Origin of the sequence: Phyllobacterium chamaecytisi, assembly GCF_020164455.1 — a bacterium.
Taxonomy (GTDB): domain Bacteria; phylum Pseudomonadota; class Alphaproteobacteria; order Rhizobiales; family Rhizobiaceae; genus Phyllobacterium; species Phyllobacterium chamaecytisi.
This window is the reverse complement of record NZ_JAIQWW010000006.1, coordinates 57,511-113,517: the sequence shown is the minus strand read 5'-3', so window position 1 is coordinate 113,517 and position 56,007 is coordinate 57,511. Positions and strand designations below refer to the sequence as shown.

General features: G+C 56.7%; 60 protein-coding genes and 1 riboswitch (2 of these 61 cut by a window edge). Of the genes, 35 read left to right on the top strand and 25 right to left on the bottom strand.

What is annotated here, in order from left to right:
• Positions 1-172: the start of an ATP-dependent helicase HrpB gene (gene hrpB / locus LB462_RS11415; RefSeq protein ID WP_224507922.1), read on the bottom strand. It extends 2,270 nt beyond the left edge of the window; the window shows 172 of its 2,442 coding nt (coding positions 1-172); the start codon lies at positions 170-172; the stop codon falls past the left edge of the window.
• Between the two features lie 215 nt (positions 173-387).
• Here hrpB and LB462_RS11410 point away from each other — a divergent pair, with 215 nt between their 5' ends.
• The 6 genes from LB462_RS11410 to fghA all read left to right on the top strand — a co-directional run bounded on the left by LB462_RS11410 (position 388) and on the right by fghA (position 6,600).
• Entirely contained in the window at positions 388-2,976 is a 2,589-nt protein-coding gene (locus tag LB462_RS11410; protein WP_224507920.1) for a S10 family serine carboxypeptidase-like protein, read from the top strand.
• Positions 2,977-2,987: 11 nt separating this feature from the next.
• Positions 2,988-3,359, top strand: coding sequence for a hypothetical protein (locus tag LB462_RS11405; RefSeq protein ID WP_224507918.1), 372 nt, complete (start codon positions 2,988-2,990; stop codon positions 3,357-3,359).
• A 155-nt stretch (positions 3,360-3,514) separates the two neighbouring features.
• Positions 3,515-4,627, top strand: coding sequence for an S-(hydroxymethyl)glutathione dehydrogenase/class III alcohol dehydrogenase (locus tag LB462_RS11400; protein ID WP_224507916.1), 1,113 nt, complete (start codon positions 3,515-3,517; stop codon positions 4,625-4,627).
• Entirely contained in the window at positions 4,627-5,097 is a 471-nt protein-coding gene (locus LB462_RS11395) for a GNAT family N-acetyltransferase (RefSeq protein ID WP_224507914.1), read from the top strand. The genes LB462_RS11400 and LB462_RS11395 overlap by 1 nt, the downstream gene beginning before the upstream one ends.
• Before the next feature lie 6 nt (positions 5,098-5,103).
• Positions 5,104-5,754 carry a DUF1345 domain-containing protein gene (locus tag LB462_RS11390; RefSeq protein WP_224507912.1) on the top strand — a complete coding sequence of 217 codons (651 nt, stop codon included), beginning with the start codon at positions 5,104-5,106 and terminating at the stop codon, positions 5,752-5,754.
• A 12-nt stretch (positions 5,755-5,766) separates the two neighbouring features.
• The gene (gene fghA / locus LB462_RS11385) at positions 5,767-6,600 is read left to right on the top strand and encodes an S-formylglutathione hydrolase (protein WP_224507910.1); all 834 of its coding nucleotides are present in this window, start codon (positions 5,767-5,769) and stop codon (positions 6,598-6,600) included.
• Between the two features lie 50 nt (positions 6,601-6,650).
• On the opposite strand, the gene LB462_RS11380 is transcribed toward fghA, so the two are convergent.
• The 6 genes from LB462_RS11380 to LB462_RS11355 all read right to left on the bottom strand — a co-directional run bounded on the left by LB462_RS11380 (position 6,651) and on the right by LB462_RS11355 (position 10,763).
• Positions 6,651-7,100: an SRPBCC family protein gene (locus tag LB462_RS11380; RefSeq protein WP_224507908.1), complete on the bottom strand. Its 450-nt coding sequence runs from the start codon at positions 7,098-7,100 to the stop codon at positions 6,651-6,653.
• Positions 7,097-7,420 carry an ArsR/SmtB family transcription factor gene (locus tag LB462_RS11375; RefSeq protein WP_224507906.1) on the bottom strand — a complete coding sequence of 108 codons (324 nt, stop codon included), beginning with the start codon at positions 7,418-7,420 and terminating at the stop codon, positions 7,097-7,099. Before LB462_RS11375 ends, LB462_RS11380 begins: the two co-directional genes overlap by 4 nt.
• 72 nt (positions 7,421-7,492) lie before the next feature.
• Entirely contained in the window at positions 7,493-8,254 is a 762-nt protein-coding gene (locus tag LB462_RS11370; protein ID WP_224507904.1) for an RES family NAD+ phosphorylase, read from the bottom strand.
• A complete protein-coding gene (locus LB462_RS11365; protein WP_224507902.1) occupies positions 8,214-8,600 on the bottom strand; it encodes an MbcA/ParS/Xre antitoxin family protein in 387 nt (128 codons plus the stop codon). Before LB462_RS11365 ends, LB462_RS11370 begins: the two co-directional genes overlap by 41 nt.
• Positions 8,601-8,869: 269 nt before the next feature.
• The gene (locus LB462_RS11360; protein ID WP_224507900.1) at positions 8,870-10,249 is read right to left on the bottom strand and encodes a cytochrome P450; all 1,380 of its coding nucleotides are present in this window, start codon (positions 10,247-10,249) and stop codon (positions 8,870-8,872) included.
• Between the two features lie 79 nt (positions 10,250-10,328).
• Positions 10,329-10,763 (bottom strand): hypothetical protein, encoded by a 435-nt coding sequence (locus tag LB462_RS11355; protein WP_224508267.1) that lies wholly within the window; start codon positions 10,761-10,763, stop codon positions 10,329-10,331.
• Between LB462_RS11355 and LB462_RS11350 the strand changes: the two genes are divergently transcribed.
• From LB462_RS11350 to gyrB, 3 genes are all read left to right on the top strand, one after another.
• Positions 10,722-12,236, top strand: a complete 1,515-nt coding sequence (locus tag LB462_RS11350) for a S10 family serine carboxypeptidase-like protein (RefSeq protein ID WP_224508240.1) — start codon at positions 10,722-10,724, stop codon at positions 12,234-12,236. The two genes, LB462_RS11355 and LB462_RS11350, sit on opposite strands and share 42 nt — an antisense overlap.
• Complete coding sequence (locus tag LB462_RS11345) at positions 12,233-12,664, top strand: hypothetical protein (RefSeq protein WP_224507898.1); 432 nt, start codon at positions 12,233-12,235, stop codon at positions 12,662-12,664. The genes LB462_RS11350 and LB462_RS11345 overlap by 4 nt, the downstream gene beginning before the upstream one ends.
• A gap of 309 nt (positions 12,665-12,973) precedes the next feature.
• The gene (gene gyrB / locus LB462_RS11340) at positions 12,974-15,415 is read left to right on the top strand and encodes a DNA topoisomerase (ATP-hydrolyzing) subunit B (protein ID WP_224507896.1); all 2,442 of its coding nucleotides are present in this window, start codon (positions 12,974-12,976) and stop codon (positions 15,413-15,415) included.
• A 40-nt stretch (positions 15,416-15,455) separates the two neighbouring features.
• Here the strand turns inward: gyrB and LB462_RS11335 are convergent, their stop codons facing one another.
• Complete coding sequence (locus tag LB462_RS11335) at positions 15,456-15,869, bottom strand: type II toxin-antitoxin system VapC family toxin (protein ID WP_224507894.1); 414 nt, start codon at positions 15,867-15,869, stop codon at positions 15,456-15,458.
• Positions 15,866-16,114, bottom strand: a complete 249-nt coding sequence (locus LB462_RS11330) for a plasmid stabilization protein (protein ID WP_114427909.1) — start codon at positions 16,112-16,114, stop codon at positions 15,866-15,868. Before LB462_RS11330 ends, LB462_RS11335 begins: the two co-directional genes overlap by 4 nt.
• A 331-nt stretch (positions 16,115-16,445) precedes the next feature.
• Between LB462_RS11330 and LB462_RS11325 the strand changes: the two genes are divergently transcribed.
• The 11 genes from LB462_RS11325 (at position 16,446) to thiD (ending at position 27,492) form a co-directional block, all read left to right on the top strand.
• Positions 16,446-17,501 carry a dipeptidase gene (locus LB462_RS11325; protein ID WP_224507892.1) on the top strand — a complete coding sequence of 352 codons (1,056 nt, stop codon included), beginning with the start codon at positions 16,446-16,448 and terminating at the stop codon, positions 17,499-17,501.
• A gap of 35 nt (positions 17,502-17,536) precedes the next feature.
• Positions 17,537-19,147 carry an ABC transporter substrate-binding protein gene (locus LB462_RS11320; protein WP_224507890.1) on the top strand — a complete coding sequence of 537 codons (1,611 nt, stop codon included), beginning with the start codon at positions 17,537-17,539 and terminating at the stop codon, positions 19,145-19,147.
• A 31-nt stretch (positions 19,148-19,178) separates the two neighbouring features.
• Positions 19,179-20,231: an ABC transporter permease gene (locus LB462_RS11315; protein WP_224508238.1), complete on the top strand. Its 1,053-nt coding sequence runs from the start codon at positions 19,179-19,181 to the stop codon at positions 20,229-20,231.
• Positions 20,232-20,363: 132 nt separating this feature from the next.
• Positions 20,364-21,281, top strand: coding sequence for a nickel transporter permease (gene nikC, locus LB462_RS11310; RefSeq protein ID WP_224507887.1), 918 nt, complete (start codon positions 20,364-20,366; stop codon positions 21,279-21,281).
• On the top strand, positions 21,278-22,111 hold the full coding sequence (locus LB462_RS11305) for an ABC transporter ATP-binding protein (RefSeq protein WP_224507885.1): 834 nt from the start codon (positions 21,278-21,280) through the stop codon (positions 22,109-22,111). The genes nikC and LB462_RS11305 overlap by 4 nt, the downstream gene beginning before the upstream one ends.
• A complete protein-coding gene (locus tag LB462_RS11300; RefSeq protein WP_224507883.1) occupies positions 22,108-22,884 on the top strand; it encodes an ABC transporter ATP-binding protein in 777 nt (258 codons plus the stop codon). The genes LB462_RS11305 and LB462_RS11300 overlap by 4 nt, the downstream gene beginning before the upstream one ends.
• Positions 22,885-23,028: 144 nt before the next feature.
• Complete coding sequence (locus tag LB462_RS11295; protein ID WP_224507881.1) at positions 23,029-23,997, top strand: TadE/TadG family type IV pilus assembly protein; 969 nt, start codon at positions 23,029-23,031, stop codon at positions 23,995-23,997.
• 56 nt (positions 23,998-24,053) lie between these two features.
• A riboswitch (TPP riboswitch) is annotated at positions 24,054-24,156 on the top strand.
• Between the two features lie 118 nt (positions 24,157-24,274).
• Positions 24,275-25,018 carry an ABC transporter permease gene (locus LB462_RS11290; protein ID WP_224507879.1) on the top strand — a complete coding sequence of 248 codons (744 nt, stop codon included), beginning with the start codon at positions 24,275-24,277 and terminating at the stop codon, positions 25,016-25,018.
• Between the two features lie 65 nt (positions 25,019-25,083).
• The gene (locus LB462_RS11285) at positions 25,084-26,010 is read left to right on the top strand and encodes an ABC transporter substrate-binding protein (RefSeq protein ID WP_224508237.1); all 927 of its coding nucleotides are present in this window, start codon (positions 25,084-25,086) and stop codon (positions 26,008-26,010) included.
• 25 nt (positions 26,011-26,035) lie between these two features.
• Positions 26,036-26,695, top strand: coding sequence for a thiamine phosphate synthase (gene thiE / locus LB462_RS11280; protein WP_224507877.1), 660 nt, complete (start codon positions 26,036-26,038; stop codon positions 26,693-26,695).
• The gene (gene thiD, locus LB462_RS11275; protein ID WP_224507875.1) at positions 26,692-27,492 is read left to right on the top strand and encodes a bifunctional hydroxymethylpyrimidine kinase/phosphomethylpyrimidine kinase; all 801 of its coding nucleotides are present in this window, start codon (positions 26,692-26,694) and stop codon (positions 27,490-27,492) included. The genes thiE and thiD overlap by 4 nt, the downstream gene beginning before the upstream one ends.
• Here thiD and LB462_RS31430 read toward each other — a convergent pair.
• The gene (locus LB462_RS31430; protein ID WP_370637112.1) at positions 27,434-28,216 is read right to left on the bottom strand and encodes a transglycosylase SLT domain-containing protein; all 783 of its coding nucleotides are present in this window, start codon (positions 28,214-28,216) and stop codon (positions 27,434-27,436) included. The genes thiD and LB462_RS31430 overlap by 59 nt on opposite strands.
• Before the next feature lie 246 nt (positions 28,217-28,462).
• Between LB462_RS31430 and LB462_RS11265 the strand changes: the two genes are divergently transcribed.
• The 9 genes from LB462_RS11265 (at position 28,463) to LB462_RS11225 (ending at position 36,315) form a co-directional block, all read left to right on the top strand.
• Positions 28,463-29,221 (top strand): FadR/GntR family transcriptional regulator, encoded by a 759-nt coding sequence (locus LB462_RS11265; protein ID WP_224507873.1) that lies wholly within the window; start codon positions 28,463-28,465, stop codon positions 29,219-29,221.
• Between the two features lie 23 nt (positions 29,222-29,244).
• Positions 29,245-30,222 carry a sialic acid TRAP transporter substrate-binding protein SiaP gene (locus LB462_RS11260; RefSeq protein ID WP_224507871.1) on the top strand — a complete coding sequence of 326 codons (978 nt, stop codon included), beginning with the start codon at positions 29,245-29,247 and terminating at the stop codon, positions 30,220-30,222.
• A 69-nt stretch (positions 30,223-30,291) separates the two neighbouring features.
• On the top strand, positions 30,292-30,864 hold the full coding sequence (locus tag LB462_RS11255) for a TRAP transporter small permease (protein ID WP_112531077.1): 573 nt from the start codon (positions 30,292-30,294) through the stop codon (positions 30,862-30,864).
• Between the two features lie 3 nt (positions 30,865-30,867).
• Positions 30,868-32,274, top strand: a complete 1,407-nt coding sequence (locus tag LB462_RS11250; RefSeq protein WP_112531078.1) for a TRAP transporter large permease — start codon at positions 30,868-30,870, stop codon at positions 32,272-32,274.
• The gene (locus tag LB462_RS11245) at positions 32,271-33,317 is read left to right on the top strand and encodes an L-idonate 5-dehydrogenase (RefSeq protein WP_224507869.1); all 1,047 of its coding nucleotides are present in this window, start codon (positions 32,271-32,273) and stop codon (positions 33,315-33,317) included. Before LB462_RS11250 ends, LB462_RS11245 begins: the two co-directional genes overlap by 4 nt.
• 176 nt (positions 33,318-33,493) lie before the next feature.
• Positions 33,494-34,354, top strand: coding sequence for a D-alanyl-D-alanine carboxypeptidase family protein (locus tag LB462_RS11240; protein WP_224507867.1), 861 nt, complete (start codon positions 33,494-33,496; stop codon positions 34,352-34,354).
• 222 nt (positions 34,355-34,576) lie between these two features.
• Positions 34,577-35,161, top strand: coding sequence for a hypothetical protein (locus LB462_RS11235; RefSeq protein WP_224507865.1), 585 nt, complete (start codon positions 34,577-34,579; stop codon positions 35,159-35,161).
• A gap of 1 nt (position 35,162) precedes the next feature.
• Positions 35,163-35,744: a hypothetical protein gene (locus LB462_RS11230; RefSeq protein ID WP_224507863.1), complete on the top strand. Its 582-nt coding sequence runs from the start codon at positions 35,163-35,165 to the stop codon at positions 35,742-35,744.
• Between the two features lies 1 nt (position 35,745).
• Positions 35,746-36,315, top strand: a complete 570-nt coding sequence (locus LB462_RS11225) for a hypothetical protein (RefSeq protein WP_224507861.1) — start codon at positions 35,746-35,748, stop codon at positions 36,313-36,315.
• Here LB462_RS11225 and LB462_RS11220 read toward each other — a convergent pair.
• Positions 36,305-37,567: a hypothetical protein gene (locus tag LB462_RS11220; RefSeq protein WP_224507859.1), complete on the bottom strand. Its 1,263-nt coding sequence runs from the start codon at positions 37,565-37,567 to the stop codon at positions 36,305-36,307. The genes LB462_RS11225 and LB462_RS11220 overlap by 11 nt on opposite strands.
• A gap of 77 nt (positions 37,568-37,644) precedes the next feature.
• Complete coding sequence (locus LB462_RS11215; protein ID WP_224507857.1) at positions 37,645-38,829, bottom strand: MFS transporter; 1,185 nt, start codon at positions 38,827-38,829, stop codon at positions 37,645-37,647.
• A gap of 140 nt (positions 38,830-38,969) precedes the next feature.
• Here LB462_RS11215 and LB462_RS11210 point away from each other — a divergent pair, with 140 nt between their 5' ends.
• From LB462_RS11210 to LB462_RS11200, 3 genes are all read left to right on the top strand, one after another.
• Entirely contained in the window at positions 38,970-39,887 is a 918-nt protein-coding gene (locus LB462_RS11210; protein ID WP_224507856.1) for a LysR substrate-binding domain-containing protein, read from the top strand.
• An 84-nt stretch (positions 39,888-39,971) separates the two neighbouring features.
• Positions 39,972-40,616 carry a GntR family transcriptional regulator gene (locus tag LB462_RS11205; RefSeq protein WP_224507854.1) on the top strand — a complete coding sequence of 215 codons (645 nt, stop codon included), beginning with the start codon at positions 39,972-39,974 and terminating at the stop codon, positions 40,614-40,616.
• A gap of 77 nt (positions 40,617-40,693) precedes the next feature.
• Positions 40,694-41,560 (top strand): protein-L-isoaspartate O-methyltransferase family protein, encoded by an 867-nt coding sequence (locus LB462_RS11200; protein ID WP_224507852.1) that lies wholly within the window; start codon positions 40,694-40,696, stop codon positions 41,558-41,560.
• Positions 41,561-41,618: 58 nt separating this feature from the next.
• Here LB462_RS11200 and LB462_RS11195 read toward each other — a convergent pair whose 3' ends face one another.
• The 7 genes from LB462_RS11195 to LB462_RS11165 all read right to left on the bottom strand — a co-directional run bounded on the left by LB462_RS11195 (position 41,619) and on the right by LB462_RS11165 (position 50,863).
• Positions 41,619-43,823: a xanthine dehydrogenase family protein molybdopterin-binding subunit gene (locus tag LB462_RS11195; protein ID WP_224507850.1), complete on the bottom strand. Its 2,205-nt coding sequence runs from the start codon at positions 43,821-43,823 to the stop codon at positions 41,619-41,621.
• A gap of 3 nt (positions 43,824-43,826) precedes the next feature.
• Entirely contained in the window at positions 43,827-44,282 is a 456-nt protein-coding gene (locus LB462_RS11190; protein WP_224507848.1) for a (2Fe-2S)-binding protein, read from the bottom strand.
• A gap of 150 nt (positions 44,283-44,432) precedes the next feature.
• Complete coding sequence (locus LB462_RS11185) at positions 44,433-45,983, bottom strand: SpoVR family protein (RefSeq protein WP_224507846.1); 1,551 nt, start codon at positions 45,981-45,983, stop codon at positions 44,433-44,435.
• Between the two features lie 13 nt (positions 45,984-45,996).
• Complete coding sequence (locus LB462_RS11180) at positions 45,997-47,319, bottom strand: YeaH/YhbH family protein (RefSeq protein ID WP_224507845.1); 1,323 nt, start codon at positions 47,317-47,319, stop codon at positions 45,997-45,999.
• Between the two features lie 24 nt (positions 47,320-47,343).
• Complete coding sequence (locus LB462_RS11175; protein ID WP_114427936.1) at positions 47,344-49,293, bottom strand: PrkA family serine protein kinase; 1,950 nt, start codon at positions 49,291-49,293, stop codon at positions 47,344-47,346.
• Between the two features lie 271 nt (positions 49,294-49,564).
• Positions 49,565-50,398: a DMT family transporter gene (locus LB462_RS11170; protein WP_224507842.1), complete on the bottom strand. Its 834-nt coding sequence runs from the start codon at positions 50,396-50,398 to the stop codon at positions 49,565-49,567.
• A gap of 51 nt (positions 50,399-50,449) precedes the next feature.
• Entirely contained in the window at positions 50,450-50,863 is a 414-nt protein-coding gene (locus LB462_RS11165; RefSeq protein WP_224507840.1) for a VOC family protein, read from the bottom strand.
• Between the two features lie 175 nt (positions 50,864-51,038).
• Here LB462_RS11165 and LB462_RS11160 point away from each other — a divergent pair, with 175 nt between their 5' ends.
• Positions 51,039-51,200 (top strand): Thivi_2564 family membrane protein, encoded by a 162-nt coding sequence (locus LB462_RS11160; protein WP_112526786.1) that lies wholly within the window; start codon positions 51,039-51,041, stop codon positions 51,198-51,200.
• A gap of 38 nt (positions 51,201-51,238) precedes the next feature.
• On the opposite strand, the gene LB462_RS11155 is transcribed toward LB462_RS11160, so the two are convergent.
• The 4 genes from LB462_RS11155 to LB462_RS11140 all read right to left on the bottom strand — a co-directional run bounded on the left by LB462_RS11155 (position 51,239) and on the right by LB462_RS11140 (position 53,490).
• Positions 51,239-52,120, bottom strand: a complete 882-nt coding sequence (locus tag LB462_RS11155) for a LysR substrate-binding domain-containing protein (protein ID WP_224507838.1) — start codon at positions 52,118-52,120, stop codon at positions 51,239-51,241.
• Between the two features lie 366 nt (positions 52,121-52,486).
• Positions 52,487-52,675 (bottom strand): hypothetical protein, encoded by a 189-nt coding sequence (locus LB462_RS11150; RefSeq protein ID WP_112526856.1) that lies wholly within the window; start codon positions 52,673-52,675, stop codon positions 52,487-52,489.
• A gap of 42 nt (positions 52,676-52,717) precedes the next feature.
• Positions 52,718-53,119 (bottom strand): (R)-mandelonitrile lyase, encoded by a 402-nt coding sequence (locus LB462_RS11145; RefSeq protein ID WP_224507836.1) that lies wholly within the window; start codon positions 53,117-53,119, stop codon positions 52,718-52,720.
• A 2-nt stretch (positions 53,120-53,121) separates the two neighbouring features.
• Entirely contained in the window at positions 53,122-53,490 is a 369-nt protein-coding gene (locus LB462_RS11140) for an ArsR/SmtB family transcription factor (RefSeq protein WP_224507835.1), read from the bottom strand.
• Between the two features lie 122 nt (positions 53,491-53,612).
• Here LB462_RS11140 and LB462_RS11135 point away from each other — a divergent pair, with 122 nt between their 5' ends.
• A complete protein-coding gene (locus LB462_RS11135; RefSeq protein WP_224507833.1) occupies positions 53,613-54,785 on the top strand; it encodes an MFS transporter in 1,173 nt (390 codons plus the stop codon).
• A 31-nt stretch (positions 54,786-54,816) separates the two neighbouring features.
• Here the strand turns inward: LB462_RS11135 and LB462_RS11130 are convergent, their stop codons facing one another.
• Both LB462_RS11130 and LB462_RS11125 read right to left on the bottom strand, forming a co-directional pair.
• On the bottom strand, positions 54,817-55,269 hold the full coding sequence (locus LB462_RS11130; RefSeq protein WP_224507831.1) for a pyridoxamine 5'-phosphate oxidase family protein: 453 nt from the start codon (positions 55,267-55,269) through the stop codon (positions 54,817-54,819).
• A 46-nt stretch (positions 55,270-55,315) separates the two neighbouring features.
• Entirely contained in the window at positions 55,316-55,594 is a 279-nt protein-coding gene (locus LB462_RS11125; RefSeq protein ID WP_112526771.1) for a hypothetical protein, read from the bottom strand.
• 354 nt (positions 55,595-55,948) lie between these two features.
• On the opposite strand from LB462_RS11125, the gene LB462_RS11120 reads away from it, so the two are divergent.
• Positions 55,949-56,007, top strand: the 5' end (the start) of a protein-coding gene (locus LB462_RS11120) for a DUF1488 family protein (protein WP_224508235.1). The gene runs 208 nt beyond the window's last position; the window shows 59 of its 267 coding nt (coding positions 1-59); the start codon lies at positions 55,949-55,951; the stop codon falls past the right edge of the window.

Sequence of the window (56,007 nt, the reverse complement as noted above, 5' to 3'; positions counted from 1 at the left end):
GGAGGATGATCGTGCGGTCCTTGCGCCACGATGCACCAAGAAGATGCAGCGGAACGAGAGTGGTTTTGCCTGCACCCGGAGGGGCCACCAGTACTGCCGCATTACCATTGATCAGCGCATCATCAAGCGCTGGCAATATCTCGGTCACGGGAAGGGCAGGTAGATCGGTCAAGGCGTCGTATCCGACATTGCAGTATGTGGCGTTTTGACAGGGTTCCTGCCGGCAAGTCCAGTAGCTTTTGGAGATCATTGGTCATCAATAACTGTGTGCACTTCATGAAATGCACACATAAGGGCATTTTTATCGCCTGATTAAACTTTAGGCGAATTGTGCGCCGCAGCAAATTTTGAAAAGTTGTATGCAATTGTAATCAGGATTTTGCACTTATGAATTTTCGCTTTTTGCTGCTTTTCGCAGCGCTCGGCCTCAGCGCCTGCAACGACTCTGATTCTTCCGGTTCTTCCACAAAAGCCACGAGCACGTTCGATGCCGAGGCTGCTGCAGCGCAGGCGAAGCTCGATGGGCTCAACGCAGAGATCGGCCAAAAGACCGCTGCTTTGACCGCCACCGGAGCCAAACTCACCGAAACCGAACAGGCAGATGCGGCGCTGACGGCCAAAAACCGCGACGCCGAAGAAAAACTGGCTGGGCTGCTCGTTGAAGCGGACGCCAAGACAAAGGAAGTCGAAACGGCAGGCGCGACGTTCAAAGCCCGGCGCGACGAACTTGCCGGGCTCGAAGGGCCAGGCGGCAGGATCGAGATGCTGAACCAGGAGATCGCCGGCCTCGAGAAGACGCGCGATGGCCTTGCGGGTGTCAAGGACGGCGTTTCGAGCGAGATTGCCACGCTGAAAATTGAACGCGAGGGTTTGGAAAAAAGGCTGGTTGAGCTGAAGGGAGTTGAGGGAGACCAGACGAAGCCGGGATTGATCAAGCTTGCCGGCGATGAACTGAAGGCCCGAAACGACGAGCTTGCCGATCTAATGGGGGATTCGAAAGACCAGGCAAAACCCGGCAAGATCAAGCTGGCGATGGATGCTCTGGCCAAATATGAAGGCAAGGACGGATTGGTCGAGAAGGCCAAGACAGAGCTTGCACGCCTCGATAAGTTGAAGAACGATGCGCTCGAGGATACCAGAACAGCAAAACTCGAAGCAGCGCGCATCCGTAGCGATGGTTTGATCGAGACCGGACGGTTTGCCGAGGCGGCAAAGATCCTCGATACCGCAGGTCTGACGGCGGAAGGCGCATCGCTTCGTGCCGTCGAGGCTTTCGTCAAGGATGACAAGATCATCGAGGCGGCGGGGGAACTGAAGAAGGTTGCGCCGGTCAAATCCGTGGCGGCGCTCTTTACCCGCACCGGCAAGGACGATGAAGCGTATAAACTCTACGCGCCGGCCGACTTCAAACTGGAAGACAAAACGAAATATGATGGCTCGGCGGGCGCGCAGCTCACTGCTGCCGTCGACGAGAAGCCATCGGTCATGCATCACAAGATGACGCTGAACGGCAAGACCTTCTGGTACACAGCATCGGCCGGTCATTTGACGGCTTTCGCTAAAACTGCGGAGAAACAGGCCCCCCAAGCCTCGGTCTTCTATACCGCCTATACGCGAGACGATCTGCCGAAGGAGAATCGCCCGGTCACCTTCTTCTTCAACGGCGGGCCAGGCGCGTCATCGATCTATCTGCATCTTACGTCGTGGGCGCCAAAGCGGCTTGTCATCGATGCACCGAAAGTCAAGCCTGAATGGGCTGATAACCCGCCGGAAAAATTCGATCAGGTCGATGACAAGGAATCCCTCATGGATAAAACCGACCTGGTCTTCGTCGATATCATACCGGGTACAGGCTACTCGCAAGCAATCGCTCCAAAGACCAACAGCAGCTTCTGGGATGTCACCGCCGACGTGCAACTGTCACATCAGTTCATTCAGCGTTATGTCAATTTCAACCAACGCCACGAATCGCCCAAGTATCTCTATGGCGAATCCTATGCAGGCGGTACCCGTGTACCGAAGCTGGCGCGTGCCATGGAGGAAGCGGGTGAGAGCGGCTACGAGCCCAGTCCAACCGGCGCAAAAACCAAGATTTTGACTGGCGTCGTATTCCATTCACCTGGATTTTATGCTGCCGACAAAAATGCAGCGATGTTACCCACGGTTGCTATGACAGCGCTTGCTATTGGAAAAGTCAAAATACCGGCAACGACAACGCTCGACGTCTATGCTCAGGAATTGCGCGATTTCATGACAAACACCTATTTACCGGCGCGCACATCGGGGTCAAAAGTTGATGTGTCCAAATACACGGGCTCTTCGAGTGAAAGTATTGCATCGCTTGTTAAAGACATTTCATTTTTTAATACATATGATGCCAGAATGTTCATAAAAAGAGACATGACAGTCGATTTTTCGACGGGAGTACCAATACCAACAACCAAACCATGGTACAACATAGACTTCTTCGAAGATCGTGCTTTTTACAACGCCATTACTGCGCTCCTTCCCCGCGATGCGAACTATAAAGCGACATCATCGTATATCAATGCCTCCTGGAACAGCTGGTATCATCCATCTGCTGGTGCCTTTGAAAGTTGGAAAGGCGGAGAATTGAGAAACGGCTTGCCGGATATTGTTGCTGCACTCGGAATGAATCCTTCGCTCAAGCTTCTCACCGTACATGGCTATTACGATACGGCGACACCTTTTTACCGAACGGAGCTGGATCTCAAAGGTGTCGAGATTGACCCCGTGAAGAAAACCACCCTTTTGGACCGCATTCCGGTCAAGAACTTCGAAGGCGGCCATATGATCTACTACTCGGAAAAAGCGCGGGCGCCGCTGAAGAGGACGCTCGACGACTTCTACGATGCGCCGCCCTATGGCACCGGGCCGACAATTGTCAAAGCCCGCGATCTTGTCGCTGCAGTGCCGGTGCAGCGTGCGCCTGTCCCCGCCGTAGCCCTGCATTAGGAGAGCGATCCATGACCATCTCACGTACCATCATCATCGTACTTCTCTTCACCGCAATGGCCGGGTCGGTTCATGCCGGCGATCGCATTTGGGATCCGGAACCTGGGGCCAAAACGGAAAAGCAGGATGCGGCTTCGATCCAGAAGCTGCTTGACCTGGAGCTGCGTGCCAAATTCGGCGCTGCGGCAAAGTCCAATCACCTCTTGACCACGCAAGCTGCCAGCGATGCCGGCTGGGGCTTCGTCGCCGATCATTTCACCGAGATCGACGGTAATCATGACGGCTATGCCAGTTTCGATGAAGTGCAGGCCTTCTTCGATGTCCGCTCGCCCCTGCCTGCCGCCAGAGCGAGGGCAGCGGCGAAAGTGCAGGTCGTGGAGTAAGAAACGGCCACCTTGGCAAAAAGGCGCGTCATGGGAAGCGCGCCATTTCCGGCGAGAAATGTCGCCGGTCCGATTGACGACCCTTGGTGCGATCCTGATAGTGCAACCAGCAAATCACTACGTTGCATTGATCAAGACGCATTGGGAGAGACTTTATGAAATCGCGCGCCGCCGTTGCCTGGGAAGCCAAGAAACCGCTGACCATCGAAACCATCGAGATCGGCGGACCGAAGCCCGGCGAGGTACTCGTGGAAGTCATGGCGACCGGTGTCTGCCACACCGATGCCTACACGCTTTCCGGTCTTGATTCCGAAGGAAAATTCCCGGCCATTCTCGGCCATGAGGGCGCAGGCATCGTGCGCGAGATCGGCGCAGGAGTCACCTCGCTGAAGGTCGGCGATCACGTCATCCCGCTCTATACGCCCGAATGCCGGCAGTGCAAGACGTGCCTGTCGCAGCGCTCGAACCTGTGCACCTCGATCCGCGCCACGCAGGGCCAGGGCGTCATGCCCGACGGCACCAGCCGCTTCTCCTGCGATGGCGGCGAGGTGTTCCATTATATGGGCTGCTCGACCTTCTCGAACTTCACCGTCCTGCCGGAAATCGCGCTGGCGAAAGTGCGTGAAGACGCGCCTTTCGACAAGATCTGTTATATCGGTTGCGGCGTCACCACCGGCATCGGGGCTGTCATTTATACGGGCAAGGTCTGGCCCGGCGCCAATGTCGTGGTCTTCGGCCTCGGCGGTATCGGACTGAACGTGATCCAGGGCGCGCGCATGGTCGGCGCCGACAAGATCATCGGTGTCGATCTCAACCCGGGCAAGGTAGCGATGGCCAGGAAGTTCGGCATGACCGATTTCGTCAATCCCAACGAGGTTGGCAATGACAAGGTGGTGCAGGCGATCCAGGAGTTGACTGATGGCGGCGCGGATTTCTCCTTCGACGCGACAGGCAACACCAATGTGATGCGCCAGGCGCTGGAATGCTGCCACCGCGGCTGGGGGACCAGCATTGTCATCGGCGTGGCGGAAGCCGGCAAGGAAATCTCGACGCGCCCATTCCAGCTCGTCACCGGCCGCAACTGGCGCGGCACGGCTTTTGGCGGTGCGCGCGGCCGCACGGACGTGCCGAAAATCGTCGACTGGTACATGGAGGGCAAGATCGACATCGACTCGCTCATCACCCACACCATGCCGCTCGACGAGATCAACACCGCCTTCGACCTTATGCATGAGGGCAAGTCGATCCGCAGCGTTGTGACATTTTGATGGATGAGAACGTCAAGGTTGTCTTGAGCGGGCTGGATGAACTTAGCCCGCGCGACCTTTATGACATGCTGAAATTGCGGGTTGATGTGTTCGTGGTCGAGCAGAAATGCCCTTATCCCGAGCTGGACGGCAAGGATGTGGATGCGCTGCACCTGCGGCTGCTTTCCGGGAGCGATCTCGTTGGGAGCGTGCGAATCCGCAAACCCGCTAAAACCGATCCTGCTGCCCGGATAGGGCGGGTTGTCGTTGCGCCTGAGCACCGCGGCAAGAAGCTTGGCGACAGGCTCATGGTCGAGGCCATCGCACAATGCGAGCGGCTCTATGCCGAAAGCCCGATCAAACTATCGGCGCAAAGCCAGTTGTTGCGGTTTTATGAATCCTTCGGTTTCGTGCCGGTCTCGGAAGAATATCTCGAGGACGGGATTCCCCATGTCGACATGCAGCGCCCCGCCGCGCTGACCACGGAGTGAGAAGCGATGTGGAAGCGGCATAATCCCTTCTATGTGGCGGCTTTTGTTGGCATCATCGCTCTCGCTCTGGCGCTCTTCTTTGCGCCACGCAATGCCTATGTCGTCGCGGCCAATGTCTTCTTCGTGATTTATCTGGTTCTCTCCATGATCAAGGTCCGGAAACTGACGCCGGAATACCTGCACCGCAACGCGGCCAAATCCGACGAGCCGGTGTGGATCATATTTGCGGTGACCTTCGGCACGGTCGTCGTCGCCGTCAGTTCGCTGTTCGTGCTGATCAATTCCGGCGAGGATCCGCACCCGCTCGATCTCTCGCTGGCACTGGCCGCAGTGCCGCTCGGCTGGTTCACCGTGCACATGATGGCGGCCATCCATTATGCCCACCTCTACTGGCAGCCGGACGAGACGGCGGAGGGTGCAAAGAAGACGCCCCGCAAACATGTCGGCGGGCTCGACTTCCCGGGCGACAAGGAGCCCGGCGGTTATGATTTTCTCTATTTCTCATACGTCATCGGCATGACGGCCCAGACATCGGATACTGCGATCACGAGTACAGATATGCGCAAGATTAATCTGCTACATGCCATTGTCTCATATGTCTTCAACACGGTGCTCGTTGCCGCCGCTGTCAACGTCATCGTTTCGCTGGGCCAATAATCAGGGGAATTTATGGAAACGCTATCGATCGCCAAAAGCTTTGAGGGTATCCAGGGCGTCTATCGCCATCGCAGCGATGCCTGCCAGTGCGACATGACCTTCGCGGTTTTCCTGCCGCCACAGGCAAAGGAGCATCCGGTGCCGCTGCTCTGGTACCTGTCAGGCCTGACCTGCACTCATCAGAACGTCATGGACAAGGGCGAATATCGCCGCGTTGCCGCCGAGCTTGGAATTGCGATCATCTGCCCGGATACCAGCCCGCGCGGCGAGGATGTCCCCGATGAAAAGGACAATTGGCAGTTCGGCAGCGGCGCCGGTTTCTATCTCGACGCGACAGAGGCGCCTTGGTCGACGAATTATCGTATGGCGAGCTATATCGCCTATGAACTTCCCGAACTGGTTGCCGCGCAGTTTCCAGTCGACGTGACGCGGCAGAGCATTTTTGGCCACTCCATGGGCGGTCACGGCGCTATCACCCTGGCCTTGAAAAATCCGGAACGCTTCAGGTCGGTGTCCGCCTTTGCGCCTATCGCACGGCCGATGGTTGCGGGCTGGTCGCGTCCCGCCTTCGAGAAATATCTCGGCAGCGATGAAGCGGCGTGGCGCGCCTATGACAGCGTGGCGCTAATCGAGGACGGCTACCGCGTGCCCGAATTGCTGGTGGATCAGGGTAAGGCCGATGGTTTTCTTGATGACGGGCTTCGGCCCTGGTTGCTGGAAGAGGCCTGTGCCAAAGCCGACATCCCGCTGACGCTCAACATGCGCGACGGCTACGACCACTCATATTTCTTTATCTCGACCTTCATGGCCGATCATATCGCCTGGCACGCTGACAGACTGTCTTAAGCGTCTGCGACCATCTCATCGGTTTGAGATGGTCGCGTTTCCCTTGCTGCTCAGACGAGCTTGCCAACCACGTGGTCCAGCTGTCCGATGAATTTCTGCCAGCCATATTGTGCACCGCGATAGTTGGCCTCGTCGTTTTGACCGAAGCCGGATTGCTCCATGCGCAGGTATGTGCCGTCTTTCACGGGGGTGAGCGTGAAGGTGACGATGGTCTTGACGCCGTTTGCCGCTTCGTCGCCGGAGGCGCTCCAGCTATAGGAGAGGCGTTGCGGCGGTTCTACCACCAGGACTTCGCAGTCGGTGACGCCGTTCCAGTTCGGCATGGGCGGGGCGCGGAAGTTGAACCGGTGACCGACGACAGGCTCAAAGTCGTTGCTCATGAGCCAGTCAGCGATGAGCGGGCCCTGGGTGAGTGCACGCCAGACTTTTTCCGGCGCGTGCGGCATTTCCCGTTCGATGATGAGAGAACGTGTGGCTGTAGCTGTAGCATGTTGGGTCATTGGTCCATCCTGTTTAACAAATCTTCGAGACGATCGAACCGCTCACGCCAGAATGCGCCGTAGAGGCCCATCCAGTCGATCAGCGGCGCAAGACCTTTCGGTTCCGCGCTATAATGGGTTTGGCGCCCGTCGGGCCTATCCCGCACGAGGCCGGCAAGCTTGAGCACGCCGAGATGCTTGGAAACGGCAGGCTGCGAGATACCGGAATATTCCGTCAACACCCGCACGTTTTGCTCGCCGTGCCGCATCAGCTGTTCGAAAATTGCGCGGCGTGTCGGGTCGGCGAGAGTGCGGAAAATACCGTCGGCTGTTGTGTGCATAATTGATAACCCATGAGCTATGAATTAATCCATAGCTCTACAGTTATGAATCTGTCAAGCCGAAAAATGAAATTATGATTTGGTTTTTTCTGCCAGTCGCGGGTCGTTGGCAAAAATCTCTCGGCTCAACCCAAGCCTGATTTCAGGCTGGTCGCAGATGGCGTTGACGCCATGGCCGGAGAAATGCAGCCGCCATGTCGTCATGCGCGTCGGGTTCGGCATGGCAAAGCAGCCGCACGAAAGCAGCGCAAGATTGATCCCGCCAAGTGGATCGCGCACGGATTGATAGCGTATAAGGTCTATATCCGCCTCATGCGCCACGTCAGCAAGGTCGAGACAGGTGGAATAGTCAGTCAGGTGAGTCCAACGCTCGGCCTGATCGGCAAAGGGTGCGACGGTCAGATCGATTGCGCTGGTGGTGGCGTAGCGCGCTTCGAACGCGGTGAACTCCAGTGCGTTGCGCGGCCAGGGTGTTGCGGGACTTTCGGCAAAGAATAGCAGCCGGTAGAAGGCGGTTTCGGCGACAGCGGTTTCGACATTCTCGCTGGCATAGAAGACGCCGGGCGAATAACCTTCACGTCGAAAGCGCGAATTACCGGGATAGCGGCCATAGCGAAACGGCGTTGCCAGCAGGTAGTCCAGATGAACGCACGCCGGCGGAAGCGGTGGCTTGGTGGCTTCAAGCTCGTCTTCAAGCAGGGCCTGCTCGTCGAGCGTGTCGACCAGCTTCATGGTGGAAACGCGGTGCTGCGCTTCAACCAGACGCCAGCAGGCGCCATGCAGAGATCGCGATTCAGATCGGAGCGCGTCGGGCGTCCAGATAGGCAAGGACATGGGCGAGACCGTCAATGGTTTTGATCCGGTTGAGCGGCTTGCCGCCGAGCATGGTATTGTCAGTGCGCATCCACTGCCGTGCTACGCTATCGTCGCCGCCGACAATGGCATCGAGCGAGCGATAGAGACGGATGAACAGGAGTGCGAGTTCATAGCTCTTGCCGGTGAGCGGGCCGCCGCTACTCTCGCTGCGCTTGAGCCGGGAAATGCTGGGTTCGGACAGACCGACGACGGTTGATAGCTCTCTGGCGGTCAGGCCGAGCAATTCAGCGGAACGCAGCAGCGCCTTGGACACGACGGCGGTCTTGCTTGGGGTGGCTTCAATATGTTGCGCAGTGGTTCGCATGCGAGTTCCTTTCACTAGAAATAAATATACATTAAATTTCTGGTGAAATCAAGGGTGGTGGTGGCGCCGGTTATCTCTCCCCTTGTGGGAGAGAAAGGATTTTCCTGGGTTTAGCCTCTTTGCTAAATCCTTGGAAAATCCAAGTGAGGGGGTAGTACGATGATTGCAATCCCCTCTCTGGTGATTTCTAGCACTTAGCAAGGGCTAAGATGCTGAAATCACTTTCTCTCCCACAAGGGGAGAGATAATCGGCATCTACCTCGCGAACTCTACCGTCTCGCAGTCACACTCATCGGCAATCCGCCGTCGGGTTGTGTCGTCAGTTTCTGCACGGGCCATGGCTTTATATCCTCTGCGATATCGAAGCGATAGCGATGCAGCAGGGTCGCCAAAGCGATGATCGCCTCTTGCAGGGCAAAGCTTGCGCCGATGCAGACACGTGGCCCGGCACCGAATGGCAGATATTGGAATCGATCAATCTTGTCGCGGTTCTCCGGGTGGAAACGCGATGGCATGAAGGCTTCGGGGTTTTCCCAGTAAAGCCGATGCCGGTGCACAGTCCAGGGCATGACAAGGACGGCGGCACCCTTCGGGAGCACCAGGTCCTTGTATTGGTCGTCCTCGATCGGTTCGCGATTGATCGACGGCGCGGGGGGATAAAGCCGCATGGCCTCTTCGAATGCCGAGCGGGTGAAGGGCAGGGCGTCCAGCCATTGATGCGGTGGCGGGACCTCGCGCTGACCCATGAAGGCATCGATCTCCTGCTCGATCAGATCGCGTTCCCATGGCGCCTTTGCCAATAGATACAGTGTCCACCCGAGTGCCCGCGCCGTGGTTTCGTGGCCAGCGCCGATGAAGGTGATGATATTGTCCTCGATCTCGGCGCGCGAAAGCCCCTGCGGGCCTTCGGCTTTCAGTAGAAGGGTGAGGAAATCATTCGGGACCTTGTCGCCTTCCTTTTCCATGCGGGCCTTGCGCATCTCCATCGTGTTGGCGACGATCTGGCGGAAGAAGGCGAGAGCGCGGCGGCCCCGTATCTGGGTGAAGCGCGGCAGCCATGCAGGTGCTCCGAGAAGATCGAGAGGATCGACCCGGCCCATGGTTTCGAACAGGCGGTCGACCTCGTGAGAAAACTGGTCCGGATCACCGGCGATTTCTCCGGAAAACAACGTGTCCGCAAGAATGTCATAGGTCAGCATGGTCATGTCGCGCGACACATCGGTCGTGCCAGTCAGACCATCGTAGCGGTCGGCGAAAACATCGGTCGTGCGCTTCATGCTTTCCGCGAAACCATCGATGTGTCGCGGCGTGAAAACCGGCGCCATCGCCTTGCGCGAACGCCGCCAGACATCGCCTTCCGCCGTCAACAGTCCATCGCGCAGGATAGGGCGAAGGATGCGCTGGCGTACCGCCGCCATCTTATAATTCTTCGCGTTATCGACGAGCACATGGCGGATCAGCCCCGGATCGTTGGCGATGATCGTGTGGGCGAAGGACCAGTCGATGGAAACCCAGGGTTCATTGTAGGAAGGCTCGCCCCACAATTCGAGCGGATTGCGGTAGATGGTGCGGATAAGCTGCAATGTGCCGACCGGACCGGTACGGGGTACTGGCGCCGGCGGGACAAAAGCGGTCGGTATCGTATCCATTCATCACCTCCGCCATGGATGTGGGTATAAGCGGGGAAAAAGTCTACCAATTGACCGGAGTTGGCGGCGCCTTACCCTACTAATTGCTACGTTGACGCAAAGAGCCGAATGCGTTCTGGTCCAGCCTGAATACGTCCGACAGTCTATTTTGCGCATCATTTTTTGAAGAACATACCAGAAACATATTCAAATCGATATTGTGAGGTTTTTCGCCATGCTTTTTCGCCTGTGCTGGCTTTTTCTGGCGGTCTTTCTGGCGTCGTGCAGCGGGAGTTCGGATTCTGAGGACGAGGATGCCAGTAGATCCGCTATCAGCACGTTTGAAATTCCGGATCTCTCGCAGGCTAAGCAAGAACCGGACATTCCCGCTATTCATCCTGAGTTCTTGAGTGATCCAGATTATGGCCCCGAGGGCAAGTTTTACGAGAACGAATTCAGTGAAAGGCCAACCAGCAAAATTCATACGATTTACTTGAAAGGCAATCCGATACAATTCGCGGTAACCGCTGGCCATCTAGAGGCCGGAAGTTCCGGCAACGCTTCGGCGAGCAGTCTTGGGAAGGCGGCAATTTTCTATACGGCCTATGCGCGGCTAGACCTGCCAAAGACCACGCGACCTGTAACCTTCATTTTCAATGGAGGGCCGGGCGGCGCTTCGGCAGTGATGGACGTTGGTTTCCTTGGACCGATGCGGTTCGACTGGAATGCGCCGACGTTTGCGTTGGCCGATAACCCCAACACGTTGCTCGACAAGACGGACCTCGTCTTCGTTGACCCGGTTGGAACGGGCTATTCCAAAGCCATCTTTCCAAATAAAAATGATGATTTTTGGGGAGTCGATGATGACGCAAGCGTACTCGCCGATTTCATCATCCAATATATCAACGCCAATCAACGCCAGGAATCGCCCAAATATCTCTATGGTGTTTCATATGGCGGCATTCGCGTTCCAATCATCGGGCGGATGCTGATTGAAAGCGGGACGACCAAATATACCGAGAAGAAGGATTCAAAGAACGTTCTTGCCGGCTTGATTCTGAACTCGCCGGTTCTCGATTATGAAGCAGATTGTCTGTCGAATGATGCACCATGCGGCGGTAATCTTCCGACCTATGCAGCGGTTGTTGCTGACTGGGAGAAATCCCTTGAACGCAGCGGCAAGCCGATCGAGGCAATTCCGGACGATTTAGGCGCATTTGTCCGGGATTATAACAAATACTATTATTCGTCGTTCAGTGGCGTCGATAATAGAAAGGTAAAAGACCGGACAAAATGGGAAGCTTTTCTCAAGCAGCCAGAGGCTCCGCCCTTCCTGGACCGGTTGTATCGACTGACCGGCATAGGTAAGATTTACGCGCCTGGCGACAGTAAAGCCAACAATCCCTGGATAGAAGAACCGAACATGAACAGCTTCGAATTCAGCTGGTTCTTCGATTCAGGCGAAGACAGGATGTTGTTGCTCGCCGATGGGCGGATGACTATCAAACTTTCCGATACCGATCCGGCCTTTGACCGTAGGCCCGTTTTTGACCCCCTTGCTCAACGATATCAACGCGAGTTTATAGGCTATAGTTCCAATTTAGGTTACATGGGAAGTAATGGCGAAGTCATCGACAATTGGGATTTCCGGTCGCATCATCCCGATGATCCCATCAAGCCCGACAGGGAAGTATCAAGCATTCCCGACCTCTCAGCGAGCCTTCGCCTCAACTCTGATTTGAAAGTTTTGGTTCAGCACGGATATTACGACCTCAACACGCCATTCTATCAGTCCGAACTTGTTCTTGCGGCGCTGCCGGCAGCAATGAAAGTACCGGTCAAATTGTATGAGGCCGGTCACGGTATTGGTCCTGGAGATGGCCCTGAAGCCAAACTCGTCCTCTATAGTAGAGTGCTGAGCGATCTTAATACATTTTATGATCGGCCGCAGCCTGATGGCGTGTTGACGGCCATGCGTTCCCCTCTTCCTGAAACGGTGCAGCCATGAGAGGTCGTTTTATCATCGGAATGGCGGTGCTGCTTGCCATGCAGTGCCAGGTAGCGTCATCGAACGCTGCCGAAACCATGGCGCGCTTCAAGCCTGACAGACAGATACAGGGACGATTGTTGCGGAGCACTGTGCCGCCATCAAAGCGCTCGAACCAAGGTGAGGTTCCCCTTACCCGGGAGACGGTGAGCGCTGCAGTCGATGCCCGTATCAAGGTCCTCTTCGACCGTGCAGCTGATCCTGCAACGCAACTCGTTACTTTTGCCTCGGCAGAAAAGGCCGGTGTCGGTTATTTCACCGGTCATTTTGCCGACATCGACAGGGATAGGGATGGCAGCCTCACCTTTGGCGAAGTGAAAGGTTTCCTCGATGCACAATCGCCCATTGCAAAGCCGTCCGCCGAGGGCAGCGTGCAGATCATTGAATGATCGGAGTCCACGCAGAAATTGCCAACTGCCCACGCTCTGACGGGAACTGTCGGGCGGTAGGAGATGCCGTTTGCCGCAAAATGAGACAAACGCCGGTAAGTGCCAGTCTGCTTTCATGCGGTATGGGTTGAAGGCACGTTGCGCCGCCCGGGCAAAATCCCGCCATCATCCGTGGATATCAAGCCCTCCAGAATTGGAAAAACCTGCATTAATCACTATATCTAATGCGGTAATGGGGCCATGATTCGCCCAAGCTATGCTATAAGGACGGGCGCGCCAGTTCAGGCGTCAGGAAAGATTGAATTTTATATGAGTGATACACCCGAGATGACAGTCGAATCCTCACCGGAATATGGTGCGGAGTCCATCAAAGTCCTCAAGGGGTTGGATGCTGTACGCAAACGCCCTGGAATGTATATCGGTGATACGGATGACGGATCCGGCCTTCACCACATGGTCTACGAAGTCGTCGACAATGCCATCGACGAAGCGCTTGCGGGCCACGCGACGCGTGTCACCGTCACATTGAATCCGGATGGTTCCTGCACGGTGACCGACAACGGCCGCGGTATCCCGACCGATATGCACTCCGAGGGTGTTTCCGCGGCGGAAGTCATCATGACGCAGCTGCATGCCGGTGGTAAGTTCGACCAGAACTCCTACAAGGTTTCCGGTGGTCTGCATGGCGTTGGCGTTTCCGTCGTCAATGCGCTGTCTGTCTGGCTGAGGCTGAAGATTCGCCGCCAGGGCAAAATCTACGAGATGAGCTTCACCCATGGCGTCGCCGATGCGCCATTGAAGGAGACGGGCGATTCCGATGGGTTGACCGGGACGGAAGTTTCGTTTCTGCCATCGACCGACACATTCACCATGGTGGAGTTCGATTTCAAGACACTCGAACACCGGTTGCGCGAACTCGCGTTCCTGAATTCGGGCGTGCGCATTCTGCTTGCCGATCGCAGACATGCGGACCCTGTCGATCTCGAGCTCTTCTACGAGGGCGGACTGACCGCATACGTCAAGTATCTCGACCGCACCAAGAAGGAACTCGTCAACGAACCGATCTATATTCGCGGCGAGCGTGATGACACGGTAGTGGAAGTCGCCATGTGGTGGAATGACAGCTACCATGAGAATGTTCTCTGCTTCACCAACAATATTCCGCAGCGCGATGGCGGCACACACCTTGCCGGTTTCCGGGGTGCCTTGACACGCCAGATGACCGGCTACGCGGAAAACACCGGCCAGGCCAAGAAAGCCAAGGTCACGCTCACGGGCGATGATTGCCGCGAGGGGTTGACCGCAGTTCTTTCCGTCAAGGTTCCTGACCCGAAGTTTTCCTCGCAGACCAAGGACAAACTTGTTTCGTCCGAAGTGCGCGCGGTCGTGGAAAGCCTCGTCAACGAGGCGCTTTCGACTTGGCTCGAAGAACATCCGGCTGAGGGCAAGGTCCTCGTCGAAAAGGTCATCCAGGCTGCCTCCGCTCGCGAGGCTGCTCGTAAAGCGCGCGACATCACCCGCAAGAATTCGCTGAGCATCAGCTCGCTGCCGGGCAAGCTTGCCGATTGCCAGGAAAAGGATCCGGCCAAATCGGAAATCTTCATCGTCGAGGGTGACAGCGCCGGTGGCTCCGCCAAGGGCGGACGTTCGCGTCAGAACCAGGCGATCCTGCCGCTGCGCGGCAAAATCCTCAATGTCGAACGCGTCAAGCTTGACCGCATGTTGTCATCCGACCAGATCGGCACGCTGATTTTGGCACTCGGCACCAGCATCGGCAAGGATGAGTTCAATCCGGACAAGCTGCGCTATCACAAGATCATCATCATGACCGACGCTGACGTGGACGGCGCGCATATTCGTACATTGCTTCTGACGTTCTTCTTCCGCCAGATGCCAGAGCTGATCGAGCGCGGCCATATCTATATTGCGCAACCGCCGCTCTATAAGGTTTCGCGCGGAAAATCCTCGCAATACATCAAGAACGAAGTCGCCTATGAGGAGTTTCTGATAGATTCCGGGCTGGAAGAAGCCGCGCTGGAGCTCGACTCCGGTGAGGTTCGCACGGGTCCCGACCTGCGCTCCGTCATCACCGATGCATTGGCTGTTCGTCATCTGCTGCAGGGTTTGAACACCCGCTATGATCGCGCGGTCGTTGAACAGGCGACCATCGCCGGTGCGCTCAACCCGGAAGCCATTTCCGACACGGCGAGAGCCCAGGCGCTGGTGACCGAGGTTGCCGGGCGCCTTGATCTGATCGCAGAGGAAACCGAAAAGGGCTGGAGCGGCCGTCTGGCGACGCCGGATGACGGTGTCGACGGCTATATCTTCGAGCGTTCGCTGCGCGGCGTCAAGGAAACGGTCACGCTCGATATGGCGCTGATCGGTTCGGCCGATGCGCGCCAGCTCGACCGCTATTCAGCGCGTCTGCATGACATCTATTCCAAGCCGCCAGTTCTGCGCCGCAAGGACAAATCGGATTCCGTTGCGGGACCTATTGCCCTGCTGGAGGCTGTGTTTGCCGCCGGGCGCAAGGGTCTCTCGTTGCAGCGCTACAAGGGTCTCGGCGAGATGAATGCAGATCAGCTCTGGGAAACGACGCTGGATCCCAATGCGCGCTCGCTGCTGCAGGTGAAGGTGAACGATGCCACCGACGCCGACAGCCTGTTCTCAAGATTGATGGGCGACGATGTCGAGCCTCGGCGTGAATTCATCCAGGATAATGCGCTGAGCGTGGCCAATCTCGACGTTTAGGTGGCATCAAAGTTTGAGATAGCCTCAAGAGGTTATTGCCTCATCTTTCCCAAGGAGAGATGAGGTTGAGGCCAGTTGTGCTGAAATCGGTGACATTCCGGGTGGCCAAACGGCCGCCATTCACCCGAACGATGGCTGCGATCATGCCATCAGGAGCCGACATTATTGACCCTTGCCGTGTGGCAGTTCCCATAATCTCGCCATAAGCCATCGCCGCCTCTTCGGTTAAACCAAATATGCGGTCAGCAAACCGCCGACGCCAGTCCGAGAGACCCCGCTCCAGGCGAAGGGCGCGCTGGTCAGGCAATATTTTCTGAATGCCAAACGCAATTTCTGCGATGGTTACCGTCGGTAAAGCCAGTTCTGAATCATGCCGGACGAGCCAAGAGATGACAGCCTCGCTTGGCGCCTTGCGTAGGGTTTCGGAAAGAACATTGGTGTCTAGAAATATCAAAGCTCAGGACCCGGATGGCCGCGACGTCCTTGTCTGATGACAGCCTCCAGATCGATATCTGTACCGGCATCTTTTGACAGGCGGTTGTAGAATGCCGACGCTGGCTCCCGGCCGGTTTCGCGGATTTCATAGGACTCAAGAGCCCGCTCAACAATTTCGGCGATTGATCTGTTTTCACGGCTCGCCAGGCGATGTGCCAAGTCGCGTGCTCTGGCGCTGCGCACAGACAATTGAGGTTCGGCCATCCGGATGCTCCATTTTGGGAGGAATATAGGTCATATCCACGCTGCCATCAAGATGGCTACCCACCATGGCAGCTCAAATCTGCCATGTCGCATTGGCTCCTCTCCCCGCAATATCCTTTCGTCATCGACGCAGGCGCACCACGACCTGCAGGTTACGCCTGTTGGGCGTTGGCCCCGTGAGCGGCTTTTATACTTTTGTACAACAACTCTCTTGCCTGTTCGCGGGCATCATGATCTTTTGTCGAAAAAGGCGACGGGCGCCGAGGGGTCGAAGAGAGATTACCCGGCGAACATGTGGCCTTTTTTCAAGTCAATCTGATCGGGAATTGAAATGCAGCCTGTCTTCGATGGTCACAACGATGTGCTTTACCGGTTGTGGAAACATTCGAGAGACGGAGTGGATCCGGTTCAGGAGTTCATCGAAGGCACCAGCTCCGGGCATATCGACAAGATCAGGGCGCTCAAGGGCGGGTTGATCGGCGGGCTCTGCGCCATCTATGTTCCATCCGGTGATCTTGCCTTCAAGGCGCCAGACGCCAATGGCCATTATTCGACGCCGCTCGCCGCGCCGCTGGAGCGGGCCCCATCCCTCGACATCGCGCTTGAAATGGCTTCGATCGCGCTGAAGCTCCAGCGGTTCGGTGGCTGGAAATTGTGCCGCAGCACGGCCGAGATTACCGAGTGCATGCAAAGCGATATGTTCGCTGCGGTGCTCCATATGGAGGGCTGCGAGGCGATTGACGGCGATCTCGCCGCGCTCGATGTATTCTACGCCGCCGGCTTGCGTTCGCTCGGTCCAGTGTGGAGCCGCAACAATATCTTCGCCCACGGTGTGCCCTTCGCCTATCCGATGAGCCCGGATACGGGACCCGGACTCACCGCTATCGGCGAAGAACTGGTCAAGACCTGCAATCGCCTTGGTATCCTCATCGATCTCGCGCATATCACCGAAAAGGGCTTCTGGGATGTGGCGCGGATCAGCGATCAGCCGCTTGTCGCCAGTCATTCCAATGTGCACGCGCTGACGCCTGTCGCGCGCAATCTGACAGACAAGCAGCTTGACGCCATACGAGAAAGCCGGGGGATCGTCGGGCTAAATTATGCGGTGGCCATGCTGCGCCCCGACGCGCGCGAAAATGCCGATACGCCGCTGACCGACATGGTCCGCCACATCGACTACATGGTCAACCGCATGGGTATCGATTGCGTAGCACTTGGTTCTGATTTCGACGGTGCTAAAATCCCCGGCGAGATTGCCGATGCGAGCGGCAATCAAAATCTTGTCGCGGCGTTGCGGGACGCCGGATATGCCGGAGATGACCTGGCAAAAATCTGCCGCGAAAACTGGCTGCGGGTATTACGCTCGGCCTGGCACGAAGAAAATTAAAAAAGTCAAATTGCTCATAAACAGGGAACAGAACAATGTTGATGAACCAGATAAACCCGAAATTCCGGCTGCTGCTCGGCAGTGCAGCGCTGTCCACGATGTTGCTTTCCGGCGTACCAGCCTGGGCCGAGACGCCAGCCGATACCCTGGTCGAAGCCTTCGCCATCGATGACGTGATAACGCTCGATCCTGCTGAAGCTTTCGAGCTCACCACCGGTGAAATCAACGGCAACACTTACGACAAGCTCGTTCGGCTCGATATCAACGATCCTTCGAAGGTCGTTGCCGATGTCGCCGAAAGCTGGACGGTTTCCGATGATGGCCTGACCTATACTTTCAAACTGAAGCCGGGCCTGAAATTTGCGTCGGGTAATCCGGTCACGGCTGATGATGTCGCCTGGTCGTTCGAACGCGCCGTCAAGCTCGACAAGAGCCCGGCGTTCATCCTGACCCAGTTTGGTCTGAAGCCGGACAATGTAACCGAAAAGGCCAAGGCAACTGATCCTTCGACCTTCGTGTTCACGGTCGATCAGCCTTACGCGCCAAGCTTCGTCCTGAACTGCCTTACAGCGACAGTCGCTTCGGTTGTCGACAAGAAGCTCACTTCCGAGCATGTCGTCAATGATGACTTTGGCTGGGCGTGGCTGAAGACCGCCTATGCCGGTTCCGGTCCGATGAAAATCCGCGACTGGCGGGCCAACGAAATCATCGTGCTTGAACGCAATGACAACTACTGGGGCAGCAAGGCGCCTCTCATGCGGGTCATCTACCGGCACGTCAAGGAAAGCGCGGCGCAGCGTCTGCTGCTTGAGAAGGGCGATATCGACATTGCCCGCAATCTCGAGCCAAACGATCTGGAGCAGGTGGTCAAGAATAGCGACATCGCCACCACCAACGCGCCCAAAGGCACCGTCTACTACATCAGCCTCAATCAGAAAAATGCAGATCTTGCCAAGCCAGGCGTAAGCGAAGCGCTGAAATACCTCGTCGATTATGACGCTATCGGCGAAAAGCTGATCAAGGGCATTGGTGAAATCCACCAGACATTTCTGCCGAAGGGCGTCCTCGGCGAACTCGACGAGAACCCTTACAAGCTCGATGTCGCCAAAGCCAAGGAACTGCTCGAAAAGGCAGGCCTGAAGGATGGTTTCACCGTTACCATGGACGTGCGCAACAATCAGCCGGTGACGGGCATTGCCGAATCCGTGCAGCAGACATTCGCTCAGGGCGGCGTCAAGATGGAGATCATTCCGGGCGATGGTAAGCAGACGCTGACCAAGTATCGTGCTCGCACCCATGACATGTATATCGGCCAGTGGGGCGTGGATTATTGGGATCCGAACTCGAACGCGGACACCTTCACCAACAACCCCAACAATTCCGACGAAGGCACAAATAAGACATTGGCGTGGCGCAACGCCTGGGATGTGCCCGACCTGACCAAGGAAACCAAGGCTGCCCTCCTCGAGCGCGATGGTGCCAAACGAGCACAGATGTATCAGGACCTGCAGAAAAAAGTTCTCGCAACCAGTCCCTTCATCATGATTTTCCAGCAGATCGAGGTCGCGGGCTATCGTTCGAACCTCAAGGGCTTCAAGCTCGGACCGTCATTCGACACGAACTACGTTTTCAATATCTCGAAGTGATCCGGGGTTCGCACCGTTGACCAATCCCGACATGCAACTGGAGTCCAGGCGCTCAGGCGCCTGGGCTACCAACTTCGCTTGGGCCGCCGGCAGGTTCATCCTGATCGGCATCATCACGTTCCTGGGGCTGATCGCCGTCACATTCTTTATCGGACGCGTCATTCCGATCGATCCGGCTCTTGCCATCGTTGGCGACAGGGCGCCTGCCCACGTGGTCGAACGGGTACGCGAAGAACTCGGTCTTAATCTGCCACTCTACGAGCAGTTTTTCATCTACGTTAAGGGCGTGCTGGAGGGTAATTTCGGCAATTCGGTTCTGACCACCAATCCTGTGATGCAGGACATAAGGCGCGTCTTCCCCGCCACGATGGAGCTTGCCACTTTCGGCACGCTTATCGGCGCGGTTTTCGGGGTGCCGCTAGGCGTTCTGGCGGCAGTGAAACGCGGCAGCCTCATCGACCAGATCGTTCGCGTCATCGGCCTCATCGGCTATTCCGTCCCGATCTTCTGGCTTGGAATGATCGGCCTTGTCGTGTTCTACGCCAAACTCGGCTGGACTTCGGGTCCGGGCCGTATCGACGTCGTCTATGAATACACGTTCACGCCTATCACCGGCTTCTACCTGCTCGATGCGGTTCTGCAGCAGAACTGGGAAGCGTTTCGCAACATTTTCAGCTTCATCATCCTGCCCGCCTCGCTGCTCGGCTACTTCTCGCTGGCCTATATCAGCCGGATGACGCGATCATTCATGCTCAATGAGCTGGAACAGGAATATATCGTGGCCGCGCGGGCCAAGGGCCTTTCCGAGACGCGCATCATCTGGGGCCATGCACTGCGCAATGCCGCGGTGCCGCTCGTCACAGTGATCGCGCTGTCCTATGCCGGATTGCTCGAAGGCTCGGTGCTGACCGAGACAGTTTTCTCATGGCCGGGGCTCGGGCTCTACATCACCAATTCGCTGCAAAACGCCGACATGAACGCAGTGCTGGGAGGTACGATCATCATTGGCACTGTCTTCGTCGCCATCAACCTTTTGTCCGATCTTCTGTATCGGGCGCTTGACCCACGGACACGTGCGCGATGAAAAACTTGCCAGAGCGGGCTGCAAACGTCAATTTTCTGTGCTCCGGTGCTCATGTACCCAAAAGTACACTGCGCTCCGGTGCTCAAAAATCGGCGTTTTCGCCACCCTCTGGCCAATTTTGTGGGTTTTGAGATGACAACACGCCCCCTTTCCCGCCGAGAATGGCTGATGAGCGACCGGCCGCAATCGCGCATGCAGGCGCGACTGGGCAGGGCCTATCTGGTCTGGAGCCGCTTCGCCAGCAACAAGCTTGCCGTCGTGGGTCTCGGCATCATCATCGCACTTCTGCTTGTCGCCGCCTTCGCAAATGTGCTTGCGCCACATTCGCCAGTGGTTGGCGATTTGCGCAATGCGCGCCTGTTGCCGCCGGGCGGCGAATATTTGCTTGGCACCGATGACCAGGGCCGCGATATCCTTTCGCGGTTGATTTATGGCTCGCGGCTGACGCTTTATGTGGTCATCCTCGTTGCCATCATCGCAGCACCAATCGGGCTTCTCGTCGGGACTATCGCCGGTTATGCCGGGGGCTGGACCGATTCAATTCTGATGCGCATCACCGATATCTTCCTGGCGTTTCCCAAGCTTATTCTTGCTTTGGCCTTCGTCGCCGCGCTCGGGCCTGGTATCGAGAACGCGGTCATCGCCATCGCGATCACCTCGTGGCCACCCTATGCGCGTATCGCCCGCGCCGAAACGCTGACCGTGCGCAATTCCGACTACATCGCTGCGGTGCGGTTGATGGGTGCGTCGCCGTTTCGCATCGTGCTGCGCCACATCATGCCGCTGTGTCTCTCCTCGCTGATCGTGCGCGTAACGCTCGACATGGCGGGAATCATCCTGACTGCCGCCGGGCTTGGCTTTCTTGGCCTCGGTGCACAGCCGCCATTGCCGGAATGGGGCGCGATGATCGCTTCCGGCCGTCGCTTCATTATGGATCAGTGGTGGGTTGCGGCAGCTCCGGGCTTCGCCATCCTTATAGTCAGCCTCGGCTTCAATCTTTTAGGTGATGGCTTACGTGATGCACTCGACCCGCGGGGCAGCAACCAATGAGCACGATGCTGACCGTAGAGGACCTTCGCGTGCAGTTTCCGACCCGTACGGGCACTGTCGATGCGGTGCGCGGCGTTTCCTTCACGCTTGGACGCGAGCGGCTTGGCATCGTAGGCGAGTCCGGTTCAGGCAAGTCGCAGACCGGCCGCGCCATCATGGGGCTGACACCGCCACATGCGAAGATCACTGCACAGAAGCTCAACTTCGACGGCATCGACCTGCTGGAGGCTTCGGTGAAGCAGCGGCGGAGCCTTCGCGGCAACCGCATTGCCATGATCCTGCAGGATCCGAAATATTCGCTCAATCCTGTCATGAGTATCGGCCGGCAGATCGTCGAAACGCTCAGGACGCATGAGAAGGTCAGCAAGGCCGAGGCACGCAAACGGGCGCTCGACATGCTTGCCGCCGTGCAGATCCGTGACGCAGAGCGGGTCTACGATTTGCATCCACATGAGGTTTCGGGCGGCATGGGGCAGCGGGCCATGATTGCCATGATGCTGATCACCGGGCCGGAATTGCTGATCGCCGATGAGCCAACCTCGGCGCTGGATGTTACCGTGCAACTCGACGTGCTGCGTATTCTCGACAATCTGGTGCGCGATCGCGGCATGGGCCTGATCTTCATTTCTCACGATCTGCGGCTGGTTTCATCGTTCTGCGACCGCGTCATCGTCATGTATGCGGGGCGGATCGTCGAGGAAATTGCCGCAACCGACTTGCACAATGCCAAGCATCCCTACACGCAAGGGTTGCTCAATTGCATGCCGCAGATCGGTGCCGACCGGCATCCGCTGCCGGTGCTCGACCGCAAGCCGGAGTGGGCCGTATGACACCAACCCGGTCCAAGGCATTGGTCATTGAAAAGCTTGAAGTGAAATTCGACCGCTTTCTCGCCCTGCGCGGTGTCAGCTTCGACGTGGCGCCAGGCGAATCCTTCGGTCTTGTCGGTGAATCCGGCTCGGGAAAATCCACATTACTGCGCGCTGTCGCAGGTCTCGCTCCGGTCAGCGCCGGAACGATTACCGTCAACGGCAAGACGCTGGGTTCGGCCCGTACCAAGGCATTTTACCGTGAAGTGCAGATGGTATTCCAGGACCCCTACGGGTCGTTGCATCCACGCCAGACTGTAGACCGATTGCTCCTGGAACCGCTGGTGATCCATGGGTTCAGTGATATCGAAAAGCGCATCTTGCGCGCACTGGATGAAGTGGGATTGGGGTCGAGCTTCCGCTTCCGCTATTCGCACCAGCTGTCGGGCGGTCAACGTCAGCGTGTCGCCATCGCCCGGGCGCTGATCCTGGAACCGTCAATCCTGCTCCTCGATGAGCCCACATCGGCGCTCGATGCCTCGGTTCAGGCGGAAGTGTTGAACCTGCTGGAGCAGATCAGGCGCGACCGGAAGCTGACTTTCCTCATGGTGAGCCATGATCTCGCCGTGGTTACCCATATGTGCGACCGGCTGATGGTCATGCAGAATGGTGCCGAGGTAGAGCGGCTGACGGCATCGGAACTTGCCAAACGCAAGGTCACGCAGGATTACACGCGCAATCTTCTCGTCGCGAGCCAAGGTTTCGTCCGGCCGGATATCCAGCCTGAGCGCTAACAATCTTCATCGGATTTTTACCATTCCAACAATGATTTTATACAAATCGTGCTGCCTGAGCATGATCGTGAAAATATGAATGAATTTACTAAGCACGAATTTACGCCGGAGATTCAAAGGTCCATGTAACGACGGAGTGGGCCAATGAAAAAAATTCGAAATTTCCTCAAAGACCGCAGCGGAGCAACAGCAATAACCTTCGGATTGCTGCTGATACCTATCATGGGGATGACCGGGCTGGCTGTGGATTACAGCCTCGCGAGCAACGAGCGGTCCAAATTACAGAACGCCGCTGACTCGGCCGCGTTGGCCGGCGCGTCGGTTTTCACCGGGTCGAATTCTGCGGCGGCAGAAGCGCGTGCAAAAGCCTACCTCAAGGCTAATCTCGGTGCGGCAGCGGACAAGGTTACCATCAAATTCACAGCGGCCGATCAAAAAGTCAACGTTGCAATCAGCGGCGGGACAAACACACTGTTCATGCATCTGCTAAAGCAGGATAAGGTTGCGATCGGCGTGAATGCTACGGCCTTGGCGCCATTGAAACCTACAACGGCGAAATTCATTCCAGGTGACATGTACGGCTGGTATTTCAAGAAAGTCTCCATTGTGGTCGTGAAGAATGGCCAGGAAACGGTGATGGGAACTGTAACCTACACAAGTGCCTACAGAAGTGGTCCTAACAGCGAAAATGGTCGTGGTACGGGTGTCAAAACCCAGGTGCCGCCGGACAATACGACCATTAATCTCGGAGATTACGACAAGTTGTATCTAAAGATGGAAGTCAAAAACGATGGCTGCGACGTTGGATACAAGTACACCGCCGATCCCGCCGACTCCAACCATACTCTTTGCCTCCCGAGCACGTCTTCCGGCGACCAAAGTTATAACCTGACGTTGCGTACTGACGATCCAAATACGGTCGATTATTTGTTCGTTGAAGGTGTGCGGTTGAAGAAGGGCACAACCCCTCCACTGGACGAGCTGTTCAATTGCGGCGGCCGGCAAGATCATGCCTGGGAAGATGGCGGCGGCTTTACGCAACAGGACTTTTTCTACCAGGTAGAGGCCGCTTGTAAATCCGTCGATGGCGAGAACGTCCGTCTGACAAACTAGACCGATAGCAACCACAGCGGCGCAATTGACTTTGTCCTTGCGCCGCTCCATCATGATTTCATTCCGAGGGGGGCACTGTACAGTGCTGAGATAGCGTCGAGCTGGACCCTTGAACCTGATCCGGGTTATGCCGGCGTAGGAACGGGAATTGAGCCTTCTTCGCACACCTCAAGTCTTGTCTTCGCACATATCCGGATCTCCGATCATGATGGAGTCCAGACCGTGCTTGTTCCCTTAAATTCTCTCCGGCAACAACGGTAATGGCGTGAACAGCGCCATGCGCCTGGTTTTACATATAGCGGCAGCTTTGCTGGCGGTGGTCCTGTGCTGGCAAGCGATCGTCTGGGTGATGGCGCCGCCGCGCTTCATTCTGCCGGGGCCACTGACGGTTATCGCTACGCTGGTTGACGAGCAGCACTATCTGCTGGCTAACGCCGCCATCACGCTGGTGGAGATCATCCTTGGACTGATGTTCGGGGCGCTGGCAGGCATCCTTACTGCGCTGCTCGTCAGTGCCGTGCCCGGTTTCCGGCAGATCGTCTGGCCGGTCATGCTCGTGCTGCAGGCGCTTCCGGTTTTCGCCATCGCACCACTGCTGGTCCTGTGGTTTGGTTTTGGCCTTGCCTCCAAGGTCGTCATGGCGAGCCTCATCATCTTCTTTCCAGTGGCCTCGGCCTTCGCCGACGGTCTGCAGCGAACCAATCAGGATCTGCTCGACGCAGCGGCGCTGACACAGGCATCTCCCCTCGCGACACTGTTCCTCGTGCGCGTGCCGAGCGCCTTGCCCGCACTGGGTTCCGGCTTGCGCGTTGCGGCGGTTTTCGCGCCTATCGGCGCCGTCATCGGCGAATGGGTTGGCTCTTCGCGCGGCCTCGGTTTCGTCATGCTGCAGGCCAATGCGCGCATGCAGACGGATACGCTTTTTGCCGCCCTCATCATTCTCGCCACGCTGACTATTGTCCTGCGCTTCCTTGTGGATGCGCTGGCAAAGCGGCTGACGCCATGGGCGCGGGAGGCATGACAATTTCCCTCATTTCATCGCATGTAAAAGGATCTTCGATGTTTCGCATTCATCCTCTGATTTTCATGATCGGTCTCGCCGTTTCTGCCTTCGGCTTTTCCGGCCCGGCCATGGCAGCCGACAAGCTGACTGTTCTTCTGGAATGGTTCGTCAATCCCGATCATGCGCCACTCGTCATCGCTAAAGAGAAGGGTTACTTCGCGGAGGCCGGTCTCGATGTCGAGCTGATCCCGCCCGCTGATCCGGCAGCGCCGCCACGCCTTGTTGCGGCGAAGCAGGCGGACATCGCCATCCACTATCAGCCCACGCTTTTTCTTGACCATGCTGAAGGCCTGCCGCTGGTACGGTTCGGCACGCTGGTCGAAACCCCGCTCAATACGGTGATGACGCTGGCGGACGGGCCAATCAAAAGCTTGAAGGATTTGAAAGGCAAGAAGGTTGGCTTTTCCGTAGCGGGCTTTGAAGATGCGATGCTGGGTGCCATGTTGAAAGCGGAGGGCCTATCGACCAAGGATGTCGAGTTGATCAATGTCAACTTTGCCCTCTCCACCTCGCTGATTTCCAGGCAGGTGGACGCGACCGTCGGTGCCTATCGCAATTTCGAGCTGACGCAGATGGCGCAGGAAGGGCACAAGGGGCTCGCCTTCTTCCCGGAAGAACATGGCGTGCCTCCCTATGACGAGCTTATCTTCGTCACTCACCCGGATTTGCTGAAGGACGACCGGCTCAAGCGCTTTCTCGGCGCGGTGGAGAAGGGAGCGATCTATCTGACCAACCATCCGGACGAATCCTGGCAGCTCTTCGTCAAGGCCTATCCGGATCTGGATAATCCACTGAACAAGCAGGCCTGGATCGACACGCTGCCGCGATTTGCCAAGCGGCCCGCTGCGCTCGATCGCGGCCGCTACGAACGGTTCGGTGTCTTCATGCACGATGCGGGACTGATCAAGAGCGTCCCCAAGGTCGAAGACATCGCCGTGGAATTAAACTGAACATTTCAACCCAAAGAGAGAACACATGCCAAAAGTAGATTACCGGCTAAACGCCATTGTTGATGTCGATGCTATCGGCGGCGACAGAGATCTGGGCCAGCTTGCGCTTAGCGCCGCACGTGGTGGCGCGACGATCATCCAGTACCGTGACAAGAACTCGCCAACGCGACTTATGGTCGAGCGGGCCAGAACTATCCATGCCGCGCTGAAGGGGACGGGCGTGCCGCTGGTGGTCAATGACCGTATCGACGTGGCGCTCGCCGCCGGCGTGGAAGGCGTACATGTCGGCCGCGAGGACATGCTCGTGGCAGATGTGCGCCGTCTGCTCGGACCGGACGCAATCATCGGCCTGACGGTCAAGAACGAAGCAGACACTCATGCGGCGATCGAGGCCGATATCGACTATGCCTGCATTGGTGGGCTGTTCGAGACACCGGCAAAGCACAATCTGGAGCCTATCGGCTTTGAAGGGTTCAGCCGTCTGGCACCAATCATTCGCGGGGTGAAGCCCGACCTGCCGATCGGCGCAATCGCCGGCATCGATCTTGCGCGAACGCCGCCAGCGATTGCCGCCGGGGCCGATGGCGTGGCAGTGATTTCGGCGATCTTCCGGCAAGACGATCCGCAAGGTGCGACCGCCGCATTGCTCGCGGCGGTCGATGTGGCGTTGAAGGAACGGGCATGACTGCAATTGCATTGACGATTGCCGGTTCCGACAGCGGCGGGGGCGCAGGCGTCCAGGCGGATTTGAAGACATTCTCGGCACTTGGCGTTTATGGCGCAAGCGTTCTGACGGCGATCACCGCGCAGAATACGCGCGGGGTGACCGCTATAGAGAACCTCTCGCCTGGCATCGTCCGCGCGCAGATCGATGCTGTCCTGTCGGATATCGACGTTAAAGCCATCAAAATCGGAATGGTTGGCGTGGTCGAGACGATCGAGGCAATCGCTGACGCGCTCGAGCACTGGAACCGCAAGGTGGTGCTCGACCCGGTAATGGTCGCTACGTCCGGTGACCGCTTGTTGCAGCCAGAGGCTATTGAAGCATTGCGGCAGCTTCTTTTGCCGCGCGCCCTGGTACTGACACCTAATCTGCCGGAAGCAGCATTGCTGACAGGTGAGCCTATGGCAGAGGATGAAGCCGGGATGGCCCGGCAGGCAGAGAAACTGCTGGCGCTGGGGGCCGCGGCGGTGCTGGTCAAGGGCGGTCATGCGAAATCCGAGATGAGCACAGACCTGCTGTTCGACGGTGTCACGATGCAGCGCTTTTCAAGTCCGCGCATCATCACGAACAATGACCATGGCACTGGCTGCACTCTGGCCGCCGCAATAACCGCCGGATTGGCCAAAGGCCTTGATCTAGGTGAGGCTGTGACTGAAGCGAAAGACTATCTGACAGCGGCGATTGCCGCGGCCGAAACGCTTAAAGTGGGGCAGGGACGCGGGCCTGTGCACCACTTCCACCGCTGGTGGCCGGCATGACGGTCTCGATCATTTCGGGCCGCTCGAATGGCAAGGGGACCATCGCGGGAAGAACAACTTGATCGCTCGCGTAAGCGAGTTGCGCGGCGGCCGGAGTTGCCGGCGGGAACGGCTGGGTTGCCGTCGGAGCGGTCGCGGTCACCGCGGTATTGCTGGCAACCGGGGCAGGTTCGGAAGCGGCAGCGGTTTCGACCGGCGATGCGGGCTCCAATACGCCCAGCATGCCCTTGCGCTTGGCCTGGAAATAATAGCCGCGTGAATAAAGCCGCACAGCCTGGTCCGGATTGTAATCAGCGACCTTGTAGGCCCCGGCCAGATATCTCACGCCATATTTGAGATTGGTCTCGGCATCGAGCAGATCCTTGGCGCTACCGTCATGCCCCATACCGCGCGCGGTCGCGGGCAGCATCTGCATCAGGCCCCAGTACGGACCGTTGCGGGCTGCCGGATTGAAACGGCTCTCGCGCTGCACGACACGGCGCACCAGCGATTCCGGAACAGCATAGGCAACGGAATATTTCGAGATCAGACCATCGACGGACGACCTATCCGAAGATTTCGGTTGCGGCTTGGTGTCTACAGCATTTGCAAGCCGCGGCGATGGTTCGGGAAGCGGAATTGACGCTGCATTGGGCAATTTCGGATCGGCTGTCGTGCAAGCGCCGAGTACCAAAGCAAGGCTCAGGCAGGCAAAGGCGCGCGGCAATCGAATATCAAGCAGCATTTGTCACCGGTAGGACGAGGCAGATGTTGAGTTGTCATAGCTTGTTCGCAGGGGAGTGGGGCAATCACTTTCCAATACAAGGCGTAACAATAGGATACCGCACTCCGATTTTACCTTGTGCCTTTTCGAGATTTCTTGGACTAAAGTCTGCCTTGACTCTGTCATATATATCAATGTATCAGTTGTATATTGGTAAGGCCAGTTTACCAGTCGAGTGCGGAAGGGAGAGCCGTGCGGGGAGGACCAATGTTTGCAGCGATCCAGCCGCGCCGCTTGTACCGGCAGGTGGCAGACCAGATACGCACGCTGATCGAGAGCGGCGAGTTTGCCGTCGGCGAGCGGCTGCCCGGTGAGCGCGAACTTGCGGAAAAGCTTGGTGTATCCCGTCCGACCATCCGCGAAGCATTGATTGCACTTGAAGTAGAAGAGCTTGTCCATATCCGTATGGGTTCCGGCATTTACGTCACGCGTCAACAGCGCGCAAAGCCTGCGCCTGTACAAGCCGAAGCCGAAGATCTGGAAGGACCATTCGAACTGCTGCGCGCCCGCGCGCTGATCGAATGTGCGATCGCGGAAGAGGCAGCCAAGGCAATTACGCCTGTCCACGTCGATGCGCTGGATGACGTGCTGACGAAGATGGCGAGCACCTTCAATGACCCGCGCACATCCATTGCGCTCGACCGGACTTTTCACACGACGATTGCTGGCATTATCGAAAACGCCGCGCTCAATCGGTTTGTCGGCGAACTCTTCGATCAGAGGATGACGCCCTATTTCGAGAAGCTGGCGAGCTATTTCGAAAGTCCCGCTTCCTGGCGCGAGGCGTTCGAGGAACACCGGGCCATTCGCGACGCCATCGCTTCCGGCGATCCGGCGCGCGCCAAATCGGCGATGCAGCATCATCTGCTGCAATCGCAACTGAGATTTTCCAAGAGCTTCGATGAGGAGCTGGAAAGTGAAAAGGGCCATCCCGCGGGAGGCCGGAGCAGAAGTACCAAGATCTGAATTCAATCTGGGAGGACTACGATATGAAGATCAAACTGACGACAATTCTGGGGGCGGTCGCCGCTCTCGCGCTATCGGCCGTGGTGGCGCAAGCGCAAACGACGCTCAAATGGGCGCATGTGTACGAAACGTCGGAGCCGTTCCACACGGAGTCCGTCTGGGCGGCCGAAGAGATCGCCAAGCGGACCAACGGCCGTTACAAGATTGACGTATTCCCGGCTTCACAGCTGGGCAAGGAAGCCGATATCAATCAAGGGCTGAAGCTTGGCACGGTCGATATCATCATTTCCGGATCGAGCTTTGCCGCCCGGGACTACAAGCCGATCGGCGTCACCTATTTCCCCTATATCTTCCGCGGGCCAGATCATCTGATCGCCTATACGAAGAGTGATGTCTTCAAGCGTCTTGCTGCTGGTTATGAGGCAAAGACCGGCAACCACATTGCAGCCGTCAGCTACTATGGAACTCGCCACACGACCTCTAACAAGCCGATCGCCAAGTGCTCGGATATGCAGGGTCTGAAGATCCGCGTGCCGGATGTGCCCGCCTATCTCGCCATGCCGCGCGCCTGCGGCGCCAACACTACGCCGATTGCTTTCGCGGAAGTTTATCTCGCGCTGCAGAACGGCACAGTCGAGGCGCAGGAAAACCCGCTGACGACGATCGAAGCCAAGAAGTTCTTCGAGGTCCAGAAGAACATCATCCTGACCGGGCACATCGTCGATCATCTGAATACGGTGATTTCGAAGCAGCTCTGGGCCAGCCTATCCGATGAAGACAAGAAGATATTCGGTGATGTGATGCAGGAAGCTGCCGAACGCACAACGAAGATCATATCGGAGAAGGAAAAACAGCTCGTCGCGACGTTCAAGGAAAAGGGTATCAACGTGACGGAGATCGATAAGGCCGACTTCGAAAAGAACGTGGTGGAAAAGGTCAAGTTCGAGGATTTCGGCTACGAGAAATCCGACTGGGAAGCCATTCGCGCGATCAAGGAATGATCCGACGGGGCCGGGCGGTGATGCTATCGCCCGGCCGCATCCCATGCTGACGCCAACCGGAGACGGAACATGTCAAATGAAATTCATACCCCGGTAACTGCCGAAGAGCTTGCTCATTCCTTCGAAGATGCTGCGCCGGTGGCTGATCTGTCGGATTATGCCATTGAAGATTGGCTGACGCTGATCGTCTTCTGGCTCATGACGGGGTGCGTCTTCCTTCAGTTCTTTACGCGATACGTCATGAACGACAGCTATGCCTGGACCGAAGAAATCGCCATCAACTGTCTGATCGGTGTCGTGTTTCTCGGCTCTGTGATGTGCGTCCGCGTCTCACGGCATATTCAGGTGGACGTTCTCTATCACTACTTGCCGGCGGGCGTCGCTCGCGCGCTGTCAAACTTCGTCGATATCGTGCGCATCGGCTTCTTCGCCTATGCGGTCTGGTTGATGTGGCGATACGTCGAGATCGTTGCGGAAGAGCGCATGGTCACAGTCGATCTTCCACGCAACATCGTTTTTTACAGCGTGCTCGTCGCATTCATATTGATGCTGATCCGCGCCGTTCAGGTTTTCATCCGCAATGTTCGCCGGGGCTATTCCGTCCTGGAGCGTCCCGAAGAATTCCAGAAGATCGAGGACTGATTAATGTTATTGCTCGTTGGAACTTTCCTTATCCTTATGCTTGTCGGTGTGCCGGTCGCGATTTCCATGGCCGTTGCCTCAGTGCTCTATCTCGTCTTCTTCGGAGTCGCGCCGGACATCATCGTGGCACAGCGAATGATCGCCGGTGTTGAAAGCTTCCCGCTTCTTGCGGTGCCATTCTTCATCCTCGCCGGTAACCTGATGAATTCCGCAGGTGTCACCGGGCGCATCTATTCCTTCGCCGTCTCACTCGTCGGCTGGATGAAGGGTGGTCTGGCGCAGGTCAATATCATCGGGTCCGTGATCTTCTCCGGCATGTCAGGAACTGCTCTCGCGGACGCCGCAGGTATCGGTACAATCGAGATCAAGGCGATGAAGGATCACGGCTATCCCGTCGAGGCGGCTGTCGGCGTTACCGCGGCTTCCGCGACGCTTGGACCGATTTTCCCACCGTCATTGCCATTCGTCATCTACGGGATGATGGCCAATGTCTCCATCGGCGCGCTGTTCATGGCGGGCATCTTGCCGGGCATCGTCATGACTGTGCTGATGATGGTCACCGTTGCGATCTTCGCCTATGTGAAGCGCTGGGGCTCCGACGCACCGTTCGAGATAAAGCAGCTTCTCGAAGCTTCGCTCGAGATCCTGGTCGTCGCATCCGTTCCAGTGGTTATCTATCTGCTGATGCTCACCGGCCTTTCCATCAACGCGTCGGTCGGTATCGCGCTGGTGCTACTCCTCGCCGCCGACTGGTATTTCGATTTCTCGGCAGTGATGGCGCTGATGACGCCGGTGATCCTCATCGGCGGCATGACCATGGGCTGGTTCACGCCGACAGAAGCGGCGGTCGCCGCCGTCTTGTGGTCGCTGTTCCTCGGCTTGGTGCGCTATCGGACGATGACCTTGAAGAGCCTTGCCAAGGCGAGTTTCGACACGATCGAAACAACCGCTTCGGTACTGTTCATCGTGACGGCCGCCTCTGTCTTCGCTTGGCTTTTGACCGTCAGCCAGGCAGCCCAGCTCCTGTCGACGGCTATCCTGTCGATTACCGAGAACAAGTGGGTGTTTCTGATCCTGGTAAACTTGCTGATGCTGTTCGTCGGCTGCTTCCTCGATACGATTGCCGCCATCACCATCCTTGTGCCGATTCTTTTGCCGCTCGTACTGAAATTCGGCATCGATCCGGTGCATTTCGGCTTGATCATGACGTTGAACCTGATGATTGGCCTGCTGCATCCGCCGCTTGGCATGGTATTGTTCGTCTTGTCGCGTGTTGCGAAGCTCTCCGTTGAGCGCACGACAATGGCAATCTTGCCCTGGCTCGTTCCACTGTTCATCGCACTGATTGCGATCACATTCATTCCGGCCATCACCCTTTGGCTGCCAACACAACTGGGTCTGATCAAATGAGTACCACGGGCATTGCTGCAACTCTCTTCGGTGCCGAAGATCTTCGTGTCGTCGATATCGAACTCGGTGACCTCGCGCCGAACATGGTGCGGGTCCGCTTCGGGGCTGCCGGCATATGCGGCTCCGACATGCATTATTTCCGTCATGCGAGAACCGGCGATTTCGTCGTTACCTCGCCGCTGATACTTGGTCACGAGGTAGCGGGCGAGGTCGTCGAGATCGGGAGCAACGTGACCGGACTGGCGGTTGGTGAGCGGGTTGCGGTCAATCCGTCGCGCTGGTGCGAACACTGCGCCTATTGCCATGAAGGTCGGGCAAACCTTTGCGAGAACATCTACTTCATGGGCTCGGCTTCGAAAACGCCGCATATGCAGGGAGGATTCGCCAGCCTGTTCGATGCGACTGCATCGCAATGCGTCAAGGTGCCAGCGGACTTGCCCTATCAGGCGGCGGCGCTCGCCGAACCACTGGCAGTCTGCCTGCACGCGGTACGTCGCGCCGGCCACGTCAAAGGAACTTCGACCATCATATTCGGTTCGGGCCCAATCGGTCTTTTGACCATGCTGGCGCTGAAACATGCAGGTGCAGGCTCGGTTGCCATGGTCGACGTTGCCGCCGCCCCCTTGAAATTCGCAGAAGAGCTCGGCGCTGACCAGACGATAGACCTGTCGCAAGGCGAGGAACAGCTGGCGACGTTTGCAGCCGCCACGCCATACGATATCGCCTTCGAAATTTCCGGAACGGCGGCGGGACTGGCCTCGGCCATTCGCACGGTCAGGCGCGGCGGAACAGTGGTTCAAGTCGGTAATCTTGCAGGCGGATCTATTCCAGTTCCTGCAAATGCAGTGATGTCGAAGGAGCTCGATCTGATCGGGACATTCCGCTTTGGCGAGGAGTTTTTCGAAGCGGTCGAACTGATCGTCGAGGGCAAGATAGATGTGCTGCGGCTGGTAACCAGCGAGTTCAAACTTGCCGACGCGCCTGAAGCGTTTCGTGTGGCTCTGGACCGCTCGCGCAGCGTCAAGGTGGTGCTCACAGCGTAACGCGCGACAATTTGGTGTGGGAGACTGCGCTTGGCGCACGGGATCAAATCGGCTAACAAGCGCGGTTGGAGCCTTTCATGAAAGGCTCTAAGCCGAATTGTTAACCTCTCCTGCGCTAGACATCTGCTCTTTCGCATAAGCATTATGCTCGGAATATAAACGTGCTGCGAGTTCATATGTCGTTCTATTCATTTTCGAAAGTCGTGGTGTTGATAGGGGTGATTCTTGGCACGGCCAGCGGTTGTACGACTGCTGCAACGCTGAGTACCGTCACCCCGACGACGGTTGCACCGGTTTCGGAAAAATCCGCCTCAATCGTGGTCGATGGCAGCACGGGCGCGGTTCTTTATCAGGCAAGCGCCGATCTACCGCGGGTGCCTGCCTCGCTGACCAAGATGATGACTCTCTACCTCACTTTCGAGGCACTGAAATCCGGCCGGATTACCAAGACGACTCTCCTGCCGGTCTCCGCTCACGCTGCATCACAGGCACCAAGCAAACTCGGTTTGAAGCCGGGTCAGACGATCGACGTCGATACCGCGATCAAGGCGATCGTCGTCAAATCCGCCAATGATGTCGCCGTGGTTTTAGCCGAATATCTCGGCGGCACGGAAGACCAGTTCGCAGCACAGATGACGGCCAAGGCGCGTCAACTCGGGATGCGAGGCACCAACTTCCACAACGCTTCCGGTCTGCCCGACCCGCAGCAGATTACAACGGCGCGTGACATGGCGCTCCTCGGTATGTCGCTGCGCAAGCACTACCCCGGGCAATACTATTATTTCGTCACCCAGGATTTCGTCTATAACGGCAGATTGATCCGCGGGCATAACCGGGTTCTGGCGCAATTGAACGGCGCGGATGGTATCAAGACCGGTTATGTGCGGGCTTCTGGCTTCAACATCGTCACATCCATCAGCGACAATGGACGGCAGCTTGTAGCAGTCGTGATGGGCGGTGAGACGGCACGAAGCCGAGACGCACAGGTTGTAAGTCTGGTCAACGCTTACCTACCACAGGTTGCCTCGCGATTCTGAGGGACGTGATGCGATTTTCCGTGCTCGCCTAGCCTGACGGACTTGCGGCAGCATTCAACAAGTTATCGCGCGTTAAAATCCAAGACTTGAAATTCCCCCCGCAAACATTGCATGGTGCGTGCGACAGCGACTCATTATTGATCCGAGGATCTAGAGCAAATTCCCTCCGGCAGAATGGCTCTGATGAGACAAAATTCGCTCTAGAGGAGAACGATCGGGCCGATGCGATCCCGTTTCCTGAACCTGCGCAGCAAAGCAATCGCCTGGCTAACGGCGGGTATCGGCTCATTTGCAGCACTGGCAACTGCATTTGCCCTTGGGGCATTCGAGGCAGCGGACAAGCAAGAGCTGCCGCAAATCACTGCCGGCGAGTCGATCGATGCGGGGAAATGGCTGATCAAACCCTTGAAAGCTTGGGTGACTGACCAGAAAATCTTCAGTGTGACTCCAAAGGAAGGCCAGAAGGCCGTCGTTTTCGCAGTCGAATTGATGAACCGCACGACCCAGTCCGACAGCGGCTATGCCAATACGTTTCATCCGCTTGGGAAATTGCAAGCAATCACCGAGCAGCCTCTCGCCTATCTCGATCGGGATGGATCGTCGTTGCCGGATTTGCAACCCGGAATGCCCGAGAAGATTACTTACGTCTGGTTGGTGCCATCCGATGCTGTCCCGACCGGCACGATTGAACTTGGCATCGAGGCATGGAAGTTCAAGCTGCGCAACAATCTGACTGGCACGCCTGGCTGGTGGAGCAAGGCTCCGGCAGGCACCGTAAGTCTGCCACTTTCCCAGAGTGAGGCCTAAAATGCGCCGGCTCGCCAATGTTCTCGTCTTGATCGTTGCCGTCGGCGTGCTTTACGGCATGCAGCAGACCAAGCCACGCTTCGGTGAGCTGACGGCTCCTATTCCCGTCTATGGCAAGATGCACGATAAGGTTCACACCCGCGAGTTCGATGCGACGCTGGATCAGGTCATTTTCGCGCGCCAACTGGACTTCACCCAGTATGGCGAGAAGAAAACGCTGACGACTTCGGGTCTTTGGGTGATTGTCACCGCGCAGCTTGCGGCCACGACCAGCAGTACAAGCGTTGCAGCGGCGACCTGGCTCGGGCCGACAGGTTTGAAATTCACAACGTCCGGCCGGATCGGCTGGGCGCCGGGCATGCCACCGCACCTGCTTGCTCCGGGATTGCCCAAGAAGGTGCGATTCATCTTTGAGACAACGCCGGATCAGATGAACGGGGCAACGCTGGTTCTCTCGGGCAAGATAGAGCCGGCATTGGATTCCGAAGCGCGCATTTCAATCGATGACATCAAGACGTTCAACGACGGGCAGCCGCTGGTCGTCGACAGTTACGACCCGTTGCGTCCGCTAACAGGAACATGAAATGTCGGTCTTGATTGAAGAAAAGCAGAATGCTTTGGAGCGACGATGGCGCAAGCGCAGCCTGTGGGCCTTGCTATTCCTCGTTCCGGTTTCACTGTTATCTATCTCGTACAGAGACATTAATGAACTCATCCGGTATCGCGATATGCTGCCGGTTGACGTCGCTGCAGGAGAGACCAAACACTATGGCGGCAGCGACTGGCAGTTTCAGGGATTGCGCAAGGTGGAAGGCATAAGGCCCGGCCGGCTTCCCGCCGGTTCAGTGCCAATCATCGCGCGTTTTATAGTCGAGATCGGTGATCCCGACCTTCAAAATCTCTGGCTTATGTGTGCTATCAAGCTGACAGATCGTACGGGACGCACCTGGTACCCCTCCAGCGTGCCGGGAATACCTTCGCCGCAACCGGGCATCGAGACGTGCAGTTCCACCGCATTTTCCGGGGCGCAAAAGGGCGAGCGCAGAGTGATCGAGGAGAATTATCTCGTTCCAGCGGATGTCGCAGACGAACTCGTCCCGACTTTAGGGATGCACAGCGAGCGGCCGTTCTATCTGAGGTTTGCTAAGCCTTAGCTCTCTTTGTCATCGAAAACGCTGTTTCGAGGACGGCGGCGAGAAAACAGATACGCAAGGGTTCAACGAGAATTCCCGTCGATGAATCCTGTAGCGGACTGCCAAACAGGAAGCTTACTCCATTCGCCAGGACCTCCCACACGGCGATCGAATGCGGGCCTATCAGGTGCGCTGTGCCGAGCCACAGCCAAGCCGCAGCCCATTCGATAAAGCGATAGCCGAGGATCAAGGTGATGATGAGCAGCAGTCCGGAATTCAGCGTGAGCCTCACTCCATTCGCGATGGGCAAATATCTTGAGCGATAGCCGCTGATGAAATGCTCGATGAAGTCGCGCAGGAATTTCGGGATAGCCTGATATCGCTCGCCAAAACGTTCGACGCGATGGTGAATGCGCATGAGTTCTTTTTGGTCGCGGACGTCATAGCCGTAGACAAGCGCGACCATGACCAGCCAAATCACTGGCAGGAGTGCGTGGAAGAACAGATTGACCGCTACCGCACTGAAGTTCTCCGGAACCTGCTCGACCGGGATCAAGGCGGCGGCAAAGGCCGATGAAACCGGCAAGGCGAGTGCCGCGAAGAATTGTTCGAACCACGACCACAGCCGCCCTTCGATCAGTGCCTGCAACCAGTCATCCTTCCAGCGGCTGATGATATAAAGACCGATGAATATCCAGTTGGTCTCGCAAACGACCATGATGATATCCCAGACCGAGCGCTTGGTGCGTTCTTTCATCGCTTTCGCAAAACTGCGCACGATCCACGAAACGGCAACCGACAGAAGGATCCATTTGGAATCCAGAACGTCGAGCACGCTGCCGCCACCACCTTCAAATGGCCGCAACTCGAGTGCGAGGCGCGAATATTGGCGCACCGTATCGCCCAGAAATCCCCAGGCTGCGTAGTATGCGAAGAACGGAAGCAGCGCGACGGCAATGATCGTGGTGAGACGGGACAGGCCGAATTCGCTCTTCTCCGCTTCTTCATCGGCTTGCGGTTGTGCGGCGTTGACGGAGGGCAATCCGGGCCGCACGATCTGGATCATGGAAACCGTCGTTACGAGTTGGGTAAGCGCAACGAGGGTCAACAGTCCAAGACCGGTATAGTGGTTGATATAGGCGGCTTTGACCGCCACCCACATCAACAAATCCGATACGGTGAGCCCGAGCAGGACAACAGCGATGAGCTGTGGCCAGAAGCGCAACCAGAGCCTGAATGTCAGCTTGATGGGCAATGCCACTTCGGCCAGCATGGAAAACCTTTCGCGAATCTCATGCCGACCTTAGCAAATTATCTCATCCTGTCACCCCTTCGGACGGCCTCTTCGCTTTAGCAGGTGGCGAGAGCTTCGGTCGTCGCACGGCGATCGAGCATCTGACTCCAGAGGGTCAGGCCGAGCGCGCCAACCACCAGAAGCGAACCAACCCAGGGCGTTGCGCCGAGCCCAAGCGGCGAAGCGACGATGAGACCACCGAGGAAGGCACCGCCGGCGATGCCGAGATTGAAGGCGGCGATGTTCAGTGCCGAGGCAACATCGACCGTTTCAGGTGTGTGAATCTTGGCAAGTTGCACGACATAGAGCTGGAGGCCGGGGACATTGGAGAAGGAGAGTGCACCGAGAGCGGCGAGCGTCACCAGGGACCATACTGGCGAGACCGCCGTGAAGGTGAAAATCGCCAGCACTGCAGCCTGCAGCGTGAACATGACCGCGAGGGCCCCGACCGGATTACCATCGGCAACGCGTCCGCCAACCATGTTGCCCACCGCAATGGAAAGGCCGTAGAGAACCAGTATCAGGCTGACAGTCGAGCCGGCATAGCCTGTGATTTCCTGCAGGACTGGAGCAAGGAACGTGAACATGACGAAGGTGCCGCCATAGCCGAGCGCAGTCATGGCAAAGGCGAGAAGCAGGCGGCCACTGGCGAGCACACGAACCTGATCGATAAGCCGCGCAGGTTCTGCTCTGGCGATCTTTGACGGTAACAGGAATGCGATGGCGAGCAAGGCAATGACACCAAGTCCGGATACGGCCCAGAACGTTGCGCGCCAGCCGAGCTGCTGGCCTATGAAGGTGCCGAGCGGTACGCCGGTAACGATCGCGACGGTCAGACCAAGGAACATCATAGCGATGGCGGAAGCGCGGCGGTTTGGCGCCACCAGATCGGCAGCGATGGTAGCGCCGACCGAGAAGAATACGCCATGGGCAAAAGCGCTTATCACTCGGGCGACGAGCAGTAGTTCATAGGTCGGCGAAAGTGCGGCGGCGGTATTGCCAATGATGAAAAGCCCCATCAGACCGAGCAGCAGGGGCTTGCGCTCGATACGGCCTGTCAGAGCGGTGAAAACCGGCGCGCCGAAGGTTACGCCGAGTGCATAAACGCTGACGATAAGACCAGCGAGCGGCAGCGTAATATGGAGATCGGCGGCGACTGTGGGCAAAAGACCAACGATGACGAACTCCGTCGTTCCGATGGCATAGGCGCTGATAGTCAACGCCAGAAGTGCGAGAGGCATTGTCTTGTCCTTTGAATAGCGGCTGCTTGAGTCAGCCGGAGAATTGATGAAAGCTGCTGGGAATATGGCGCATCGTCATTACCTTGATAATCACTCCATAATGCTCAATACTTGTGAAACAAATTCACAGGTATATTGGTATGGACAATCGGGCTGGAGAGATGGAAGTTTTCGTTCAGGCGGTTGACCTCAACAGCTTTTCCGCTGCGGGCCGGCGCCTTGGCCTTACGCCGTCCGCTGTCAGCAAAATCATCAGCCGTATCGAAGAGCGGCTTGGAACCCGTCTGCTCGTACGCTCAACACGTACGCTGAGATTAACGCCGGAGGGTGAAATCTATCACCAGCGGGCACTACGCATTGTCGCGGAGATTGACGAGGCTGAACGGGCTGTCGCGTCAGGTGCCTCGGCGGCGCCACGCGGACTGTTGCGCGTGAACTCTTCTGTGCCAGTCGGGATGATGTGCATTTTACCGCTCGTTCCCAAGTTTTTGCGGCGTTATCCGGAGGTAGAGCTCGATGTTTCCCTGAGCGACGGCGTCGTCGATCTGATTGAGGAGCGTGCCGACGTCGCCATCCGCGTTGGACCCATGCGCAGTTCGAGCCTGAAGGCGCGCAAGCTCTTCGAGAGTCGGGTGGTGGTCATCGCTTCACCTGCCTATCTGGCCGAGCACGGTACCCCGATGCATCCCCGCGACCTTGAACGCCACAACTGTCTCAACTTCAACTTTCGGCGGATACTGAATGAGTGGCCATTTCGTGATCCCAAAACCGGAGAGATCGATACGATCGCGGTCGCGGGAAACTTCCTGTCGAACAATGGATCGACCGCGCAGCAGATGTGCGTGGCAGGGCTTGGAATCGCCAGGCTGGGCCTCTTTCATGTCAGGGCTGACATCGAGGCTGGGCGGCTGGTCCCGTTACTTGAGGATTTCAACCCGGGTGACATTGAACTCATCCATGCGGTGTTCGTCGGTCATGAATACCTTGCGGCGCGCGTGCGGAGTTTTGTCGATTTTCTGGCCGAGAATTTAGGCACGGACACCGGACAGCGCGAATGACTTTCTCTTGACGATGTATTCAATGAAATATAACGAATAAGCACGAGCCCGATTGTCGGGCGAACGTGGAATCGAGGAAGGGCTATGGCGTTACTGGGCCTACATATGCCGCGAGAAACAACATCCTTGCGCAGGCAAGTCACAGACACCCTGCGTGAATCAATCCTGTCTGGATCCCTGCGGCCGGGTCAGAAACTGATCGAGCGCCTGCTTTGCGAGGAATTGCTTGTGAGCCGCACAATACTGCGTGAAGCATTGCAGCATCTGCAGGCAGAGGGCGTGATCGTCAGCACACCGCGCCGGGGTCTCTCGGTGGCGAAACCCAACGGGGAAGAGGCCAACCAGATGCTTCGCGTCAGGCAGGCGTTGACGCCGTTGGTGGGCGAGGAGTTCGCCCGCAATGCGAGCAACGCACAGGTGGCGCGCCTGCGTGCGCATGTCGATCGCATGGACGACCAAAGCGCCGTGAGCGCGGAGAATAAATTCTACTCCATATTGCTCGAAGGTTGCGGCAACAGTGTTGCAAGCGCGATGCTTACGCTCCTCAACAATCGAATTATCATTCTGCAGCATCTTAAGCCCGGCGTCACCAACCACAACCGGGATACGTTTGACGAGCTCCGTGCTATTGTCTCGGCAATAGAAGCCCGAGACGCCGAGCTGACAAGCCGGCTATGCGCTGCACATGCGACGGGCTCGACAAGCATCCACCGGGAGCTGGCCAACTAGCTGTGATCGTTGAAGTTGAACCTTCCGGCATGACATGACTACAATAGCAATGTCGTAGTCCAACCGGAATGCAATGGATGACCGATCCTGACGAACTGAAGATCGTTCGCCGCTCATTCGCCAAGCAGATATTGGCGAGCGTCGGCGTTGAGGATCATCGTATCGAAAATGCCTTTGCGGACGTTCCGCGCGAGGATTTTCTCGGACCCGGCCCGTGGCCGATGCGCCGTTTCGGTATTGGCTATGTCGATACGCCAAACGCCGATCCAGTTTATCTCTACACGGACGATCTGGTCGGGATATCGCCGGAGCGGCACATCAACAATGGTGAACCATCGTTGCACGCGCACCTGCTTTGGTGCGCGCATCCAGTTGCAGGCGAACATATTGTGCATGTCGGCGCGGGGGTCGGCTATTACACGGCGATCATGGCACATCTGGCGGGGCCCTCCGGGCACGTTACGGGAATTGAGTTGGAGACTGACCTTGCGGCACGCGCCAATTCCAATCTTTCCGCCTATCCAAATGTCGAAGTGATTGAAGGTGACGGTACGAAGATTGAGTTCGGACCGGCTGACATAATTTACGTCAATGCAGGTGCGACGCGCCCCGCCGATATTTGGCTGGACCGGCTCAAAGACGGCGGCCGCCTGGTTCTGCCTATGACCACCGATGATGGGTACGCCAGCCAAAGCCGGCGGAGCAGACCGCGCGGTGCGGTGTTCGTTATCACGCGTGAAGGCGAAAAATTTGCGGCGCGCTGGGTGTCTGGTGTCGCCATCTACCCATGTGCCGGCTTGCGGGACGAAAAGTCGGAGGATGCACTCGCAAGGGCGTTTGCGAATGGCGGCTGGGATCGCGTCACGCGCCTCCACCGTAGCGACGACATCGCGGATGATCGCTGCTGGCTCAAGGGTGCCGGCTGGGCATTGGCCTATGACTGAGACCCACCTTGTTCAATGCATCGGGAGGATTTTCCCCCGATGCATTTGTGCAGTCGTTTTAGCTGGATGATTTCAGCATTTCCGGGTCGACAGGCAGTGTGCGGACACGCTTGCCGGTGGCGGCAAATATCGCGTTCGTCACGGCCGCGCTGACAATGGAGGTCGGCACTTCACCAATGCCACCCGGAGCCTCTGCGCTTTTGATGAGATGCGTCTCGACTACAGGCACTTCATCGATGCGCATGGGAAGGTAATTGTCGAAATTACTCTGCTCCACGCGACCATCCTTTATTGTGATCGCACCATGCAAGGCGGCAGTTAGGCCGAAGATAGAGCCGCCCTCGATCTGCGCTTCGATTGTATCGGGATTGACCGACATACCACAATCGAGTCCACAGACAATGCGATTGACCTTGACTGCCCCGTCAGTACCGACTTCCACCTCGGCTACCTGCGCGACATAGGAGCCGAAAATGAAAGCTACCGAAACGCCGCGGCCCTGACCATCGGGCAAGGGCGTGCCCCATCCGGCTTTCTCTGCAGCCAAGGTCAATACGCCGAGCGCACGCGGGTTGTTTGCGAGCAGCGCCTTGCGGTAGGCAACCGGATCCTGCTTTGCGGCATGGGCGAGTTCATCCATGAAACTCTCGACCACGAACACATTGTGGGTTGGACCAACGCCGCGCCAGAATGCGGTGGGCACACCGGGAGGCTCCACCTGAACGTAGTCCACATGGATATTCGGCAAGGCATAGGGCGGTTCGGCTGCCGCCTCGACGGCGTCGGGGTCAAGCCCATTGACGAATAGTTGCGGGACATAGCGCGCGAATATGGAGGAACCGGCGATACGATGGGTCCATGCGACAGGCTTGCCATCACCGTCCAGTCCCGCAGACATCCGATCGTAATAATAGGGCCGGTACATGTCGTGCTGGATGTCTTCCTCGCGGCTCCAGACGACCTTGACCGGGCCATTCACGTGCTTTGCTATCTTGACGGCCAACACAGTACCGTCGGGTTCGAGACGCCGGCCGAAACCACCACCCAGGAGGTGGTTGTGAATCCGGATCGCTTCCTTGGGAAATCCGGTAACACCGGCAACGAACATCTGCGTTAACGTCGGCACCTGCGTACCCACCCAGATATCGCAGCTGTCCTTTTGCATATGCACCATGCAATTCATCGGTTCCATGGTCGCATGGGCGAGGAACGGCACCTGGTAAATCGCATCGATGCGCTGTGCGGCCGATCCGAGTGCCTTTTCCGCGTCGCCTTCATTGCGTGCAACCGCGCCGGGCTGCTTCGACTTTTCTTCGAGCTCTTTGATGATGTCCGCACTGTTTACCGTGGCGTGCGGGCCGTCATCCCATTCGATGGCAGCGGCTTCCAGCCCTTTCTTGGCCGCGCCCAGATGATCTGCGACCACCGCTACAGCCTCGTCGATCTTGACGACCTGATGCACGCCCTTCACGGCGAGGGCTGCCTTTTCATCGACCGTCTTCACCTTGCCGCCGAACACCGGCGAAATCGCAATCGCCGCAACTTTCATTCCGGGCACTTTGGTATCGATGCCATAGACGGCGCGGCCGTCGACCTTCATCGGCGTGTCGACTCGCTTGGCAGGTGTGCCGATCAAGGTGAAGTCTTTTGGTTCCTTCAGCTTGACGCTGTCAGCCGCCGGTACGGGCAGCTTCGATGCTGCCTCGGCCAATTCGCCATAGCTCAGATGTTTTGAACCGGACCCGTCGGTGACCACACCATGTGCGGCTTTGCAGGTCGCAGGTTCGGTGCCCCATTCTTTGGCCGCAGCGGCGATCAAGAGTGTGCGGCCGACAGCGCCCGCCTGACGCAATGGTGTCCAGAACGCTCGCACCGATGATGAAAGGCCGGTTGATTGAATATGCAAGATCGAATTCGCGTAGAGCGCGTCGTTGGGCGGTGCATGCTGTACCTGGACCTGATCGAGGTCGACTTCCAGTTCTTCGGCTAACAGCATGGCAAGGGAGGTATATGTACCCTGGCCCATTTCAACCATTGGCATGACCAGCGTGACCGTGCCCTTGGGGTCTATGCGAATGAAGCCATTCGGCGCGAAGGGTGCCTTTACTTCATCTTCGGTCACTTGCGCTGAGTTTGCTGCAAAGACCGATGTCGTCGTACCACCGAGCAGGGCAAAGCCGAGAAGCAGTCCGCCTCCTTTCAGGAAAGTGCGGCGCGACGTGCTGGATCCGGAGGTCGGTTCGTTGAGATTAAGAGTGTCCATGGCTCAGGCCTCCGCTGCTTGCTTGATGGCGGCGCGAATGCGCTGATAGGTGCCGCAACGACAGACATTGCCGGACATGGCGCTGTTTATGTCTTCGTCGGTGGGCTTCGGCGTTTCCGTCAACAGGGCGGCGGCCGACATGAGTTGGCCGGATTGACAGTAGCCGCATTGAACGACCTCAAGGTCTAGCCAGGCTTTTTGCAGTGCCGCTCCTTGCGGCGTCTCTCCGATCGCTTCGATTGTTGTGATGGCGCTATCGCCGATGCTGTCGACGGTAGTAATGCAGGAGCGTGTTGCTACGCCGTCGATATGGACAGTGCACGCCCCACAAAGGGCGGCGCCGCAGCCGAACTTTGTGCCGGTCATGCCGAGCACGTCGCGTATTACCCAAAGCAGCGGTGTGTCGTCATCGACGTCCACGCTATGAGCGGTTCCGTTAATCTTAAGGTTATAGGCCATGGCTTCCTCGAGGGTGGCTGGGGCAGGGGGAAAAGTGGAGTTGACACGAGCTGAAAAGTCGGAGGAGAGCATCTGCGCTCTCGTCAAATCCTCAGCGAAGATACGCCGGATGCATCGCCGTGTCCACGGGTTGTAGAATAGGTGCTGGCGCTATTCCGCGAGCTTACTGGAAGAGGTTTCGTAAAGGGTCTTTTCCGAGCCTGCTTCGACCCCGACAAGGCTGACATCATAACCCCAAAGGCGGCGGACGTGCCGCAGGGTGGCGCTGCGTGCGGGCTCGTCGAGAACAATGCCGTCCCGCACCGTATGTTGCAGGTGAAGATGCCGGTTGCCGCGAAAATCCACATCGACGACCTGGATGTTGGGCTGGTTCACGCCAATATCATAGCTCCGTGCCAAGGTGCTTCTGATACTCTCATAACCGCGTTCATTGTGGATGGACGCAACCCTGTAGTGATTTTCCTTGGTCTCGTCCTCAAGCGCAAACAATCGAAATTTGCGGATGAGTGCTGGGCTCAGATATTGCAGGATAAACGATTCGTCGCGGTGATTGGCCCAGGCGTCGAGCAGTGTTCCACGCCAGTCGCCGTTGCCGGCAAACTCTGGAAACCAGTCGCGATCCTCTGCGGTAGGCTTGGTGCAGATACGTTCGATATCCTGCATCATCGCAAAACCGAGCGCATAAGGGTTGAGACCGGAAAAGCGTGGATCATCGAACCCGGGCTGGAATACGACGTTGGAGTGGCTGTGCAGCATTTCCAGAAGATTGCCTTCGCTGAGCTGCCCTTTGTCGAACATCATATTCATGATCGTGTAGTGGACGAACGTGGCACAGCCCTCGTTCATCACCTTTGTCTGGCGCTGCGGGTAAAAATATTGCGCGACGACGCGAACGATACGCAGGATTTCCCGCTGCCATGGTTCGAGGATGATGCTGTTCTTCTCGATGAAATAGAGAAGGTTTTCCTCCGGAAGATTGAGTGTCTTCTTGCGCTCAGATAAGTCCCGCTCTGTTTCGGTAGGGTCCTCGTCGGCCTTGCGCTGGGGCAGGGTGCGCCATAGGTCGCTGAAGGCGCGCTCCTCGTATTCCAGCCGATCGCGGACCCGCGCACGCTCTTTCATGGGCGAATTGCGTGGAGGCCGATTATACCGGAACACCGCCTGTTCCATGAGTGCATGGGCGGCGTCGATAATGGGCTCCACGGCAGCGAGGCCGTATCTTTCCTCGCAGCGTGCGATATAGCCTTTGGCAAACTCCATATAATTCAGAATGGCATCGGCATCCGTCCACTGTTTGAACAGATAGTTGTTCTTGAAAAAATGATTATGGCCGAAGGCCGCGTGTGCGGTCACCAATGTCTGCATCGACATGGTGTTTTCTTCCATCAGATAGGTGATACAGGGATTGGAATTGATGACCAATTCGTATGCAAGCCCACGATGCCCCTTGCGATAATGGTGCTCTTCATAAACGAAATGCTTGCCGAATGACCAATGCCGGTAGATCAGCGGCATGCCATTGGAGGAATAGGCATCCAGCATCTGCTCGGATGAAATGATCTCCAGCTGGTTGGGATAGACATCAAGACCAAGCTCATCCAGCGCAATTTCCTTGATCGCGTCATAAGTGCGGTACAGCGTGTTGAAATTCCATTCGGAACTCTGAAACAGAAGGTTCGAGGTGTCTGCGCGCTTGTTCATTCGCCGTTGCCCTTCAACCGCTTCTCGCTGTTTTTGGTTGCTTGGCAAAAAGCTGATGGAACACTGGATATATGTCGCCGGGCTTGGCTATTCGCGTCATCTGGAAATTGCGCCAGTTTTTTCCGACAAGGCGATAGGAGCGCCAAAGCGAGGTGCCATTGTCCGTAGACCTGAATATGGCGCTTTCCCGTTCATCCAGAATCTCGACATAGGCATAATATTGGCAAAGCTTCATGAGCTCGTTGTTCAGAAGATTGACGCAATTTTCGGAATCACCCGTCAGATTGTCGCCATCCGAGGCCTGGGCCGCGTAAATGTTCCAGTCCCTGCTGGGATAACGTTCCTCGATGATGTGCCGCATTTCCTCCAACGCTGTGGACACGACCGTTCCACCGCTTTGTGTGCTGTGGAAGAATGTCTCCTCATCCACTTCGTGAGCCTGATGGGTGTGACGGATGAAGACGATATCGATGCGCTCGTACCGCCGCTTGAGAAACAGATGCAGAAGGACGAAAAATCGCTTGGCTAGATCCTTTTCGCGCTCGCCCATGGAACCGGAAACATCCATCAGGCAGAACATGACCGCATTGGCATTCGGCACGGGCATGGGCTCGAAGCGGTTGAAGCGAATATCGACGGGATCGATGTAGGCCACCAGTTTGCGCCGCCGTTGCAGTACCTCAAGGTCCCGGCGCAATCCCGCGAGGCGTTCGCTTGATACCGCACTTGGTTTAGCCTCCGCCTCCAGTACCGCTATCTCGTCCGCAATGGCGTCCAGATCGGCTTGCTTCGGTCTCCTCAGGGCAATACGCCGGCCGAAGCTGTTGCGCATGGACCGCCCGACATTGATATTCGTCGGGGCTCCGGCAGTCGTAAAGCCCGCGCGACGAGGCTTGAAAGCAATGGCTTCCTTCAGGCTCGACTTGACCATGTCCGGAAGTTCCAGATCCTCGAAAAACAGATCGAGAACCTCCTCACGCGACAGCACAAAACGGAAATCGTCTTCGAGTTCGAGATCCGCCGCGCCGCCTTTGCCAGCACCCGCGCCTCCACCCGCACCTGGCTTTGGCAAGCGATCGCCCAGAACGAATTCCCGATTGCCTGGCAAGACATATTCACGGCGGCCGGTAGCGCGATCCGGCGCGAAGCTGGGCTCGCTGGTGCCACTTACCGGCAGTGAAATGGCGTGCCCGGCATCAACATCCGTTATCTTCTCAGTCGATATTTTCTCGTTAATGACCCGCTTCAGCTCCACGCGCGCACGCCTCAGAAAGCGCTGGCGATTGCTCAGGCTCTTGTCTTTCGGGTTCAGGCGACGATCAATGAAGTTCGGCATTCACGCACCTTTCTTCGGCGGTCGTCAGCCGGCCTTGTTCACCCGCATATACCAATCGACCAGGCGGCGAACCTGCCGCTCCGTATAACCGCGTTCGACCATACGCTGGACGAATTCCGTGTGCTGCTTCTCGGTGGCGCCATCCTTCTTCGAGCCAAAGCTGATAACTGGCAGCAGATCCTCGACCTGACCGAACATGCGCTTCTCGATGACTTCGCGCAACTTTTCGTAACTCGTCCACGATGGATTGCGGCCATTGTTTTTGGCTTTGGCACGCAGGGTGAACTTCACCACTTCATTGCGGAAATCCTTTGGATTGGCGATGCCCGCAGGCTTTTCGATCTGCGATAATTCGCTGTCGAGAATGCCCCGGTTGAGTATCTGCCCCGTGTCTGGATCCTTGTAGTCCTGATCTTCGATCCACGCGTCGGCATAGGCGATATAGCGGTCAAACAGGTTTTGACCATATTCACTGTAGGATTCCAGATAGGCTTTCTGGATTTCGTGGCCGATGAATTCGGCATAGCGCGAGGCGAGTTCAGTCTTGATGAAATCGAGATAGTTCGCTTCGATCTCTTGGGGAAACTGCTCTCGTTTGATTGCCTGCTCCAGCACATACATGAGATGCACCGGATCGGCCGCCACCTGCTTGGTATCGTAGTTGAAGGTTTCCGAAAGTACCTTGAAGGCAAATCGTGTGCTGATGCCATTCATGCCTTCATCGACACCGGCTGCATCGCGATATTCCTGCACGGATTTGGCTTTCGGATCGGACTCTCTGAGATTTTCGCCGTCATAAACGCGCATCTTGGTATAGAGCGGCGAGTTCTCATGCTCCGCCATACGCGTGGAGACCGTAAATCGGCTAAGTATCTCCAGCACTTCGGGTGCGCATGGGTTATTCAAGAGCTCGCTCTCACGCAGCAGCTTTTCGTAGATCTGCTTTTCCTCGGTGACCCGCAAGCAATAGGGAACTTTGACCACCGACATGCGATCAAGGAATGCTTCGTTGTTCTTGTTGTTCTTGAATTGCAGCCATTCGGATTCGTTCGAGTGTGCCAGAATGATACCCTGGAACGGGAAAGCACCGAAATTCTCGGTCCCGTTGTAGTTACCCTCCTGCGTTGCCGTCAGCAAAGGATGCAGCACTTTGATCGGCGCTTTGAACATTTCGACGAATTCAAGCATGCCCTGCGTCGTCCGGTTCAAGCCGCCGCTAAAGGAATAGGCGTCAGGATCGGCCTGGCTGAAATTTTCGAGCTGGCGGATATCGACCTTGCCGACCAGCGACGAGACATCCTGATTGTTGTCGTCGCCAGGTTCCGTCTTGGCAATGCCGATCTGACGCAGTCGCGATGGCATAATTTTGACGACGCTGAATTTGGATATATCGCCAGCAAACTCGTCAAGCCGCTTTGTGGCCCATGGTGAGATCAGACCGTTGAGGCGGCGGCGGGCAATTCCATATTTGTCTTCGAGCAGGCCGGACATTCGCTCCGGATGGAAAAGGCCCAGCGGAGATTCGAAGATGGGGCTGATCTGGTTCCCGGCCTTCAGCGTGTAGATGGGCCGATGTTCCATGAGTTGCTTGAGCCGCTCGGCCAACGAAGACTTGCCGCCACCAACGGGGCCCAGCAGATAAAGTATCTGCTTACGCTCCTCGAGACCCTGGGCGGCATAGCGGAAATAACCGACGATCCGTTCGATCGTGTCCTCCATGCCGTAGAAGTCGGCAAAGGCTGGATAGATCTTGATGGTGCGGTTGAGAAAGATCCGGCCGAGACGTTCGTCATCGCTGGTATCGACCAGGGTTGGTTCGCCAATAGCGTCCACCATTCGTTCAGAAGCGGTGGCAAACATCTTTGGATCATTGCGGCAAGCGAGGAGATATTCCTGCAGGCTCATCTCTTCCTGCTTCTCGCTGCTGTAGATCTCAGAGAAGAGGCTAAATACGTCAGAAGCTTGCGTAGTCATGTTTACCTCCAGCCACGTGCAAATTCAGTGGAATCTGAGCTGAAGGGGCCGCCCCTCGCTCAGAGGATTGCATGCCGAATGGACACAGTGTCGGATGAGTCGCTGCACTGCGCAAGACACTGATTGCTATAATATTGTATATATCAATCAAGATATTGAGATGTGTCCGCCGTCGAACGATTATCATCCCGCATATTTATGTCCTTCCTATGGCTATGTAGGAAGTCCTATTGCCTATAGTAACGGGTAAGACGAAAGAATTTGCGGGAAATTACGCCCCTATTGGCGCAGGGGTGCGATTTTTGAGATTAAGGAGATTGCCCGAAAGGATAAGCGCCGCACCAAGAGCGGTGAAAACATCAATCCGTTCGGAATAGATCAGCCAGCCGAGCACAGCCGTCAGCGGCACGCGCAAGAAGTCCATGGGAATGACTACGGTCGCATCGGCGTACTGCAAGGCCTTCGCCATGCAAAAATGCGAAAACGTGCCGGTGAAAGCAATGATCACCACCCAAGGCATGATATGAAATGAAGGCCAGTGCCAGACATAGATGGCGGGCAGAAGGCCTATCGCCGACTGGATGATCAACATCCAGAAAATGATCTTCACGACGCTGTCCGTTCGGGTCAACGATTTGACCATCGTGAACGATATGCCGAAGGTGAGGGCAGCACCGAGCACGATGAGCTGACCCACCTCCACTGTGCCTATGCCAGGCCGGACGATGATGATGACGCCGATGATACCGAGGGCAATCGTCAGGATCCGCCAGATGTTCAATCGCTCGCCAAGAAAGGCCACAGCCATTACCGCTGTCCAGGCCGGCGTCGTGAATTCAATGGCGATGACCTGTGCAAGCGGGATCATCGACAGGGCCTGCAACCAGGCAAACTGCCCGGCATAATGCGCTGTGTTTCGTCCGAGGTGCTGCCAGATACGCGCGGTCTTCATAGCCCTGAAACCACCCGATGAGCGTATCAAGGGATAGAGCATCGCAAGTCCGATGACCGAGCGCATTTCCATGATCTGGAAAACGTTGAGCTCCCTCGAGGCTTCGCGGCCGGAAATCGCCATGAGCAGGATGGCGGTGAGCGAACCGGTCATCCAGAACGCTGCTTTCAGGTTGGACTGCTGTACTTCCACGATGAACGGGCGTTATTTCGCGTAGACGCTGGCGAAATCGGCAAAACCCTTGACCTCGATCGGATTGCCTGAGGGGTCGCGGAAGAACATCGTCCACTGCTCGCCGGGCTCACCCTTGAATCGCACAACCGGCGGCATGACAAAATCGACGTCCGCCTGTTTCAGCCTGTCAGCCAGGGCATTCCAGTCATCCAGCGGCAGCACTACCCCGAGATGCGGCATTGGCACCATGTGGTCGCCGACCTTGCCGGTATTTGTTGTTTCGAAAGGCTTGCCCAGATGCAATGAAATCTGATGGCCAAAGAAGTCAAAATCCACCCAGGTGTCGGTACTGCGGCCTTCTTCACATCCGAGAACTCCACCGTAAAAGCGCCTCGCATCATCGAGATCAGTGACGTGATAGGCAAGGTGAAACAATGAGCGCATCGGAGATATCCTGGTGAGGCGGGAGTGCGCTGGAACCTAGCAGCAGATATCCAAGCAGACAATGAAAGGTTGCAGGAAATGCAAGGTTTCAACTTCTGCTCAGGGGAACCAAATCACCCAACTGTGAGTTGTATTGAGCTACACTCGCCTTGATCCCGAAAACAGGAAGTTTGAAATGTCCATACTGATCAGTCTTTTGATCACCGTTCTGGTGATCTTTCTTGTTCTTTATCTTGTCCAGATGCTGCCTTTGGATGCCCGTGCAAAACAGATCGTGCGGGTCATCGTCGTGGTGATCGGTATTATTTCATTGCTGCGCTATCTCGCCGTTTTTTAAGCAATCCAACGGGCGGAATATTTTGTTCCGCCCGGTTTTTATTGATCCGCCAACTGTTCCAGCAACCAGTCGCGAAACGCCCGGATCTTTGGCACATTTCGCCGCGCTTCGGGATAAACCAGCCAATAGAAATGATCGTCATTGCCGACAATATCGAATGGCTGGATAAGTTGGCCTTGTTTCAACTCCGTCTCATAAAAGACCGGTGTGAGAATGCCGACACCTTGACCCGCGATCACCGCTTTTCCCTCCAGGTGCTGATCGCCGAACCGGCTGAGCGGATTACCGCGTAGATCGGGTTCTGCCACTCCCGCCGCTGCAAACCATATTTTCCACCATGGATCGCTCGGATCTACGATCGGCAACTTCAGAAGGTCCGCAGGTGTTTTTACACCGCCAATCGTTGCTGCAAGCGCAGGGCTGAGCATGGGTGCGAAGTCGGCCCCAAAAATCTTGTGGGAAACCATGCCGGGCCAACGTCCGCCGCCCGAGCGTATGCCGATATCAGCGTCCTGGCGGGCAAAATCGATTATCTCACGTGTTGCCTGCAACCGGACCGCTAGGGATGGATGCGCCAACTGGAATGAACCCAGCCGTGGCACAAGCCAGTTTGCTGCAAATGTCGGAATGGTTGTGATCGTAAGAATACCATCGGCGTTTTCACGGGTCGCGGCAATTGCCGCACGCATCATGTCAAACGCCTCGCTGATTACCGGCGCAAGCCGCGCTCCGACTTCCGTCAGGATAACCTGGCGTGGCCGGCGCAGGAAAAGCGCTGCCCCGATTCTCTCTTCCAGGAGCTTGATCTGGTAGCTCACTGCTGCCTGCGTCATTCCGAGTTCTTCCGCAGCATTGGTAAAACTGCCGTGACGCGCGGCAGCTTCAAAGACGCGAATAGCGGCTAGGGGAGGCAGATTCATCAATAGTCTCGCATAAGCTGTCCTTATGCATGCTACTCGGCGTTTTGTTGGAAAACAAGCGCAGAAGGGCGCATCTACAACGGGGACGCAACACGTCACAACATTTGGAGTCCAAGTTATGAACCCTGTAGCATGCACATCGCGCTTATCAAGCCACGCTTCATGGTGGAGTCGAATTGCAAATCCATGGAAGCCCGACAACGACGAAAGTCAGCCTGCCAATATGGATACCGAGGATTTTTCCGATCATATGCTCAGGGACATCGGTCTATACGATGGCCGGGCCATAAGAGGCCAACGAACAGACCACGACGATCTGAGCAATCTGCTCAGAGACCATCCCAAGCGCTTTTTATAGTGCGATGTTCAAGAGTCGAAGTCTGTTTCCAAGCGCTTCTCAAGCGCAACAAGGTCATCGGGCAGCGGCATGCCCATGGCCTTCAACTCGTTGAGGTGTTCGCGCAGTGTCTCGTGAATTTCATGAGCATCCGTTGGCCGTCGTACCATCTCTTCGACCAGAAGCGCGATCCGGGCCTTGATGTCTTCGAACGCCATGGTGGTTCCTTTCACATGCACTGCAGATATTATACTACCAGATTAATCCTGGCCGGAATATTGCGTATCGGAGACCTTTTCCAGCCATTCGACGGTTTTACCGTCCAAGGCTTCCTGCATTGCGATGTGGACCATGAAATTTTCGGGACCAGCGCCGTGCCAGTGTTTTTCACCAGGCGGAATCCATACCGTATCACCGACCTTGATCTTTTGTATCGGCCCACCCCAAACCTGCGCTAAACCCGATCCGGACGTTACGTGCAGTGTCTGACCGAGAGGATGCGTGTGCCATGCGGTTCTCGCACCAGGCTCAAAGCGTACAACAGCTGCTTGCAGTCGTGCCGGTGCGCCTGCATCGATAATCGGCTCTACCCAGACGGTGCCGGAGAACCAGTCGGATGAAGCGCGGCGCGTCGGGACCGATCCGGATGGCTTGATGTCCATTTCTATTCTCCCGCAAATTGAGCCGCTTCCGGCATGTCAGGGCTGTTGTACGGCAGTGTTGCTGCAGTAGAGGCGATCACCGTGTCGAGGAAACCAGGAAACCGGCTTTCCAGATCGCTGCGTCGAAGTGTCAGTAGCCGTTTGGTACCTTCGGGCCGAACGTGGATGATACCGGCCTCACGCAACTTTGCTACGTGATAGCTGATTGCGGTCTTTGAGCCGAACTGCAGAAACTGGCCGCAAGTCATTGCCCGTTCGCCGTTACGGGCGAGAATGGCGATGATCGCAAGGCGCGTTTCATCGCCAAGTGCGGTCAAGACGGCAGGCAGCGCGATGTACTCGACGGGCGGGTGCGGGAGATAATCGGTCATGGGAGTTTTAATAGCAATTGTCAGGAGAGATTTCAATGTTCAATATTTGTTGAACTTTATTCTTGACACTCGGAGAGAGTGGGTTCATTAGTTCAAGGATCATTGAACATTAAGGTGCTCCCATGGATATTCGTCTCGTCGGATTGGCGCTTGGCACATTTGCAATCGGCATTGAGGGTTTCGTTGTCGCCAGCCTCCTGCCGCAAATCGCCGGAGACACGGGCGTAACCTTGGTGCAGGCCGGCTACCTCGTCGTGACCTATGCCTTGGCTTATGCAATCGGCGCCCCGATCGCTGCTGCACTCACAGGTGCATTCGAGAGGCGTAACGTCCTGACAGGCAGCGCTCTCATATTTGTGGCAGGCGCAATTCTTGCGGCCGTTTCACCGACATATCTCCTCCTTATGGCCGCGCGTGTGTTGATCGCTGTAATGGCGGGGCTTTATGCAGCCACGGCTCAGGCGACGGCAGTCGCCATTTCTGAACCACATCACCGTGCGCGTGCCATCGCTGCAATTGTCGGTGGCACGACGCTGGCAGTTGCCTTTGGCGCACCGCTTGGCGCCTTCATCAGCGACCTGGCAGGGTGGCGCGGTACCTATTTCTTCATCGCTTCGATAGGAGCGTTGGCCACCCTGATCGTCTGGTTCCTTGTGCCGCGCGGACTCTATGCAGATCGATTGACCCTGGCGCAACGCCTTGGCGTCATTCGTCATCCTGGGTTAGCGCCGGCGCTCTTGACGATGCTGCTTTACATGACCGGCGCATTCGCGGTTTACACGTATGTAGCGGCTATCGCCGTCGAAGGCGTCGGACTCAGCCATTCAATGATGCCAGTCGTATTGCTGACGTTCGGGATCGGTGCTGCTCTTGGAAATATCCTTGGGGGTCAGCTCTCGGATCGTCTCGGAGCGAAGAAAACTGTCATCACGGCATCTGTGCTCAACGCCATCGTGCTGATGGCCGTGAGCTGGATCATGCAATTGCCTGACAATATTGCCGGTCCGGCTCTCATCGCAATCATGGTGATCTGGGGTGTCATCGCCTGGATGTTCCCGCCAGCGCAGGCGAGCCGGGTTCTGGCCATCGCACCAGAAAGCGCGCCATTGGCTTTGTCGCTCAACTACTCGGCGCTTTATCTCGGCGTTGCACTCGGTTCGATGATCGGCGGGCTGGTCATTGCCAATATCGGCCTCGAATATCTCGGCTGGATCGGCGGTATATTCCCGCTCATGGGGCTGGTTGTCATGCGGCTGGCAGGGTCGCCAAACAAGCAGCAACTGTCTATTGCCTGACTGAATAAACTTTATTGCTGGTTACACAGGCCTATTCGCTTTTGACAGCCTTGTGCCCGGTGGTTTCCAGTATCGAAATACGGAAGTAAACCGGCTCCAGGGCCCGTTCATGGTCTCGAATGACGGTCTTCACATAAGCAGGCTGCCACCATTCGGCGCTCTTGTTCAAAAGCGCATGGGCTGTGTTTCTGCCGTCGATATGATCGGGTTCCTTCGTAAGTTCCTCGAACTTGCCCGTCACAATGACACTCTGCCAATTGTTCGTCGCGGATATCTCATCGAATTCAACGCAGACATGCGGATTTGCGCGCATGAAGTCGACTTTCTGCCCGGCGGTCGTGAATGAATAGAGAAACACGGAATGATAAGCGAAAGTCAGCGGCACGATGTAAGGTCGATCGTCCTTTGCACACGCCAACCTGCCGATCGTCGCTCTTTCGAGCAATTCCCGGATTTCCTGCTGCGTCATCTCTTTGATAATCATCGGCCCACCGTTTCAACAACGAGAATTTCAGCATCGGGACCAGCCGTCAAGATTCTTCTTTCCGATCGAAACTGCTGCGCTCCTTGGTACTCCACATGTCAGCAGCCTCGAGATTATCCTCGGTCGCGATTCGTTCGTGTTTCTCATCGTTATCGCGGACGCGGTATTGCAAGGCACCACCCGCCGCGGGTAGCGTTGCCATAATTTCGAACGTAGCCGTCGATTTCACCTTGTTGCCGCCCCAGCCCTTCATGCGGACTTTCTGGCCGACCGCAAAGCGATGGCTTGGTATATCGGGCGTCTTGTAGCGTCGATGCATGTTCATCGAAAATTCTCCTGGTAGATGATTTGCTTTGGTCACACAGTCTCCGGCGGAGACGGTGGATAGATATTCATTGTGTCGCATTAAAACTCTGCGTCCGTGAAGGGGCGAACTATTCGACCTTCTCAAGGAGCCCACTGGTCAAATTCGATTCGGACCGAGTATTACAGTTTGGGCTTTAATTGTGTTGTCATGAGCGTCAAATAAAAAATTAAATGTTTTAAATAAATGGCCGCTCAATCAGTATTTATGGTAGAATGATATTCTGGAAAAGGGCCCCATAAGTCAAATTTAATCGCAATATAAGCGGGCGACTAGTCGGAATAATATTAGAAATAGTAGTGATCGGTATCGATGATGGCATTAAGTTTTCCTAATCGCAGTCGCAGTTACGATGCGGCGGGCCAGCGCGTGCG

Coding starts and splice junctions, on each gene's coding strand:
- LB462_RS11400 (WP_224507916.1), top strand. CDS start 3,515: ATGAAATCGCGCGCCGCCGTTGCCTGGGAAGCCAAGAAACCGCTGACC.
- LB462_RS11300 (WP_224507883.1), top strand. CDS start 22,108: ATGACACCAACCCGGTCCAAGGCATTGGTCATTGAAAAGCTTGAAGTG.
- LB462_RS11360 (WP_224507900.1), bottom strand. CDS start 10,249: ATGGATACGATACCGACCGCTTTTGTCCCGCCGGCGCCAGTACCCCGT.
- LB462_RS11395 (WP_224507914.1), top strand. CDS start 4,627: ATGGATGAGAACGTCAAGGTTGTCTTGAGCGGGCTGGATGAACTTAGC.
- LB462_RS11320 (WP_224507890.1), top strand. CDS start 17,537: ATGTTGATGAACCAGATAAACCCGAAATTCCGGCTGCTGCTCGGCAGT.
- nikC (WP_224507887.1), top strand. CDS start 20,364: ATGACAACACGCCCCCTTTCCCGCCGAGAATGGCTGATGAGCGACCGG.
- LB462_RS11305 (WP_224507885.1), top strand. CDS start 21,278: ATGAGCACGATGCTGACCGTAGAGGACCTTCGCGTGCAGTTTCCGACC.
- LB462_RS11345 (WP_224507898.1), top strand. CDS start 12,233: ATGAGAGGTCGTTTTATCATCGGAATGGCGGTGCTGCTTGCCATGCAG.
- LB462_RS11160 (WP_112526786.1), top strand. CDS start 51,039: ATGTCCATACTGATCAGTCTTTTGATCACCGTTCTGGTGATCTTTCTT.
- LB462_RS11260 (WP_224507871.1), top strand. CDS start 29,245: ATGAAGATCAAACTGACGACAATTCTGGGGGCGGTCGCCGCTCTCGCG.
- LB462_RS11185 (WP_224507846.1), bottom strand. CDS start 45,983: ATGAACAAGCGCGCAGACACCTCGAACCTTCTGTTTCAGAGTTCCGAA.
- LB462_RS11130 (WP_224507831.1), bottom strand. CDS start 55,269: ATGATTATCAAAGAGATGACGCAGCAGGAAATCCGGGAATTGCTCGAA.
- fghA (WP_224507910.1), top strand. CDS start 5,767: ATGGAAACGCTATCGATCGCCAAAAGCTTTGAGGGTATCCAGGGCGTC.
- LB462_RS11145 (WP_224507836.1), bottom strand. CDS start 53,119: ATGGACATCAAGCCATCCGGATCGGTCCCGACGCGCCGCGCTTCATCC.
- LB462_RS11195 (WP_224507850.1), bottom strand. CDS start 43,823: ATGGACACTCTTAATCTCAACGAACCGACCTCCGGATCCAGCACGTCG.
- gyrB (WP_224507896.1), top strand. CDS start 12,974: ATGAGTGATACACCCGAGATGACAGTCGAATCCTCACCGGAATATGGT.
- LB462_RS11210 (WP_224507856.1), top strand. CDS start 38,970: ATGGACAATCGGGCTGGAGAGATGGAAGTTTTCGTTCAGGCGGTTGAC.
- LB462_RS11135 (WP_224507833.1), top strand. CDS start 53,613: ATGGATATTCGTCTCGTCGGATTGGCGCTTGGCACATTTGCAATCGGC.
- LB462_RS11290 (WP_224507879.1), top strand. CDS start 24,275: ATGCGCCTGGTTTTACATATAGCGGCAGCTTTGCTGGCGGTGGTCCTG.
- LB462_RS11235 (WP_224507865.1), top strand. CDS start 34,577: ATGCGATCCCGTTTCCTGAACCTGCGCAGCAAAGCAATCGCCTGGCTA.
- LB462_RS11405 (WP_224507918.1), top strand. CDS start 2,988: ATGACCATCTCACGTACCATCATCATCGTACTTCTCTTCACCGCAATG.
- LB462_RS11265 (WP_224507873.1), top strand. CDS start 28,463: ATGTTTGCAGCGATCCAGCCGCGCCGCTTGTACCGGCAGGTGGCAGAC.
- LB462_RS11220 (WP_224507859.1), bottom strand. CDS start 37,567: ATGCTGGCCGAAGTGGCATTGCCCATCAAGCTGACATTCAGGCTCTGG.
- LB462_RS11165 (WP_224507840.1), bottom strand. CDS start 50,863: ATGCGCTCATTGTTTCACCTTGCCTATCACGTCACTGATCTCGATGAT.
- LB462_RS11365 (WP_224507902.1), bottom strand. CDS start 8,600: ATGCGAACCACTGCGCAACATATTGAAGCCACCCCAAGCAAGACCGCC.
- LB462_RS11370 (WP_224507904.1), bottom strand. CDS start 8,254: ATGTCCTTGCCTATCTGGACGCCCGACGCGCTCCGATCTGAATCGCGA.
- LB462_RS11250 (WP_112531078.1), top strand. CDS start 30,868: ATGTTATTGCTCGTTGGAACTTTCCTTATCCTTATGCTTGTCGGTGTG.
- LB462_RS11170 (WP_224507842.1), bottom strand. CDS start 50,398: ATGACCGGTTCGCTCACCGCCATCCTGCTCATGGCGATTTCCGGCCGC.
- LB462_RS11375 (WP_224507906.1), bottom strand. CDS start 7,420: ATGCACACAACAGCCGACGGTATTTTCCGCACTCTCGCCGACCCGACA.
- LB462_RS11150 (WP_112526856.1), bottom strand. CDS start 52,675: ATGGCGTTCGAAGACATCAAGGCCCGGATCGCGCTTCTGGTCGAAGAG.
- LB462_RS11125 (WP_112526771.1), bottom strand. CDS start 55,594: ATGAACATGCATCGACGCTACAAGACGCCCGATATACCAAGCCATCGC.
- LB462_RS11410 (WP_224507920.1), top strand. CDS start 388: ATGAATTTTCGCTTTTTGCTGCTTTTCGCAGCGCTCGGCCTCAGCGCC.
- LB462_RS11325 (WP_224507892.1), top strand. CDS start 16,446: ATGCAGCCTGTCTTCGATGGTCACAACGATGTGCTTTACCGGTTGTGG.
- LB462_RS11155 (WP_224507838.1), bottom strand. CDS start 52,120: ATGAATCTGCCTCCCCTAGCCGCTATTCGCGTCTTTGAAGCTGCCGCG.
- LB462_RS11330 (WP_114427909.1), bottom strand. CDS start 16,114: ATGGCCGAACCTCAATTGTCTGTGCGCAGCGCCAGAGCACGCGACTTG.
- LB462_RS11190 (WP_224507848.1), bottom strand. CDS start 44,282: ATGGCCTATAACCTTAAGATTAACGGAACCGCTCATAGCGTGGACGTC.
- LB462_RS11240 (WP_224507867.1), top strand. CDS start 33,494: ATGTCGTTCTATTCATTTTCGAAAGTCGTGGTGTTGATAGGGGTGATT.
- LB462_RS11245 (WP_224507869.1), top strand. CDS start 32,271: ATGAGTACCACGGGCATTGCTGCAACTCTCTTCGGTGCCGAAGATCTT.
- LB462_RS11285 (WP_224508237.1), top strand. CDS start 25,084: ATGATCGGTCTCGCCGTTTCTGCCTTCGGCTTTTCCGGCCCGGCCATG.
- LB462_RS11255 (WP_112531077.1), top strand. CDS start 30,292: ATGTCAAATGAAATTCATACCCCGGTAACTGCCGAAGAGCTTGCTCAT.
- LB462_RS11380 (WP_224507908.1), bottom strand. CDS start 7,100: ATGACCCAACATGCTACAGCTACAGCCACACGTTCTCTCATCATCGAA.
- LB462_RS11205 (WP_224507854.1), top strand. CDS start 39,972: ATGGCGTTACTGGGCCTACATATGCCGCGAGAAACAACATCCTTGCGC.
- LB462_RS11200 (WP_224507852.1), top strand. CDS start 40,694: ATGACCGATCCTGACGAACTGAAGATCGTTCGCCGCTCATTCGCCAAG.
- LB462_RS11225 (WP_224507861.1), top strand. CDS start 35,746: ATGTCGGTCTTGATTGAAGAAAAGCAGAATGCTTTGGAGCGACGATGG.
- LB462_RS11230 (WP_224507863.1), top strand. CDS start 35,163: ATGCGCCGGCTCGCCAATGTTCTCGTCTTGATCGTTGCCGTCGGCGTG.
- LB462_RS11295 (WP_224507881.1), top strand. CDS start 23,029: ATGAAAAAAATTCGAAATTTCCTCAAAGACCGCAGCGGAGCAACAGCA.
- LB462_RS11315 (WP_224508238.1), top strand. CDS start 19,179: ATGCAACTGGAGTCCAGGCGCTCAGGCGCCTGGGCTACCAACTTCGCT.
- LB462_RS31430 (WP_370637112.1), bottom strand. CDS start 28,216: ATGCTGCTTGATATTCGATTGCCGCGCGCCTTTGCCTGCCTGAGCCTT.
- thiE (WP_224507877.1), top strand. CDS start 26,036: ATGCCAAAAGTAGATTACCGGCTAAACGCCATTGTTGATGTCGATGCT.
- LB462_RS11175 (WP_114427936.1), bottom strand. CDS start 49,293: ATGACTACGCAAGCTTCTGACGTATTTAGCCTCTTCTCTGAGATCTAC.
- LB462_RS11215 (WP_224507857.1), bottom strand. CDS start 38,829: ATGCCTCTCGCACTTCTGGCGTTGACTATCAGCGCCTATGCCATCGGA.
- LB462_RS11140 (WP_224507835.1), bottom strand. CDS start 53,490: ATGACCGATTATCTCCCGCACCCGCCCGTCGAGTACATCGCGCTGCCT.
- LB462_RS11180 (WP_224507845.1), bottom strand. CDS start 47,319: ATGCCGAACTTCATTGATCGTCGCCTGAACCCGAAAGACAAGAGCCTG.
- thiD (WP_224507875.1), top strand. CDS start 26,692: ATGACTGCAATTGCATTGACGATTGCCGGTTCCGACAGCGGCGGGGGC.
- LB462_RS11390 (WP_224507912.1), top strand. CDS start 5,104: ATGTGGAAGCGGCATAATCCCTTCTATGTGGCGGCTTTTGTTGGCATC.
- LB462_RS11355 (WP_224508267.1), bottom strand. CDS start 10,763: ATGGCCAGCGGTTACCGCGAATTGTATCGGATTGCCTTTCAAGTAAAT.